Source organism: Citrobacter sp. UYEF32 (assembly GCF_040546205.1).
Taxonomy (GTDB): domain Bacteria; phylum Pseudomonadota; class Gammaproteobacteria; order Enterobacterales; family Enterobacteriaceae; genus Phytobacter; species Phytobacter diazotrophicus.
Window position 1 is genome coordinate 632,391 of the sequence record NZ_JBEPNI010000001.1, and the last position, 57,671, is coordinate 690,061.

General features: G+C 52.9%; 52 protein-coding genes and 2 pseudogenes (2 of these 54 cut by a window edge). 25 read left to right on the top strand and 29 right to left on the bottom strand.

Translation table 11 applies throughout. The features are described 5' to 3' along the window. The 4 genes from bglF to ABIB59_RS03200 form a co-directional block, all read right to left on the bottom strand. Nucleotides 1-1,550, bottom strand: partial view of a PTS beta-glucoside transporter subunit IIABC gene (gene bglF / locus ABIB59_RS03185; protein ID WP_354033991.1) — the 5' portion only. It extends 310 nt beyond the left edge of the window; only the first 1,550 of its 1,860 coding nucleotides appear in the window; the start codon lies at nt 1,548-1,550; its stop codon lies beyond the left edge, outside the window. A gap of 141 nt (nt 1,551-1,691) precedes the next feature. Then, nucleotides 1,692-2,525 (bottom strand): transcriptional antiterminator BglG, encoded by an 834-nt coding sequence (gene bglG, locus ABIB59_RS03190; protein WP_041852022.1) that lies wholly within the window; start codon nt 2,523-2,525, stop codon nt 1,692-1,694. 152 nt (nt 2,526-2,677) lie between these two features. Further along, entirely contained in the window at nt 2,678-3,616 is a 939-nt protein-coding gene (dusC, locus tag ABIB59_RS03195) for a tRNA dihydrouridine(16) synthase DusC (RefSeq protein ID WP_041852023.1), read from the bottom strand. A 79-nt stretch (nt 3,617-3,695) separates the two neighbouring features. Further along, nucleotides 3,696-4,238 carry a GNAT family N-acetyltransferase gene (locus tag ABIB59_RS03200; protein WP_108700953.1) on the bottom strand — a complete coding sequence of 181 codons (543 nt, stop codon included), beginning with the start codon at nt 4,236-4,238 and terminating at the stop codon, nt 3,696-3,698. 95 nt (nt 4,239-4,333) lie between these two features. Between ABIB59_RS03200 and ABIB59_RS03205 the strand changes: the two genes are divergently transcribed. The 5 genes from ABIB59_RS03205 (at nt 4,334) to sanA (ending at nt 8,315) form a co-directional block, all read left to right on the top strand. Continuing rightward, nucleotides 4,334-5,230, top strand: a complete 897-nt coding sequence (locus ABIB59_RS03205; RefSeq protein ID WP_079496295.1) for a LysR family transcriptional regulator — start codon at nt 4,334-4,336, stop codon at nt 5,228-5,230. Between the two features lie 137 nt (nt 5,231-5,367). Continuing rightward, nucleotides 5,368-5,766 (top strand): CidA/LrgA family protein, encoded by a 399-nt coding sequence (locus ABIB59_RS03210; protein ID WP_041852026.1) that lies wholly within the window; start codon nt 5,368-5,370, stop codon nt 5,764-5,766. Next, nucleotides 5,763-6,458, top strand: coding sequence for a CidB/LrgB family autolysis modulator (locus ABIB59_RS03215; RefSeq protein ID WP_108700952.1), 696 nt, complete (start codon nt 5,763-5,765; stop codon nt 6,456-6,458). The genes ABIB59_RS03210 and ABIB59_RS03215 overlap by 4 nt, the downstream gene beginning before the upstream one ends. Before the next feature lie 129 nt (nt 6,459-6,587). Continuing rightward, a complete protein-coding gene (cdd, locus tag ABIB59_RS03220) occupies nt 6,588-7,472 on the top strand; it encodes a cytidine deaminase (protein WP_041852028.1) in 885 nt (294 codons plus the stop codon). A 126-nt stretch (nt 7,473-7,598) separates the two neighbouring features. Then, nucleotides 7,599-8,315 (top strand): outer membrane permeability protein SanA, encoded by a 717-nt coding sequence (sanA, locus tag ABIB59_RS03225; protein ID WP_354033995.1) that lies wholly within the window; start codon nt 7,599-7,601, stop codon nt 8,313-8,315. 18 nt (nt 8,316-8,333) lie between these two features. Here the strand turns inward: sanA and ABIB59_RS03230 are convergent, their stop codons facing one another. Continuing rightward, nucleotides 8,334-8,759 (bottom strand): hypothetical protein, encoded by a 426-nt coding sequence (locus ABIB59_RS03230; protein ID WP_041852030.1) that lies wholly within the window; start codon nt 8,757-8,759, stop codon nt 8,334-8,336. A gap of 227 nt (nt 8,760-8,986) precedes the next feature. Next, nucleotides 8,987-9,214, bottom strand: a complete 228-nt coding sequence (locus ABIB59_RS03235) for a BssS family protein (RefSeq protein ID WP_041852031.1) — start codon at nt 9,212-9,214, stop codon at nt 8,987-8,989. A gap of 420 nt (nt 9,215-9,634) precedes the next feature. Here ABIB59_RS03235 and ABIB59_RS03240 point away from each other — a divergent pair, with 420 nt between their 5' ends. The 3 genes from ABIB59_RS03240 (at nt 9,635) to ABIB59_RS03250 (ending at nt 13,780) form a co-directional block, all read left to right on the top strand. Then, on the top strand, nt 9,635-10,519 hold the full coding sequence (locus tag ABIB59_RS03240; protein WP_041852032.1) for an SDR family oxidoreductase: 885 nt from the start codon (nt 9,635-9,637) through the stop codon (nt 10,517-10,519). Between the two features lie 220 nt (nt 10,520-10,739). After that, nucleotides 10,740-11,855 carry a fimbrial protein gene (locus ABIB59_RS03245; protein WP_334748734.1) on the top strand — a complete coding sequence of 372 codons (1,116 nt, stop codon included), beginning with the start codon at nt 10,740-10,742 and terminating at the stop codon, nt 11,853-11,855. A gap of 119 nt (nt 11,856-11,974) precedes the next feature. Continuing rightward, nucleotides 11,975-13,780 carry a glycoside hydrolase family 15 protein gene (locus ABIB59_RS03250; protein ID WP_354033997.1) on the top strand — a complete coding sequence of 602 codons (1,806 nt, stop codon included), beginning with the start codon at nt 11,975-11,977 and terminating at the stop codon, nt 13,778-13,780. Between the two features lie 126 nt (nt 13,781-13,906). On the opposite strand, the gene ABIB59_RS03255 is transcribed toward ABIB59_RS03250, so the two are convergent. From ABIB59_RS03255 to ABIB59_RS03295, 9 genes are all read right to left on the bottom strand, one after another. Then, on the bottom strand, nt 13,907-14,437 hold the full coding sequence (locus tag ABIB59_RS03255) for a GNAT family N-acetyltransferase (RefSeq protein ID WP_079496291.1): 531 nt from the start codon (nt 14,435-14,437) through the stop codon (nt 13,907-13,909). A 3-nt stretch (nt 14,438-14,440) separates the two neighbouring features. After that, nucleotides 14,441-14,710 carry a type II toxin-antitoxin system TacA family antitoxin gene (locus ABIB59_RS03260; protein WP_079496290.1) on the bottom strand — a complete coding sequence of 90 codons (270 nt, stop codon included), beginning with the start codon at nt 14,708-14,710 and terminating at the stop codon, nt 14,441-14,443. A gap of 208 nt (nt 14,711-14,918) precedes the next feature. Continuing rightward, nucleotides 14,919-15,929 carry a galactose/methyl galactoside ABC transporter permease MglC gene (gene mglC, locus ABIB59_RS03265; RefSeq protein ID WP_039079977.1) on the bottom strand — a complete coding sequence of 337 codons (1,011 nt, stop codon included), beginning with the start codon at nt 15,927-15,929 and terminating at the stop codon, nt 14,919-14,921. Between the two features lie 15 nt (nt 15,930-15,944). Continuing rightward, a complete protein-coding gene (mglA, locus tag ABIB59_RS03270; protein WP_039079976.1) occupies nt 15,945-17,465 on the bottom strand; it encodes a galactose/methyl galactoside ABC transporter ATP-binding protein MglA in 1,521 nt (506 codons plus the stop codon). A gap of 84 nt (nt 17,466-17,549) precedes the next feature. Then, on the bottom strand, nt 17,550-18,548 hold the full coding sequence (gene mglB, locus ABIB59_RS03275) for a galactose/glucose ABC transporter substrate-binding protein MglB (RefSeq protein ID WP_039079975.1): 999 nt from the start codon (nt 18,546-18,548) through the stop codon (nt 17,550-17,552). Between the two features lie 291 nt (nt 18,549-18,839). Beyond that, nucleotides 18,840-19,865, bottom strand: coding sequence for an HTH-type transcriptional regulator GalS (gene galS, locus ABIB59_RS03280; RefSeq protein WP_079496289.1), 1,026 nt, complete (start codon nt 19,863-19,865; stop codon nt 18,840-18,842). A gap of 154 nt (nt 19,866-20,019) precedes the next feature. Next, nucleotides 20,020-21,180: a DUF418 domain-containing protein YeiB gene (gene yeiB / locus ABIB59_RS03285; RefSeq protein ID WP_079496288.1), complete on the bottom strand. Its 1,161-nt coding sequence runs from the start codon at nt 21,178-21,180 to the stop codon at nt 20,020-20,022. A 21-nt stretch (nt 21,181-21,201) separates the two neighbouring features. Next, the gene (folE, locus tag ABIB59_RS03290) at nt 21,202-21,867 is read right to left on the bottom strand and encodes a GTP cyclohydrolase I FolE (protein ID WP_039079972.1); all 666 of its coding nucleotides are present in this window, start codon (nt 21,865-21,867) and stop codon (nt 21,202-21,204) included. 124 nt (nt 21,868-21,991) lie between these two features. Then, a complete protein-coding gene (locus tag ABIB59_RS03295) occupies nt 21,992-23,119 on the bottom strand; it encodes a YbfB/YjiJ family MFS transporter (protein WP_071195760.1) in 1,128 nt (375 codons plus the stop codon). 149 nt (nt 23,120-23,268) lie between these two features. Between ABIB59_RS03295 and fghA the strand changes: the two genes are divergently transcribed. Further along, nucleotides 23,269-24,105, top strand: coding sequence for an S-formylglutathione hydrolase (fghA, locus tag ABIB59_RS03300; protein WP_039079971.1), 837 nt, complete (start codon nt 23,269-23,271; stop codon nt 24,103-24,105). A gap of 248 nt (nt 24,106-24,353) precedes the next feature. Continuing rightward, nucleotides 24,354-26,339: a ligand-gated channel protein gene (locus ABIB59_RS03305; protein ID WP_039079984.1), complete on the top strand. Its 1,986-nt coding sequence runs from the start codon at nt 24,354-24,356 to the stop codon at nt 26,337-26,339. 71 nt (nt 26,340-26,410) lie between these two features. On the opposite strand, the gene ABIB59_RS03310 is transcribed toward ABIB59_RS03305, so the two are convergent. The 6 genes from ABIB59_RS03310 to yieE form a co-directional block, all read right to left on the bottom strand. Continuing rightward, nucleotides 26,411-27,880 (bottom strand): amino acid permease, encoded by a 1,470-nt coding sequence (locus tag ABIB59_RS03310; RefSeq protein WP_354034002.1) that lies wholly within the window; start codon nt 27,878-27,880, stop codon nt 26,411-26,413. A gap of 242 nt (nt 27,881-28,122) precedes the next feature. Beyond that, nucleotides 28,123-28,860 carry an amino acid ABC transporter ATP-binding protein gene (locus tag ABIB59_RS03315; protein WP_039079968.1) on the bottom strand — a complete coding sequence of 246 codons (738 nt, stop codon included), beginning with the start codon at nt 28,858-28,860 and terminating at the stop codon, nt 28,123-28,125. Continuing rightward, complete coding sequence (locus tag ABIB59_RS03320) at nt 28,841-29,497, bottom strand: amino acid ABC transporter permease (RefSeq protein ID WP_354034005.1); 657 nt, start codon at nt 29,495-29,497, stop codon at nt 28,841-28,843. The genes ABIB59_RS03315 and ABIB59_RS03320 overlap by 20 nt, the downstream gene beginning before the upstream one ends. Further along, nucleotides 29,497-30,162: an amino acid ABC transporter permease gene (locus ABIB59_RS03325; RefSeq protein ID WP_039079966.1), complete on the bottom strand. Its 666-nt coding sequence runs from the start codon at nt 30,160-30,162 to the stop codon at nt 29,497-29,499. Before ABIB59_RS03325 ends, ABIB59_RS03320 begins: the two co-directional genes overlap by 1 nt. A gap of 9 nt (nt 30,163-30,171) precedes the next feature. After that, nucleotides 30,172-30,957 (bottom strand): transporter substrate-binding domain-containing protein, encoded by a 786-nt coding sequence (locus tag ABIB59_RS03330; RefSeq protein ID WP_039079965.1) that lies wholly within the window; start codon nt 30,955-30,957, stop codon nt 30,172-30,174. A gap of 177 nt (nt 30,958-31,134) precedes the next feature. Continuing rightward, nucleotides 31,135-32,001 carry a DNA-binding transcriptional regulator YeiE gene (gene yieE, locus ABIB59_RS03335; RefSeq protein WP_039079964.1) on the bottom strand — a complete coding sequence of 289 codons (867 nt, stop codon included), beginning with the start codon at nt 31,999-32,001 and terminating at the stop codon, nt 31,135-31,137. Between the two features lie 120 nt (nt 32,002-32,121). Between yieE and ABIB59_RS03340 the strand changes: the two genes are divergently transcribed. The 3 genes from ABIB59_RS03340 (at nt 32,122) to ABIB59_RS03350 (ending at nt 35,316) form a co-directional block, all read left to right on the top strand. Continuing rightward, nucleotides 32,122-33,174, top strand: coding sequence for a YeiH family protein (locus ABIB59_RS03340; RefSeq protein ID WP_354034008.1), 1,053 nt, complete (start codon nt 32,122-32,124; stop codon nt 33,172-33,174). 183 nt (nt 33,175-33,357) lie between these two features. Beyond that, complete coding sequence (gene nfo / locus ABIB59_RS03345; protein WP_079496282.1) at nt 33,358-34,215, top strand: deoxyribonuclease IV; 858 nt, start codon at nt 33,358-33,360, stop codon at nt 34,213-34,215. After that, a complete protein-coding gene (locus ABIB59_RS03350) occupies nt 34,216-35,316 on the top strand; it encodes a sugar kinase (RefSeq protein WP_103245453.1) in 1,101 nt (366 codons plus the stop codon). A gap of 34 nt (nt 35,317-35,350) precedes the next feature. On the opposite strand, the gene ABIB59_RS03355 is transcribed toward ABIB59_RS03350, so the two are convergent. From ABIB59_RS03355 to fruB, 6 genes are all read right to left on the bottom strand, one after another. After that, nucleotides 35,351-36,601 (bottom strand): NupC/NupG family nucleoside CNT transporter, encoded by a 1,251-nt coding sequence (locus tag ABIB59_RS03355; protein WP_039079960.1) that lies wholly within the window; start codon nt 36,599-36,601, stop codon nt 35,351-35,353. Between the two features lie 96 nt (nt 36,602-36,697). Then, nucleotides 36,698-37,633: a pseudouridine-5'-phosphate glycosidase gene (locus ABIB59_RS03360; protein WP_039079959.1), complete on the bottom strand. Its 936-nt coding sequence runs from the start codon at nt 37,631-37,633 to the stop codon at nt 36,698-36,700. Continuing rightward, complete coding sequence (locus ABIB59_RS03365) at nt 37,626-38,561, bottom strand: pseudouridine kinase (RefSeq protein WP_039079958.1); 936 nt, start codon at nt 38,559-38,561, stop codon at nt 37,626-37,628. The genes ABIB59_RS03360 and ABIB59_RS03365 overlap by 8 nt, the downstream gene beginning before the upstream one ends. A 299-nt stretch (nt 38,562-38,860) precedes the next feature. Further along, nucleotides 38,861-40,549 (bottom strand): PTS fructose transporter subunit IIBC, encoded by a 1,689-nt coding sequence (gene fruA, locus ABIB59_RS03370; protein ID WP_317077044.1) that lies wholly within the window; start codon nt 40,547-40,549, stop codon nt 38,861-38,863. A gap of 15 nt (nt 40,550-40,564) precedes the next feature. Continuing rightward, entirely contained in the window at nt 40,565-41,503 is a 939-nt protein-coding gene (fruK, locus tag ABIB59_RS03375) for a 1-phosphofructokinase (protein WP_039079956.1), read from the bottom strand. Then, on the bottom strand, nt 41,503-42,633 hold the full coding sequence (gene fruB, locus ABIB59_RS03380; protein ID WP_039079955.1) for a fused PTS fructose transporter subunit IIA/HPr protein: 1,131 nt from the start codon (nt 42,631-42,633) through the stop codon (nt 41,503-41,505). Before fruB ends, fruK begins: the two co-directional genes overlap by 1 nt. A 384-nt stretch (nt 42,634-43,017) precedes the next feature. Between fruB and ABIB59_RS03385 the strand changes: the two are divergent. Both ABIB59_RS03385 and ABIB59_RS03390 read left to right on the top strand, forming a co-directional pair. Beyond that, nucleotides 43,018-43,401: pseudogene (locus ABIB59_RS03385) on the top strand (isocitrate lyase/phosphoenolpyruvate mutase family protein). Nucleotides 43,402-43,450: 49 nt separating this feature from the next. Then, a pseudogene (locus ABIB59_RS03390) lies at nt 43,451-43,588 on the top strand (MGMT family protein); the annotation flags it as partial. Here ABIB59_RS03390 and ABIB59_RS03395 read toward each other — a convergent pair. Next, on the bottom strand, nt 43,585-43,839 hold the full coding sequence (locus tag ABIB59_RS03395) for a YkgJ family cysteine cluster protein (RefSeq protein ID WP_354034012.1): 255 nt from the start codon (nt 43,837-43,839) through the stop codon (nt 43,585-43,587). The pseudogene ABIB59_RS03390 and the gene ABIB59_RS03395 sit on opposite strands and share 4 nt — an antisense overlap. 145 nt (nt 43,840-43,984) lie before the next feature. On the opposite strand from ABIB59_RS03395, the gene yeiP reads away from it, so the two are divergent. Next, nucleotides 43,985-44,557 carry an elongation factor P-like protein YeiP gene (yeiP, locus tag ABIB59_RS03400; protein WP_039079953.1) on the top strand — a complete coding sequence of 191 codons (573 nt, stop codon included), beginning with the start codon at nt 43,985-43,987 and terminating at the stop codon, nt 44,555-44,557. A 69-nt stretch (nt 44,558-44,626) separates the two neighbouring features. On the opposite strand, the gene uxuA is transcribed toward yeiP, so the two are convergent. Continuing rightward, nucleotides 44,627-45,817, bottom strand: a complete 1,191-nt coding sequence (gene uxuA, locus ABIB59_RS03405; protein ID WP_039079952.1) for a mannonate dehydratase — start codon at nt 45,815-45,817, stop codon at nt 44,627-44,629. Nucleotides 45,818-46,020: 203 nt separating this feature from the next. Here uxuA and ABIB59_RS03410 point away from each other — a divergent pair, with 203 nt between their 5' ends. The 9 genes from ABIB59_RS03410 to yejF all read left to right on the top strand — a co-directional run. Next, on the top strand, nt 46,021-47,487 hold the full coding sequence (locus tag ABIB59_RS03410; protein ID WP_125124173.1) for a mannitol dehydrogenase family protein: 1,467 nt from the start codon (nt 46,021-46,023) through the stop codon (nt 47,485-47,487). Between the two features lie 115 nt (nt 47,488-47,602). Next, a complete protein-coding gene (locus ABIB59_RS03415; RefSeq protein WP_108702303.1) occupies nt 47,603-48,580 on the top strand; it encodes a CobW family GTP-binding protein in 978 nt (325 codons plus the stop codon). Between the two features lie 42 nt (nt 48,581-48,622). Continuing rightward, nucleotides 48,623-49,315, top strand: coding sequence for a phosphatase PAP2 family protein (locus ABIB59_RS03420; RefSeq protein ID WP_039079950.1), 693 nt, complete (start codon nt 48,623-48,625; stop codon nt 49,313-49,315). Between the two features lie 434 nt (nt 49,316-49,749). Then, the gene (gene mepS, locus ABIB59_RS03425; RefSeq protein ID WP_039079949.1) at nt 49,750-50,313 is read left to right on the top strand and encodes a bifunctional murein DD-endopeptidase/murein LD-carboxypeptidase; all 564 of its coding nucleotides are present in this window, start codon (nt 49,750-49,752) and stop codon (nt 50,311-50,313) included. A 195-nt stretch (nt 50,314-50,508) separates the two neighbouring features. Then, nucleotides 50,509-52,065 (top strand): cyclic di-3',5'-guanosine monophosphate phosphodiesterase PdeN, encoded by a 1,557-nt coding sequence (pdeN, locus tag ABIB59_RS03430; protein WP_354034015.1) that lies wholly within the window; start codon nt 50,509-50,511, stop codon nt 52,063-52,065. Nucleotides 52,066-52,160: 95 nt separating this feature from the next. After that, nucleotides 52,161-53,969: an extracellular solute-binding protein gene (locus tag ABIB59_RS03435; RefSeq protein ID WP_354034017.1), complete on the top strand. Its 1,809-nt coding sequence runs from the start codon at nt 52,161-52,163 to the stop codon at nt 53,967-53,969. A 9-nt stretch (nt 53,970-53,978) separates the two neighbouring features. After that, on the top strand, nt 53,979-55,079 hold the full coding sequence (locus ABIB59_RS03440; RefSeq protein WP_039079946.1) for a microcin C ABC transporter permease YejB: 1,101 nt from the start codon (nt 53,979-53,981) through the stop codon (nt 55,077-55,079). Continuing rightward, nucleotides 55,079-56,104: a microcin C ABC transporter permease gene (locus ABIB59_RS03445; protein ID WP_039079945.1), complete on the top strand. Its 1,026-nt coding sequence runs from the start codon at nt 55,079-55,081 to the stop codon at nt 56,102-56,104. The genes ABIB59_RS03440 and ABIB59_RS03445 overlap by 1 nt, the downstream gene beginning before the upstream one ends. A gap of 1 nt (nt 56,105) precedes the next feature. Then, nucleotides 56,106-57,671, top strand: partial view of a microcin C ABC transporter ATP-binding protein YejF gene (gene yejF, locus ABIB59_RS03450; RefSeq protein ID WP_354034019.1) — the 5' portion only. The gene runs 24 nt beyond the window's last position; the window shows 1,566 of its 1,590 coding nt (coding positions 1-1,566); it begins with the start codon at nt 56,106-56,108; the stop codon falls past the right edge of the window.

The window sequence follows — 57,671 nt, forward strand, 5'->3', positions numbered from 1 at the left end:
TCACCGGCAAAGGGCGCAATCACTTTATTGTCCGAGGGGATAATCGCCGCCCCCTGGCCGAGCAACCCGGCGGCAAAGGTGCTGTCCGGCACCTGTTCAAGCGCCAGTACGGTTCCGGACATCGGTGAGAGGATGTCGTTTTCGCCCGGCACAACGGCAATCGGTTTTGTCACCGCAGTCGTTTTCGGCATCCCCGCCACAAAGGTCAGGGTGCATGCCAGCACCAGTGAAACAACGGTGCCCAGAATCCCGCCCCACAGGGTGGCATCCACGCCGCCCGGCGGGATCATCTGCGCCAGAGTAAAGACATTGGCAAAACCAAACGAGTAGACGTGACTGTCGCTAAAGCCAACAATCGCCCCGCCGATAGCCCCGGAAACGCAACCAAAAATAAACGGACGGCGCAGCGGTAGCGTCAGACCATAGACCGCTGGTTCAGTAATACCGAAGATACCCGCCGTGGCCGCCGAACCGGCCAGTATTTTCTGACGAGGGTCGCGGGTACGCAGGAAAATCCCCAGTACCGCCCCTACCTGGCCCAGTACCGCAGGCAGTAAAATGGGCAGCATCGTGTCCTGGCCGAACACGGTCAGGTTATTGATCATGAGCGGCACCAGCCCCCAGTGCAGACCGAAAATCACGCACACCTGCCACAGCGCACCCAACGCTGCGCCAGCAAGCCAGGGGGCAAAGAGGTAGATGGCCTGATAGCCGTGCGCCAGCCCCTGGCTCAGCAAGGTCGCCAGCGGACCGATCGCCAGGAAGGTCAGCGGCACAATCACCGCGATGCAGATCAGCGGACTAAAAAAGTTCTTCACTGCCGAGTGCAGGAATTTATTACATTGCTTTTCCAGCCAGCAGCTTGCCCAGGCGGCAATGATGATCGGAATAACCGAGCCGCTGTAATTGATAAAAGTTATCGGAATTCCCAAAAACGTTTCGCTGACCGCCCCTGGTGCCTGGCTTGCTTCAAAGGCTTTTATCATCATCGGGTGGGTCAGCGCGCCGCCAATCGCGAGGGTCACAAAGGCGTTACCGCCAAATTTCTTCCCGGCGGTGTAACCGAGAATCAGCGGGAAGAAGAAGAACAGCGCGTCGCTGGCGGCAAACCAGATTTGATATGTTCCGCTGTTTGTCGTCAGCCAGCCGCAGACCACGGCCAGCGCCAGCAGCCCTTTCAGGATCCCTGATGCTGCCATAATACCGATAAAAGGGGTAAAAATGCCGGAGACGACGTCGATCACGCGACCAACAAGAGAGACTTTCTCCCCTTGTTCCGGCTCAGCAACCGGTGTGTCATCCGTGAGCCCGGCTTCATCACGCACCGCCTGCCAGACGTCATGAACGTGGTTACCGACCACTACCTGAAACTGCCCGCCGCTTTCGACCACCATAATGATGCCTGGATTGGCTTTCAGCCCTTCGCCATCAGCTTTCTTGTTATCTTTGAGCTTAAAGCGTAACCGGGTGGCGCAGTGCACCAGGCTGGTAATGTTCTCCTTGCCCCCAACGTGGCTGAGAATATCTTTCGCCAGCGCTTGATATTCCATGCTTTTTCCTTACTTCTTATGCCCGAAGGCTGTGACTGAGATAAAAAAAAACCTGAGTCCAGCACCTCGCGGGCCGGGCTCAGGTTTTGCCTGCGAGATGCAGTAACAATCCTGTTTTACACTTCGTTCTTCACGCTATTTTTAGCGTTTATCTTTTCGTACACGCTCAATATGAATCGCAAGGAACATAATCTCTTCTGTGGTGAGGTTCCGCTGATAATTTTGTTCCAGATGGCGGGCCACCTTTTCCGCACAACGCCAGGCGCTGGCATAGTTCTCTTTAACCGCCTGGTGCAGCGACAAATCGTCATCCTCGACCACCGTGCGGGTTAACATCCGCTGCGAGAAAAATTTCAGGTGCGTGACGAACCGATGATAGCTGAGCGACTCTTCGTTATAGTCGAGTTTCAACTGATACTTCACGATATGCAGGATCTCCTGCATCACTTTGGTGATATGCATAACATCCGGCATATCACTGTTAAGCTGGGCGGTAACCAGGTGCAGCGCGATAAATCCGGCTTCATCTTCTGGTAATTCCACGCCCAGGCGTTTTGCGATGATTGCCCGCGCCTCTTGCCCAATCTGGAACTCTTTGGGATAGAGACGGCGTATCTCCCACAACAGAACATTGCGAATCACCTGCCCTGTTTTCAGCCGTTCAATGGCAAAAAAACAGTGGTCTGTCAGGGTGATATAGAGGCTATCCTGCAACTTCCCCAGCCGACCACGCGCCAGTTCAATAATGCGATCGCAGGCGGTCATCACCTCAAGCGGGATCTGATTGAGCAACTCGCTTAAGCGCCTGACCAGTTCGTCACTTTGCAGGGCAAAAATCTTCTCGATTTTGCTGTCATCCAGCTCATCGCCGGTACGTTTCTGGAACGCGAGCCCCCGGCCCATAACGACCTGCTCGCGTTGTTGTTCATCCAGCACGACCACCACATTATTATTAAGTATTTTGGCGATTTTCATCCGAACCCCAGAAACAAAAAAACCTGACTTCCGGCAAATGCCAGAACATCAGGTTTAGCCTGCTTACGCAGTAACAATCCGCAGGAAACTTTATCAGGTTGGTTCATTCACTCAATCAATGCCACACAAAAACGTGACTATGATCGCAGAGTTTACGCTTTCAGTGCCTGAATCGCGCGGGCTATGTCCGGCGAACTCTTAAGGGTACGAATCTGCTCGAACAGCGTAGTCGCTTCGGCGTACTCTTTGCGCAGATAGCCCAGCCACTGTTTGATTCGCGCCACATGATACATCCCGGTATCGCCCTGCTTTTCCAGCCGCGTGTATTTTTGCAACAGCGCAACAACCTCGGGCCAGGGCATACGCGGCGCGTTTTCTTTGACGACCCGGCTCAGGTTGGGGACGTTCAGCGCGCCACGACCAATCATTACCGCATCGCAGCCGGTTGCTGCCATGCAGTCCTGCGCGCTCTGCCAGTCCCAGATCTCGCCATTCGCGACAACCGGAATGCTAAGACGCTGGCGAATTTCACCAATGGCCTGCCAGTTAATACGCTCCGCTTTATAGCCGTCTTCTTTTGTTCGCCCGTGAACCACCAGCTCAGATGCGCCGGCCTGCTGAACGGCATCGGCAATTTCAAACTGTCGTGCGCCGCTATCCCACCCCAGACGCACTTTTACCGTTACCGGCAGATGAGCGGGCACGGCTTCGCGCATGGCTTTCGCCCCGCGATAAATCAGCTCAGGGTCTTTGAGCAGCGTTGCCCCGCCGCCGCTGCCATTCACTAGCTTCGACGGACAGCCGCAGTTGAGATCGACGCCCCACGAACCTAACTCCACCGCACGAGCCGCGTTTTCCGCCAGCCACTCGGGGTATTGCCCCAGTAGTTGTACGCGAACCAGCGTGCCGGAGGGGGTGCGACTTTGATGATGCAGTTCAGGGCAGATGCGGTAAAACGATTTTGCCGGCAACAGTTGGTCGACCACCCGCACAAACTCGGTGATACAGTGATCGTAGTCGTTAACCTCGGTCAGCAGCTCGCGCACCAGCGAATCGAGCACACCTTCCATCGGCGCCAGTAATACACGCATACATTGCCCCTGAAAAAATGAGGCGACATAGTAGCGCCTCTGACACAGGGAAGAAAGTGTGTTTCAAAACGCTACTGCATCAGGCCGAGCGTCGGTAAGCGTCCACAGCCGGAAGGGTCGAACTCCCCTCACCCAGCGTGCGCTGCATAATAACAATATCCAGCCAGCGCCCATGCTTAAAACCGACATTGTTCAGCGTCCCTGTCAGGATAAAACCTGCCTGCTGATGCAGGCGCAACGACCCCACATTTTCACTGTTGCCAACAACGGCAATAAGCTGGCGATAGCCGTGATTTTCCGCCCATTCAATGGCTTTCGCCAGTAACGCTTTGCCCGCACCGCGCTGGCGAAATTGTTCATCAATATAGATAGAATCCTCCAGCGTGTAGCGGTAGGCATAACGCGTGCGATAATGTGAAAGGTAGCAATAGCCTTTCACGATCCCCTCTTCGAGAATGACAAACCACGGCAATCCGGCGCTGCGAGTCTTGTTCAAACGCGCCAGCATTTCCTCTCTGTCAGGCGCAGCGGTTTCAAATGAGGCGCTGCCATTCACCACGTGCCAGGCGTATATTTGCTGCATTGCGCTAATATGTTGTTCTTCTGCTTCGATAATTTCCATTGTCCGGCTCCTGCTCAGGTCTGTTGACAGGCTAGCCGTAACGCATAAGTACAGACATAGTGCTGCGCTTATTACCTGTATAAGGAAAACTTTGGATGGCACACCTCAGTCTCGATCAATTGACGACCTACAGGCTGGTCATCAGCCGGCGCAGCTTTACCGCTGCCGCCGAAGCGCTGGGGATCTCGCAGCCTGCGGTCAGTCTCCAGATGCGCCAGTTGGAGACCGCGCTGCAAACCCGCCTGATTGAACGCACCGGTCGCGGCGTTCGCCCGACACCGGCAGGGCTGACATTACTGGCCCACTGCGAAGAAATCGAAAAAGCCGTTAGTGCTGCCGTGCAATCTGTTGCTATGCATAAACTCGATATCAGCGGCACGGTTACGCTTGGCACTGGCGCCACGGTTTGTATTCATTTATTACCTGCCATATTGCAACAGCTTCGTAAAGACTATCCTCAGCTCTCGGTTGGCGTCAGAACCGGCAATACGCAGGATATTGTCCGGGGGGTTGAGGAAAACAGTATCGACATCGGTCTTGTTACCCTGCCCGCCATCAGCAGGAATCTGGATGTAACGCCGGTCCTGGTCGATGAATTCGTCTCTATCACGGCAAAACCGTCCGAGGGCGAGTCTGGCGTTGAGACGGAGCAACTGCCGCTGATTGTTTTTGCCACCGGGAGCAGCACACGTCAGCTTATTGACGGCTGGTTCCAGCGTGCCGGTAAGAATGCCTCGCCAGTGATGGAGCTTGGCAGTATTGAGGCGATAAAACGGATGGTGCGCGCAGGGCTCGGTTACAGCATTGTGCCGCGGATGTCGGTTACGCAGGCAGAGGATTGCGCTGGCTTAACTGTTCAGCCACTGGTTCCTGCGCTGCATCGCACGCTTGGGCTGATTATGCGCCAGGACAAAGTCGTGAATCGCGCAATGCGCGAAGTGATCCACAGCATTCAGGCGATCCCCTCAGCAGAGCGTAAAGACAGCGCGTAATCCAGGAACAACAATCTTGTGGTAATGCCCGACGTTCCAGAATGGAATGTTTGGTATGCTCAGAATTCATGATGTGATCGGTAGCACATTTCCGGCTTTAATTGTATGATGAATGCGTTTCATCAAGGGTATACACCATGAGTAAATCACTGAACATTGTCTGGCAGTACCTTCGCGCATTTGTCCTGATATATGCTTGTTTATACGCAGGAATTTATATTTCATCACTGCTGCCTATTACGATTCCCGGCAGCATTATTGGCATGTTAATCATGTTCGTCCTGCTGGCACTGCAAATCCTGCCCGCCAAATGGGTCAATCCCGGCTGCTACGTGCTGATCCGCTACATGGCGCTCCTGTTTGTGCCTATCGGCGTGGGCGTAATGCAGTATTACGACATTCTGCGCGCGCAGTTTGGGCCAATAGTCGTCTCCTGTGCCGTCAGTACGGTGATTGTCTTTCTTGTGGTGAGCTGGAGTACGCATCTGGTACACGGCGAGCGTAAAGTCGTTGGCGAGAAGGGAAGTGAAAAATGATGGCATATATCTGGTGGTCGCTTCCGCTCACGCTGGCGGTCTTTTTTGCAGCGCGTAAGCTCTCCGCGCGCTTCAAGATGGCGCTGTTAAATCCTTTGCTGATTGCGATGGTGGTCATTATCCCGTTCCTGCTGGTCACCGGTATCCCCTATGACCACTACTTCCAGGGCAGCAAAATCCTTAACGATTTATTGCAACCTGCCGTGGTCGCCCTGGCGTTTCCACTTTATGAGCAGTTGCACCAGATCCGCGCGCGCTGGAAATCCATCATCACTATCTGCTTTTTTGGCAGTATTGTGGCGATGGCGAGCGGCGCCGGTATTGCACTGATGATGGGGGCATCGCCAGAGATTGCCGCCTCTATTCTGCCTAAATCGGTCACCACGCCGATTGCCATGGCGGTTGGCGGCAGCATTGGCGGCATTCCGGCAATTAGCGCAGTCTGTGTGATTTTTGTCGGCGTCCTGGGCGCAGTCTTCGGTCATACCCTGCTGAATGCCATGCGTATCCACACAAAATCAGCACGTGGCCTGGCAATGGGCACCGCGTCGCACGCTCTGGGTACCGCGCGTTGTGCAGAGCTGGATTATCAGGAAGGGGCCTTTAGCTCACTGGCGCTGGTCATTTGTGGGATTATTACGTCACTGATTGCGCCATTTCTGTTCCCGATCATCCTCGCGATAGCGGGCTAAAATTTGCGATGCGTCGCGCATTTTTAATTTGAATTGCATACGTTGCATATACAGTGAGATGTTGATCACATATAAAGGCTAAAACGGCCCTTACACTACGATCCCAATACATTGTTATGAGGCAACGCCATGCATTCACGTTTTCACACTGCGTTTCCGACCCTTGCGGAGAATTTACAGGCCGCACTGGCACCGCTGTTGGCGGACGCGGATTTTCCCGCGATGTTAAGCGCAGAACAGGTAGCGGCTCTGCTTAACGCCACAGGGATGGACGAAGACGCGTTGGCTTTCGCTCTGTTACCGTTAGCAGCAGCCTGCGCACGTACTGAGCTTTCGCACTTTAACGTCGGCGCGATTGCCCGCGGCGTCAGCGGCACCTGGTATTTCGGTAGCAATATGGAATTCCTTGGCGCCACCATGCAGCAAACCGTCCATGCAGAGCAAAGCGCCATTAGCCACGCCTGGCAGCGCGGTGAAAAAGCGCTGGCCTCCATCACCGTTAATTACACCCCCTGCGGTCACTGTCGTCAGTTTATGAATGAACTGAACAGCGGCCTGACGCTGCGTATTAACTTACCGGGGCGTGCGCCGCATACCCTTGGCGATTATCTGCCTGACGCATTCGGTCCTAAAGACCTTGAGATTAAAACCCTGCTACTTGATGCTCAGGACCACGGGTTTGCCCTCAGCGGAGATGCGCTTTCTCAGGCGGCTATCGCAGCGGCCAACAAAAGTCATACGCCGTATACACAGTCACCGTCTGGTGTGGCTATTGAGTGTCGCAATGGGCGTATTTTCAGCGGCAGCTATGCGGAAAATGCCGCATTCAACCCGACACTGCCACCACTCCAGGGCGCGTTAAATCTGATGAGCCTGGCCGGGTTCGACTATCCGGATATGCAGCGCGCGGTACTCGCAGAAAAAGCCGATGCCCCTCTCACCCAATGGGACGCAACTGTCGCCACGTTGCGCGCTCTGGGTTGCCAGAACGTTGAGCGTGTTTTGCTCGACTAACCAGCCAACTGCGGGCATTTTGCCCGCAGTGATGAAAAACCCCGCAATTGAACGCCCGTTTCTTGCGATTGCCGGACGGGTAAAGTAGCCTTGAGTGAAATTTAATCCTGTATCGAGTTTGTCCGCATGCTAAAGCGCTTTGTATACAGCCTGTTGGTCCTTATCGGCTTACTGCTGTTGACTGCGCTCGGCTTAGACCGCTGGATAAGCTGGAAAACCGCCCCCTACATCTACGATGACCTGCAGGATTTACCCTGGCGTCAGGTGGGAGTGGTACTGGGCACAGCAAAATATTACCGCACTGGCGTGATTAATCAGTATTACCGCTATCGTATTCAGGGTGCGCTGAATGCCTACAACAGCGGCAAAGTGAATTACCTGCTGTTAAGCGGTGATAACGCTCTGCAAAGTTATAATGAGCCGATGACCATGCGTAAGGACCTGATTGCCGCTGGCGTTGACCCTTCTGATATCGTGCTGGACTACGCAGGCTTTCGCACACTCGACTCGATTGTGCGTACTCGTAAGGTTTTCGATACTAACGATTTTATTATTATCACCCAGCGCTTTCATTGCGAACGTGCACTTTTTATTGCCCAGCATATGGGCATCCAGGCGCAATGCTATGCCGTCCCTTCGCCGAAAAATATGTGGAGCGTACGCATACGCGAATTTGGCGCACGTCTGGGGACGCTCGCTGATTTATATCTGTTCAAACGTGAGCCCCGTTTCTTAGGCCCGCTGGAACCTATTCCTTCATTGCAGGAAATACCCGACGATGCACAGGGCTACCCGGCGGTCACCGTCGAGCAGTTACTTGATTTAGACAAGAAAAGTAACTAGATATCTCTCTACCCCACATCAAAACACAGATACACCACGCGCGGGTATTTTGGCAGGACGAATTAGCGAATAATTGCGCGCCATAAATTCTTGATGGTCGATATAGACTTGTCCTTGCTTATTCAGCGTCCAAAGCCCTGAGAGGGCGTTAAATGGCAATGTGATTTCGCCACCGGGCGTTGAGACAATATACTCGCCAGTCCGTAAGTAACCTGCATAACATTCAATACGCAATTGCGATCTATTTTGCATTGAAAATTCAATTTTACTGAATCCTGTGGGTATAACGGTATAAAACCAGGCAGGCAAATTGGTTATTTTCAGGTCACCAAGATCGGCAACAACAGCATTATCCCGTAGTAGTTGCACGGATTTTAAATAGTAGTGAACAGTGGTTTGTCTTTCGTGCGGCGGGTGATCAACTTTAAAATACACAACATTCATAGGCGCTCCAGTTCAGCATCACAATGGATTGCTCACCTATAATATATAGCGTAAGAAGCAGGCAATACGCCAACATTAAGAATTGGCTTAAGTGTTAACGTAGCGGCACTTAACTATTATGTAGTACGATTAACGAAATATAATAGTAAGGTACCTAACAATAATAGGCAGCAGACTGCAATGAGCCACAGCTGCTGCAATGTTAATCATTCATAAACTGAGGGGTATCAGGCAACTTTTTCTTCATACTTATGCAGACTAACCTGGAGGTCGTAAATGAGGCTTTTAACCTTCTCCGGCGTCAGACTAAAAAACTGCGACTCGAACGTTGAACCGCCCGGCGCATAAGGGGAAGTACTGTAACCAAAACGAATAACCACGCCATTCAAATCTTCCACTGCTCCCACCTGCCATCCATTAACGGGAAATGCAGGAAATGCTGATTCATTGTTCATCCTAATCTCCTTGTGAATGTTGTGACTCAAAGAGCGTAGCACCGAAATGAAAAAATTAACAACAGAGAATAGGTGAACTTTTAACGCAAAAGTGAATTTGTTATTCCATCCGCAATATCACCGGTTTTATTAATTACCAACCTAAGTAAATTCTGAATATATGTTATTCAACAGAGGGTTATCAGTTAACAATTTGTTACCTTCATGTTCAAAAAAAGGACAACCGGAAGATATATCCTTGACGAATCGCTTAAGAGAAATAGCCGCTTCGCTAGTTTTAGCTTTCACAAAAAATAAGAAAAATGGCGCGCTCCGTTTGTATAAAAATTAAAAAAAACGTTTCGTTATTTCTGTTCTGATAGCGCGAATGAATATTAAGGTCTACCTTAAAATTCTGGTTTACAAAAGAGGAAAATAATTATGTCACCTGCGGATAAGAAACATCTTCATTACCCACGGCCTCCTTTTCCGGCGCAGCCACAGCAGCCGCCAGGGTTGGCTTCCGAGATGAAACCTATTCCCGATCATGGGGAAACAAGTTATATCGGATCGGGAAGGCTGGCAGGTAAACGCGCATTAATTACCGGTGGTGATTCAGGTATCGGCCGTGCCGTTGCTATCGCTTTTGCCCGTGAAGGGGCAGACGTGGCGATTAATTATTTACCTGAGGAGCAATCCGATGCCGAAGCGGTGATCGCCTTAATCACCGCGGAAGGACGAAAAGCAGTCGCGTTACCTGGCGATGTCCGCGACGAAGCATTTTGCCAGCAACTCGTCGCAAGCGCCGTCCGGGAACTGGGAGGATTGGAGATTCTGGTCAACAATGCCGGACGCCAACAGTACTGCGAATCCATTGAGGATCTCACCACCGAAGCCTTTGATGCCACCTTCAAAACGAATGTGTATGCGCCGTTCTGGATAACCAAAGCAGCCATCCCTCATTTGCAGGAAGGAGCGGTGATTATCAATACCACCTCGGTTCAGGCTTATCAGCCCAGCCCTATTCTGCTGGACTACGCGCAGACAAAAGCCTGTGGGGTCGCATTTACCAAAGCGCTGGCGCAGCAACTTGGCTCAAAAGGTATTCGCGTCAACGCCGTTGCGCCAGGGCCATACTGGACCGTGCTGCAATCAAGCGGCGGTCAACCCGAGGAAAAAGTGAAACAATTTGGTGCATCCGCGCCGCTTGGCCGCCCGGGCCAACCCGTGGAAATTGCCCCCTTGTATGTGCTCTTTGCCTCCGATGAGAGTTCCTATTCCTCTGGTCAGGTCTGGTGTTCTGACGGCGGAACCGGGACGCTGTAACTTATCCGGGCAGGTTTCGGCCTGCCCGTATTCCAGCTATATGTATTAATAAAGTGGTAACGAAGTAATATTTCGCGACTGTTTTCTTATTGCATATTCCATTAATATTTGGTCTTATCGTAGATAAGAATTTTCCCACCAAGATATAATTTCTAATCCTCGCGAGCGTTGCGTTTTATCCTGCTTAATTAGTCAGGCACTGAATTTAAGGGATGAAGTGATGTATCATAAAGGAAAATTAATTCTATCCGTTTTGCTGTTATGCCTATTTAGCGCTAATGCTATAGCAGCCTGTGCATTTGCCCCCACCGCTGATTATCCAGCCAATAGTATCAAAAAAATGACCGTCCCACTGGCCATCAGCTCGATTTCTGTTCCGCCGGGAACCGCGGTGGGTGCAACGGTGTATCGCCAGCGTATAACCATTAGATCCGGTGCCGATAAATTGCGGATTGGCTGTGACAAGGACGGATTATTTGTTTATAAACGTGAATATAAAACTTTACCAATGGGAGAAACGTCAACTGGCTCGAAGATCTATAAAACGGGTATCAATGGGCTTGGTATCGTTTTCTTGAATGCAGCAGATAAAGCTAAGTTTCCTACCATCACCCCCACAACAGGATGTACAGACGCTAGAAATTGCTATATGTCATCGGCCACAGGGCTATGGGGTGCCGACTCATTTTTTCAATTGGTCAAAACCGCGGATTCGGTCACCGGGGGAACGATTTCGGCGTCAAATCTTCCTACTGCGTTATATAGCTTGGGGCAGGAAGGCAGCATGGTCGGGATATACGAGATCAATATCAGCGGCAGTCTGAAGGTGACAACACCCACCTGCAATATCACCACGGGCAGCCAGTCAATGACGGTGAAGATGGGGTCATACCATACTTCCGATTTTTCGGGCCCTGGCACAGGCACCGCGTGGAAAGATGCCAGTATACACCTTAACAACTGTGGCTGGTTTTACGGTAACACTACAACGTCCGTTGCCACCTTCAATGGTACGGAAAATGTGCCAGTTAAAGCATTAACCAGTAATGCAGCAGATATTACCCTTACCCCACTCGACGGCAAACTCAATGCTGCCGAAGGCATTATGTCTATTGCCAGCGGCACATCTGCTGCCACCGGCATAGGCATTCAGCTTTCTCGCAGCGAAGCGGACAGCGGTAAAATTAACCTCGATTCTGCATACTCTTACAGCTTGCCCAACGATGGTTCGAGCACTATTACCGTGCCTCTTTACGCCCGTTATATACAAACTGAAAACACCATCACTGGAGGCAATGCCATCGGTAAACTGGAGTACACCATCAGCTATCATTAATCAGCCTGATGAAAAGACAGGTAATTCCCCGGCGATCCTGTTATTCCTGGTTACGCTTAATCCTGATGCTCAATTTCATGGCGGCACGTTAGCGCCATAGCTGAAAGCCAGGAGAAAAGATGAAGAACGAGTCATACTCTCATCCGCCGCGTCATGATGGCTATGCGGGACTGGGCGATTACGCCGCCATTGGCGATGGCCGCTCGGTGGCGTTAATCGCCCCCGACGGCGCAATTGACTGGTGGTGCGCCCCCAATATGGACTCCCCGCCGCTCTTTGATCGCATTCTGGACGCCGCCAGCGGCGGTTATTTTCAGATTGAGCCCACCGGCGATTATCGTGTTGATCGCCGCTACCGGGAAAACAGCAATGTGCTGGAAACCTTCTATGAGACAGCATCCGGTAGCGTGGTGTTGACCGAATCCCTCAACAGCAATTACGCCGGACGCCTGCCCTGGTGTGAACTGGCAAGACGTATTGAAGGCATTAAAGGCGAAGTTGAACTGCGGGTGATATTTGTGCCGGGTACAGCGGCCTGTACCCGCTCTCCCTGGATTCAGGACACAGACAAAGGCCAGGTTATCCATATTGGCGATTTAATGGCGATGCTGCGGACATCTAGTGATGTCACCGTCACCCATTTCGACGACCACGCGATAGAGGGAACCTTTGTCGCCCACGAAGGTGTGCGTTCACTGGTGGCGTTGCTGGTCAGCCATAAAGAGCCGCTCGCCGTACCCTCTCTTGAAAAAATTGACGGCCATATTGATATCTCCGACCACGTCTGGCAGTTATGGTGCGAAAGCCTGACCTATAAAGGTATGTTCCCTGAGCACGTGACACGTTCGGCGCTGGCGCTAAAGTTCCTGCTCTATTCCCCGACCGGCGCTCTGGCGGCGGCACCGACCACATCGCTGCCGGAAGGCATCGGCGGCGAGAAAAACTATGACTACCGTTACGCCTGGACGCGAGATGCCTGCATGATCATCCGTGCTTTTACCGTTATCGGTGCGCTGGAGGAGTGCAAGGCGGCCTTCTCGTGGCTTACCAACACCATCATGCGCCATGACGGCAAAGTCCGTGTTTGTTATACCCTTGATGGTGGTATCGTTCCGGCGGAAAGCTACCCGCCATTAAGCGGCTATAAGAACTCACACCCGGTGCGCATAGGCAACAACGCACGTGACCAGCAACAACTCAGTATGTATGGCGATCTGCTGGCTACCGCTCTGCTGTTTGTCCGCGCCGGACACGTCCTGGATCTCACCACCGCCCGGCTGCTCGCCTCGCTGGCGAATACCTGCGCCGATATCTGGAAGCAGGCGGACTCCGGCATCTGGGAACTGCACGATCTACAACACTATACTCACTCTAAAATCACCTGCTGGATAACACTGGATATTGCCGCCCATCTGGCGCGCGAGGGGCATCTGGAGGCAACCTGGGTGGCCCGTTGGGATCGCGAAAAAGCGCGTATTCAGGCGTGGGTCGAGGCGCATTGCTGGTCGGAGAAAAAGCAAGCGTATACCTTTTATGCCGGTAGCGATCGGCTCGACGCCTCGCTCTGTCTTGCCTGGCATTATGGTAAGCACTGTAATCCGCAGCGCATGCGTTCAACCCTCAACGCCATTATGGACGAACTGGGGCATGGCGAACCCATGCTCTATCGCTACAGCGGTGTCGAGCAGGAGGAGAGCACCTTTGTCGCCTGTTCGTTCTGGATGGTGGAGGCGCTGGCGGAGATGGGAGATAAACCCCGCGCCCGGCACTGTATGGACACCATTCTTGAGACGCTCTGCGATAAGGGCAATGTGGAGACGTTTAATGAGATGTTCGATGTGCGCAGCGGCGAATGGCGCGGCAACGTGCCGCAAGGGTTGAGCCATCTGGCACTGATTTGCGCCGCCGATGCGCTATCAAAATAGTGGTGGCGGAAATTCCCGGATGCGGTATTAACGCCTTGTCCGGGCTACAATGGCTAATATGGAATCATCCATATAACTCACAAAAAACTGAAAAGGATTATCAGCATTATTTTTAAGAGGGAATGTTTATATTGATTCGTCGGCAAATAGCATTTCTATGGCACGTGTTGGATAGAAAAGTGAATGCGTATTGTTGCCAACCAACGCGATAAAACCGAGCTTAAGATAAAATTGCTTCGCTTTATCATTAAGAGCATCAACAAAGATCCCATGAATTCCGACAGCCTGCGAAGCGAGGTAAGTGACTTTCATCGCATGGGCAACAAGTATTGCCCCCCACTCTTTACCCTGTAAATCTTTATGGATGGCCAGACGACCAAGGGTAACACTGGGCACGTTAGTGTAAGGGACTTTTTTCTGTTGCGTCCGTGAAGGAAGCGCTTCTTTTTCAAAACAACTACCGGACAATGTGTAATAACCAACAACTTTCGGTTTTGGATCCGGAGTCGTCAGCAAATAGGCGCGCAAAATGCGCCCGCGATGTTGTCGGGCGAGGTGATCGGTGAGGAAAGTATTCAGCGTGGTTTCACCGCAATCGAATCCTGAGAGGTCGTATTCAACCTCTTCTGAAAAAATCGAGATAGTCAGCTCAGCCACCTCTCACTCCATGTCACGTAGACGCTTTGTCGCTTGTTTGAGTTTCTCATTCGGTTGAGGAGGACAACTGATAGCATCCATCACCAAATTCCATGATTCTTCATCGAGTATCAGACGACGATGCTGCTCAATGACTTCTGCTGCCCGCTGCGAGGCACTCGAGACCATAAACTGTGTAATGGTCTGATTAGACAGTGCCGCCGCTTCTTCGATGATGGTCTTATCATCATCAGTGAGACGGAGGTCGATACGCTGTTTTTTGAGTGCTGGCATGATGTACTCCTGATAGCTCGATGCTGGCAGCCAGCATTTATTACGTTTTTAATGCCATTGGCATAAATGCAGACTTGAGTATATGTACGGATATAAACCGTACATATACTATAAAGTGCAACTTCTGTACTTTCAATAAAAAACCCCATCAATATATTGATGGGGTTTTCTCAAACACCGGCGGTAACACCCGCCGGACAAGCGCAAATTATTTCTTACGCGCGTATTTCAGGGAGTCCAGCGCCACCGCGAAGATGATGATGCCGCCCTTAATGATATACTGCCAGTACGGGTTGATACCGATATAGGTCAGACCGTAGTTGATAACGGTGAAGATGATTACACCGGTCACCACGCCCAGAACCGTACCTACCCCGCCGCTAAAGGAGACGCCGCCAACCACACACGCTGCGATAGCATCAAGTTCGTACATAAAGCCGAGGTTGTTGGTTGCCGAGCCGATACGACCGGCTTCCAGCATCCCACCGAACGCATAGAACACACCAGACAGGGCATAGATCATCAGCAGGTTCAGCGCAACGTTAACACCAGACACTTTCGCCGCTTCCGGGTTACCACCGATAGCGAAAATGTTTTTGCCAAAGCGCGTTTTGTTCCACAACACCCAAACGAAGGCGACGGCAATCAGCGCATAGAAAGTGATGTAGGACAGGCGGAAAGAGCCTAACGCGATGAAGCCCTGAGTGAAAGTGGAGAAACCGCTGTCAAAGCCGGAAATCGGCGATGCACCCACGAAGTCGTAGTACAGGGAGTTGATACCGTACACGATGATCATGGTACCCAATGTGGTGATAAAAGGCGTCACGTTGAGGTAAGCGATGATAATACCGTTCACCAGGCCGATGACCGCACCGATCACACAGACAATGCCGATGACCGCGATGATCGGCATCGTGTGCATTTCCGGGAACACTTTGTTGACGTTTTCCATCGACTGCAACAAGGTCGCCGCCACTACGGCCGCCAGGCCCACCTGGCGCCCTGCGGACAGGTCAGTACCCTGTGTCACAATCAGCCCGGCTACGCCCAGTGCGATGATAATACGCACGGAAGACTGGGTCAGAATGTTACTTAAGTTCAGCAGACTTAAGAACGTAGGATCCTGGAAAATAATAATCGCCAGTAACACTAAAAGAACAACGTAAATACCGCCGTCTTTCAGATAAGTGAGAAAAGTTTTTTTATTTAACGCACTCATGAGGAGCCCCTGATCTTAAAGGTGCAAAGACGCAAGACGGAGTATTTCGTTTTGCGTTGTCGTTTTAGTGTCAACAATTCCGGCAACGAGACCATTGCTCATAACCAGAATACGGTCAGTGATACCCAACAATTCAGGCATTTCAGAGGAGATAATAATAATCCCCTTGTTTTTCTTCGCCAGCTCCGCAATCAGCTGATATATCTCGAACTTCGCCCCAACGTCAATACCACGAGTGGGTTCGTCAAGCATTAAGATTTCTGGTTGGGTTAACAACCAGCGACCAATAATCACTTTCTGTTGGTTACCACCGGAAAGCGATCCAATTTGGGTACGGTGGCCGGGTGTTTTCACGCGCATGGAGTCAATAACCCATTGGGTATCGCTTTTCATACGGGAATTATCCAGCAGACCGACTTTATTTTTATAGTTCTGAATATTGGAAATAAGCGAGTTAAATCCGATATCCAGGTAAGCGTAAATCCCGGTAGAGCGACGCTCTTCGGTAACCAGTGCGAAACCATTATTGATGGCTTCATTCGCATTGTGGTTATTAATATTTTTGCCGTGTAGCTTAATTGTACCCGTGGCTTTTTCACGAATACCAAATAATGTTTCTACGATATCGGTACGCTTCGCACCAACCAGACCAGCAATACCAAGAATCTCACCTTTACGCAGATCAAAGGAGATATCGCGGATTGACGGCTGACGCAATGAGGTCAGATTACGTACTTCGAGAATCGTCTCACCCGGCGTGTTCTGGCGATCCGGGAAACGTTGGTTGAGCGAACGCCCCACCATCATCGCAATGATCTTGTCCATATCCAGCCCTTCGAGCGGCTGGGTCGCAATCCACTGACCATCACGCAGGATCGTAATTTCATCGCACAGTTGGAAGATTTCTTCCATCTTATGGGAAATATAAACAATACCGCAGCCGCGATCTTTCAGCTTACGGATAATTTTGAAAAGATGATTAACTTCTTTTTCGGTCAGCGAAGAAGTTGGTTCGTCCATGATGACAATTTTGGCATCGTATGAGAACGCTTTTGCAATTTCGATCATCTGCATTTGCGAAACAGATAATGTACCGACACGCGCACGCGGATCAATATCAATATCCAGCTCATCAAAGATGGCTTTTGTATCACGGTACATTTTGTCCTGATCGACAAACACGCCTTTGGTTGGGTAGCGACCTAACCACATGTTGTCCATTACAGAACGCTGCAACACCAGGTTAAGTTCCTGGTGAACCATTGAGATACCATTTTCCAGCGCTTCTTTAGCAGAATGGAAATCGATTTCTTTTCCCTGAAAAAGAATGCTACCGGAATCTTTCTGGTATATCCCAAAAAGGCATTTTAATAATGTCGATTTACCGGCGCCATTTTCACCCATTAATGCATGGATTGAGTGCGGACGCACTTTTAAATTAACATTATCGAGAGCCTTTACCCCTGGAAAAGACTTGTTGATATTGCTCATTTCCAACAAGAATTCACCGGACGACTGAGTATTATTGCTGACCATAATTGTACCTTGTTGGCCTGGCATATCGTATTATAAGGGCGCAACTATTATTGTTGCGCCCGGTGAGAACATGCTTAAAACGAATTATTTACCGATGAACTGAGACAGATTGCCCTGATCTACACCAACGTAAGGAATACGAACAATTTTGTTCTCAATTTTCCAGTTGGTGCCGTCAGCTGCGCCTTTACCATCTGCCAGGTTTTTCGCCAGATCGAAGGTTGCTTTCGCCTGGTTGTTGGCATCGTTCAGCACGGTACCGGCCATTGCGCCAGATTTAACCAGTGCCAGTGCTTCTGGCAGCGCATCCACGCCGAATACCGGGATGGAAGATTTGTTGTGCGCTTTCAGCGCTTCAACCGCACCCATCGCCATCGCATCGTTGTTCGCGATCACGACTTCAATTTTGTTGGCGTTCGGGCCGGACAGCCATGCGTCCATTTTGTCTTTCGCCTGAGCGGTATCCCACATTGCGGTATCTAACTGCAGTTGCTCAGTTTTGATGCCTTTGTCATTCAGCTCTTTGATAACGTAAGTGGTACGTGCTTCAGCATCCGGGTGACCTGGTTCGCCTTTCAGCAGAACGTACTGAATTTGACCGTCTTTGTTCAGATCCCAGTTTTTATTGTCAGCCCAGTGTTTGGCAATCAGGTCGCCCTGAATGATGCCGGATTCTTTGGAGTCGGTACCCACATAATAAGCTTTGTCGTAACTATCCAGCGCTTTGCGAGAAGGCTCTTTGTTGAAGAACACAACCGGAATGTTCTGACCACGTGCTTTTTCGATAACGGTGCCTGCAGCAGCCGGGTCAACCAGGTTGATTGCCAGGGCTTTAACGCCTTTCGCCAGCAGAACGTCAATCTGGTCGTTCTGTTTGGACTGGTCGTTCTGGGAGTCGTTCATCAGCAGCTGTACGCCAGAAGCTTCTTTGGCGTCTTTCTCGATGGCTTTACGGACAACTGACATGAAGTTGTCGTCATATTTATAGATGGTCACACCAATACGGGTATCAGCTGCATGTGCGGCTGCGCCAAAAAGCATGCTTGCCATAACAGCAGACAGAGTCAACACCTTCTTATTCATGGTATCTCCGGTTTTTTTATGCAGGGTAGTTCATGCGAATAATGGTCGGCGGGGCAGCAAGTTAATGAAACGTTACTGTTCGCCGAAGTTCACTCAAAAAATTCGTTCTTCCGTGTTCGGTAACGCTCCAATAATGCGCTTTCTTCGATGCTTCAGGCTGAATGACTCAGTGAAAATGAATAATCACCGTTACATCGTGTTTCAGCTTCTAAAACGCTGACATCATAGTCACCGCCTTGTTAAGATACTGTGAATTTACTCACAGATTGAAAACGGTTACATCAACAAACATCATAAGTTAGTGATCGTTGCCACAGATTGACGTGAAGCGACAGAATGACGGCGTACCAGCGTTGGCATAAAGCAGTGCGTAGCCTCAGGATCGAGCTTGCCCGCAGCCCCCATCAGCGCCAGTTCCGTAGCCAGACGGGCCATTGACGCAATGGGGTAACGCACCGTCGTCAATTGCGGATCGGTATAACGGGCAATCGGGATATCATCGAAACCAATGAGAGAAAGATGCGGTGGCACCGCAATGCCATTATCTTTCAGCGCCGTTAACGCCCCGGCGGCCATGCTGTCGTTATAGGCAAACACCGCCGTAAGCTGCTGATTGCGGCTCAGGAGTTCCACCATAGCCGCTTCCCCGCCCTGCATATCCGGTGAACCCATACCCACCCAGGCATCCGGCGCGGCAATGCCCTGCTCCGCAAGCGCTTTAACCCAGCCCTCACGGCGCATGTCGTTATCTTCAATCTGATGGCTGGAGGCGAGATAGCCTATGCGTTGATGTCCGTGATTAAGCAGCATGCGGGTGGCCATCACCGCACCGCTGACGTTATCGAGTGAGACACAACGGTGGATGTAACCCGGCACCACGCGATTGATCACCACCATGCCAGGGATCTGTTCCATAAACCCGGCGAGTTCTTCATCGCTTAGCGCTTTTGAATGAACAATCAATGCGTTACATCGTTGACGTATTAGCACCTCAATAGCGTGGCGCTCTTTTTCCGCTTCGTGGTAACTGTTGCCGATGAGCACATATTTCTGATGCTGCTGCGCCACGGTATCCACCGCTTTCACCAGCGCGCCAAAGAAGGCGTCGGAGACGTCCATCACCACCACACCGATGGTGTCGCTGATCTGCGTGGCCAGTGCCTGTGCGTTGGCATTCGGGCGATAGCCCAGTTGCGCCACCGCCTTCATCACAGCCTCCCGCGTTTCCTGACTGACCAGCGCACTGTTATTCAGCACACGGGAAACCGTCGCGACGGAAACGCCTGCCTGACGGGCCACATCACGAATGGTGATCATATTGACCAACCTTTATGTTGATTACGGCAGCTCACAGATACCCCCTGTTTAGCAAGGAGGCTATTCTCTCAGTCGGCGAGAGGTTGCTGCGTGAGTGGCATCACATCAATGGAAACGGTTACATCCATTTTGTTAATGATTGTGATCCAGATCGTTATCTGGATGTGCGCGGCAATGATGTCCCCGCAGCACGCGCGGTTAATTGCCGCCACAACCACTCCATCGGCCCCTGACGGAACTGGCGCAGCCAGAGAACAGAGAAGAGAATATTGACGGCCCAGACCGGTGGGACGAAAGCCAGCAGTTGCAAGCGATCAAACTTCATCACCAGGCCGAAACGATAAAACAGCGTGGTACAAATGAGCGTTTGCAGCAGGTAATTGCTCAGTGCCATCCGCCCAACGCGGGCCACAGCATTAACCAGTCTCCAGTGGCACAGTTGCGGCCAGAAACCAAAGATAAGCGCGGTATAACCCAGCACCTGTATGGGTGCGCCCAGCTCACGCGGCGCTTGCAGGATAAACGCGCACCAGCGATATGCCCAGTCAAGTTGCCATTGGGCAATAATAGCCGGCAGGTTTATCGCTACGCCAAGCGCTATCAAAAAGCATCCCGTACGGCGATAGTGCCCCAGGCTGAACTGCCCTTTCAGCCAGCCGCTACGCATCAGCGCTGCGCCCAGCAACATCAGCCCGGCCAACTCCCAGCCATACTGCGCCCCCAGCGCCAGCAGACCGCTGGAGAGCATATCAGCACGATTACTGATGGCCTCCATCACGCTGCCCGTTGTTTTCCACCAGACTTCATACTGGATATTGGCCGGTCCAGGTAGCCATGAACGGTTGGGCGCGCTACCGGAGATAACCCCCAGCAACAGCAACACCACAATGCCAATCAAATACAGCGCCAGCCCGGTGTTAAACAACGCTTTTACACTTTGCGCATCGCGAATCATGCGCCAACTGATAAGCCCAATCAGCCCATAAGCCAGCAAAATATCGCCATCCCAGAAGACCAGCGCATGAATAAAACCCAGCAGCACCAGTAACGTTAAGCGTGACTGGATCCAGCGCTTGCCGCGTGGCAAGAGCATTTGCAGGCCCGCGCCAAAGAGAAGCGCAAACAGGGAGAGGAATTTCACCTGCGCAAACAGGTCGAGCAGCGCCCATGTCCAGGCATCGCTTAAGGTGATGCTGCCAGCCCAGGCGGGATTAAGATAGGCCGCCTTTGGCAGTCCAAAAGCGGTGATATTCAGGAGCAGGATACCGAGAATGGCAATGCCACGAACAAAATCCAGCGTGACATTTCTCTCCATGTATCCAGCTCTCCGGGCTAATTAGTTATGGTGACGTACTGCGCGCAGGAACTCCTGGCGAGTATTCTGGCTGGACTTAAACAGCCCGCCCAGTGACGTCGTGGTAGTGGCGCTGGTAGCATCACGAATGCCACGTGCTTTCACACAGTAATGTACCGCGTCAATGGACACCGCCACATTATTGGTACCCAGCAGCGTTTGCAGCGCCGTCAGGATCTGCTGCGTCAAACGTTCCTGCACCTGTGGACGTTGGGCAAAGAACTGCACAATACGGTTAATTTTCGACAGACCAATCACCGACTCTTTGGGAATATAAGCGACGGTCGCTTTCCCATCGATAGTGACAAAGTGGTGTTCACAGGTGCTGGTCAGCGTAATATCACGCACCGTCACCATCTCATCCACTTTCATTTTATTTTCGATGACGGTAATTTTCGGGAAATTGGCATAATCCAGTCCCGAGAAAATTTCATCAACGTACATTTTGGCGATGCGATGTGGAGTTTCCATCAGGCTGTCATCATTCAGATCGAGATTAAGGAGCTGCATAATCTCGGTCATATGACCGGCTATCAGGCGTTTACGGGTTTCGTTATCCATGTCGACAGGCGGGCGCAACGGGGTTTCAAGGCCACGGGCAACCAGGGCCTCATGAACGAGAGCCGCTTCTTTACTGAGTGATGACATTTTTTATTCTCCTGCAGGTGTGGCATCTTCGCCGTGCGACGGGCGAAGCGAGCAATCATTGTGCGTGAGGTCGCGCACAGAATCCAGTATTCACGGTGATAATTAATGAAATTGCTCGTACCTTTCACGCCGAACGTTTCCAGACCAAAATCCCGCCGAGCAGCAGCGCCAGCCCGGCCAGCACTAGTGCGGGTTCCAGCCGCTGCGTAAGCCAGGTGGAGAGCGCAGACGTCATCGGCCCAATCAATTGCCCGACGGCATAGCCGGTGGTGAGCAAACCCGCCATATACCGGGTATGATTCGGCGCCAGTTCGCGGCCATACAGCAGCGATAACTGCACCGCACACAGAAAACCCCCGCCGACCAATAGCGCGCCCATGACCAGTCCCCCTATCCCCGGCAATACGCAAGAGGCCACCACACCCAACCCTTGTAGCCACAGCACAATCGCCAGCCGCTGATGGCTATGGCCCACATGACGCAGGGCAATACTCAGCCCAATCCCGACAACTGCGGCAGCACCAAATACTGGCCAGACAAACTGCGCAAAGAGGCTACCGGGAAAGCGCAGCGCCGCCATTTGCGAAAGAAAGGTCGCAGGTAAGATGTAGCCAAACCCCGCCAGGCTATAGCTCCAGACCAGTCGTTTCAGATCCGTTGTCAAATGCAGCGGTTCTGGCTGAACGCCGGAACGATGTAACTGACCCGGATGCGGCAAATAGCGGGCGATCAATACCACCAGCACCAGAGCCAGTACGCCGTAGACCTGCCAGGCTGCCGTTGAGGAGAGCGCGCGCGACTGAATAACCACCGCCAGCAGGCCGCTCAGGGCGATGCCCGCCCCCGGCCCGGCAAATACGGCGGCACTCAAACCCGGACGGGCGTAATGCGCCAGACGCTCGTTCGTCCAGGCTGCGGTAAGCACCATCGCCCAGCCGCTCATCGCACCAATCACCAGACGCAGCGCGCCGTGTGCAATGGCGTTATCCGCCAGCGCCGAAAGAAAGGTCAGCGCAACAGCCCCCGCAACGCCAAGATACAGACGCATCTCGATATGTTTACTGGCGCGCATCGCATCCCACGCTCCCAGTAAATAACCGAGATAATTCATCGCGGCGACCAGTCCGGCACTGGTTAACGTCAGTTGTCCATCGCGAATCATCAGCGGCACCTGGGGCGTGAAGGCAAAGCGCCCTATTCCCATTGCCACCACCAGTACGATAAAGCCACAGAGCGCAATGCGTAGCGCCATGAAAACCTCTGACGTTAAAAAAAAGTAAAATTTATGATGCATTATGATGCAGCGAGGTGAAAGTGAAAGTTACTCACAGACGCATGAATTATCTGTATTATGAGTGATCGTCACGCTTTAACTGTTAACAAATAATCAAGGAGCCTTGCATGGAATTGCTTGAAGAGCACCGCTGTTTTGAGGGGCGCCAACAACGCTGGCGGCACGACTCCACCGTGCTGAATTGCACCATGACATTCAGCATTTTTTTACCGCCCACGAAGACAACAACACCCCCTCCGGTGCTGTACTGGCTGTCGGGCCTGACCTGTACCGATGAAAACTTCACCACCAAAGCCGGCGCGCAACGCGTTGCGGCTGAGCTGGGGATTGTTCTGGTAATGCCGGATACCAGTCCGCGCGGCGATGACGTTGCCGACGCCGATGGCTATGATCTGGGCAAAGGCGCGGGCTTTTATCTCAACGCCACCGAACAACCGTGGGCGGCGCATTACCGCATGTATGACTATCTGCGCGATGAACTGCCCGCGTTGATTCAATCACAATTTACCGTCAGCGAACGTTGCGCCATCAGCGGTCATTCGATGGGTGGCCACGGCGCACTGATCATGGCACTGAAAAACCCGGGGCGCTTTACCAGCGTTTCTGCGTTTGCGCCGATTGTAAACCCGGCACAGGTCCCCTGGGGACAGAAAGCCTTTAGCGCTTATCTGGGCAACGACATCTCAACCTGGCAGGCCTGGGATAGCTGCGCGCTGATGCTGGCCAGTCAAAATAAAGATGCGATCCCGACGCTTATCGATCAGGGCGATGCCGATCAATTCCTCGCAGAACAGCTACAGCCCGCCCGTCTGGCTGAGGCCGCCCGCCAGACCGGCTGGCCGCTCACGCTTCGTGTTCAGCCTGGTTATGATCACAGCTATTACTTTATGGCCTCGTTTATTGAAGACCACCTGCGTTTCCACGCGCAATATCTGCTGAAATAATCACCGGAGGGCGATGCCCTCCTCTTTACGATTCCTTACATTTTCCGCTATCCCGCTGAAAAAACTAGATTTCCCCTCATCAAAAAAAACAAATGCAAATAATTTCAATTATCAGTTGTATTTACATAAATTCTCTTTTTATCCACAATCCTTCCGCTTCTCCATCACCAGAGTTCTTAAAAGACAAACACTTATAGTCTTCATGGTATTGCCCGATGGAGCTTTATTCATTTAAACGGAATGACAAAATGACTTTACCTCGCGCTAAATTGCTGGCAGTTGCCGTCTGCGCTGCCACCTTCCCCCCGGCACTCCTTGCGGCTGGAGAAGACACCGTCGTCGTCTCCGCTACCGGGTTTGAACAGAAAATCCAGAACGCCCCGGCTTCTATTTCGGTTATTTCTAAACAGCAGCTTGAAGATAAAGCGTACCGGGATGTCACCGACGCGTTGAAAGATGTTCCGGGTGTGGTGGTGACCGGCGGTGGCAGCAGCAGTGATATCAGCATTCGCGGCATGGCTTCGCAATACACCCTCTTTTTGGTCGATGGCAAACGAATCAGCACACGCGGTACGCGCCCCAACAGTGATAACGCCGGTATCGAACAGGGCTGGCTGCCGCCACTGGAATCCATTGAGCGTATTGAAGTGATCCGCGGCCCGATGTCATCACTGTACGGTTCTGACGCAATGGGCGGTGTGATTAACGTCATCACCAAAAAAGTATCCAATACCAAAGGCTGGACGGGCTCTGTGCATGGCGATGCCACTTTCCAGGAAAACAGTGATTCCGGCGATCTCTTCCAGACCAACGCTTCCGCTTCCGGCCCACTGATTGACGGGCTACTGGGCGCGAAAGTGAGCGGGCTATTATCCCGTCGCGCGGAAGATAAAATCCTCAACGGCTATAACGAGCAGCGCCTGCGCAACGGTGGCGTGACGTTCAATTTCACCCCGGATGATAAAAACGATTTCGACCTGGATATTGCCCGCGAGTTGCAGGATCGCAACAGTACGCCAGGTATGTCTTCGGCAGCGGAGACCTGCCGTGGCAACGTTTGTACGCCCAACAGCAAAAGTGACAGCCGCTACGAGCACACCACTTACTCGTTAACCCACAGCGGTTATTACAGCGACTTCAACACATCCAGCTACATTCAGCAGGAAGAGACCAATAACCCGGGTCGCCAGATGAAGTCGTATAACACCATCGTCAACAACCAGAACCAGATCTTCCTTGGCAGCCATACCATGACGGTCGGCGGGCAGTATCGCTATGAGAAACTGCGCGATAACGGCAATCAACTGGAAGCGGCGGACGGGCTGAATAAACTCACCCGCTGGAGCTGGGCGTTATTTGCAGAAGATGAATGGGCGGTGCTCGACAGCGTGACGCTGACTGGCGGCCTGCGCATGGACAAAGATGAAAACTACGGCACCAACTGGACACCGCGCGGCTACGGCGTGTGGCATCTGACCGACCAGTGGACGATTAAAGGCGGCGTGTCGGCAGGTTATCGCGCCCCGGATCTGCGTCAGTCTTCCGCAAGCTGGGGACAGGCGACAGGCGGTGGCCGCATGAATGGCATGATTGTCGGCAACCCCGACCTGAAACCGGAAAAAAGCCTGAGCGAAGAAATCGCCCTGCTGTGGGATAACAATGACACCCTCAACGCGGGCATTACGCTGTTCAACACCGACTTCAAGGATAAAATCACCGAAGTACGTCGGTGCAACAGCAGCGCCGATCCGGCCTGTACGATCGGCAGCGTCAGTTACGATTTTGTCAGCGATCGCGTTAACGTTGATAAAGCCAATATGCGCGGCGTTGAATCCACCTTCGGCTGGAACATCACGCGCGACCTTAACCTGACGGCCAACTACACCTTTACCGAGTCAGAACAGAAAAGCGGTCAGTTCTCCGGCAAGCCGCTTAACAAAATGCCGAAACACATGATCAACACCACGCTGGACTGGCAGGCCACGCAGGATGTGGGTCTTTGGGGTCGCCTGAACTTCCGTGGCAAAACCTCGGAATACTTAAGCCGCACCTCAATGTCGCAGGGTACGCCATCTTACAGTCAGGTGGATGTGGGTCTGCGTTACAACGCGAATAAGAATTTGCTGGTCTCCGCCGGGATTTACAACGTGCTGGATAAGCAGATTGATTACGACACCTATGACACGGTCCTTGATGGCCGCCGTTATACCGTTGGCTTAACCTATAACTTCTGATAACGCTTAACAAAAAACGCCCCGGTAATTTGCCGGGGCGTTTTTATTGGTCATCGCAGAACAACTGCCGGTTATTTCTTAAAGCGCTCCGGGAACACCATATCTTTGTAGCTTACAAAGTGGGTGCCTTTCGACAGTTTGTAACCAAACCAGATGATCAGGAACAGTGGAATACCAATATAGGTTGCCGCTACGGCGCCCCAGTCAATGGTATCCGCCAGGAAGGCCTGATAGTTCTGGCCCAGGGTGATGATCAGGCACAGCAGAAAAGCGAAGATCGGCCCCAGCGGGAAGAAACCTGAACGGTACGGCAGGTTGTTCAGATCGTGCCCCTGCATGACATAACCACGACGGAAGCGGTAATGGCTGATAGCAATACCCAACCAGGCGATAAAACCGGTCATGCCGGAGGTGTTCAGCAGCCACAGGTAAACAGTCTGGTTGCCAAACATCGACGTCAGGAAGCACAGACCCGCAATCACGGTGGTGGCATACAAGGCGTTACGCGGCACGCCGCCTTTCGACAGTTTAGCGAAAATGCGCGGCGCTTTGCCATCGCAGGCCAGGGTGTAAAGCATGCGGGTAGACGCGTACATACCGGAGTTACCCGCCGACAGTACCGCCGTGAGGATAACGGCATTCATTACCGCTGCCGCAGACAACAGACCCGCATGTTCAAATACCAGGGTGAACGGGCTGACGCTGATGTCTTTCACATCATTACGCAGCAGGCTCGGATCGGTATAAGGAATGATCAGGCTGATGACCAGAATAGCGAACACATAGAACAGCAGAATACGCCAGAACACCTGACGCACCGCGCGCGGAATATTTTTCTCCGGATCTTCGGACTCACCTGCCGCAATACCAATCAGCTCGGTACCCTGGAAGGAGAAGCCGACAATCATCGCCACGCCAATCATCGCCGATAGCCCGCCCGCAAAGGGTGCGTCGCCTACCTGCCAGTTGCTCCAGCCAGCCGGCTGGTCGCCTTTGAAAATACCGACGATCATCAGTACGCCAACGACGATAAAGATGATAACGGTGGTCACTTTGATAAGCGAAAACCAGTATTCCGCTTCGCCAAAGCCTTTAACGGAGATGTAGTTGAGCAGGAAGATCACGCACAGGAATACGGCGCTCCAGATCCAGCCGGGCGTATCCGGGAACCACCAGGTCATCACCAGTTGCGAAGCCACCAGGTCAACGGCGATGGTCACCGCCCAGTTGTACCAATAGTTCCAGCCCAGCGCGAAGCCAAAGCCTTCTTCAACGTATTGCTGACCGTAAGTCGCGAAGGAGCCGGACACTGGCATATACGCCGCCAGCTCGCCAAGGCTGGTCATCAGGAAATAGACCATCAGACCAATAAGAATATAGGAGAACAGCGCGCCGCCCGGGCCCGCCTGAGAAATCGTCGCCCCTGATGCGACAAACAACCCTGTACCGATTGATCCGCCAATGGCGATCATCGTCAGGTGACGCGCCTTGAGTTCACGGCGAAGCGTGGGCGCTTGTGTGGTTTTAGTTTCGGAAACCATAAGAAAATGCTATCCATCTAAAAAATGAGGCGCGATTGTAGCAAACGAAAGGGCATCCTTCCGGCACAATCAACGTTTTATTAGAGACCTTCATGATCGTCAGTGGATTATAAGTAAAGCAGTGGAATCGACATCTGGCGAGCGAGGGGGAAAAGAGGCTGAAAGCTCACGCAGAGCGGCGTAACTGCAACCTCCCCTCTCCTTTTGGAGAGAGGGCCAGGTGAGGGGAAAAACGCAAAGACTTAATTCAGTCCACGCACTGAGGCGATAAATTGCTGCAACTCCGGGGTACGCGGCTGGCTAAAGAACGACTTACTTTCGCCCTGCTCCCATACTTTTCCCTGATGCATAAACACCACCCGGTCGCCCACTTCGCGGGCAAAACTCATCTCGTGGGTCACCAGAATCAGGGTCATCCCTTCGGCGGCAAGCTGTTCCAGCACACGTAACACCTCGCCCACCAGCTCCGGATCCAGCGCCGAAGTTATCTCATCGCAGAGCAATACTTTGGGTTTCATCGCCAGCGCACGGGCAATCGCCACGCGCTGCTGCTGCCCGCCTGACAAATTCGACGGGTAATAATCGATGCGCTCACCGAGACCGACCTTCTCCAGCATCTCAATCGCCAGCTTGCGGCACTCATCCGCCGGTAATTTCAGCACCCGACGCGGTGCCAGCATCACGTTCTCCAGCGCGGTCATGTGTGGAAACAGGTTAAAACTCTGAAACACCATCCCCACCGAGCGACTGATTTCCCGCGCCTGCGACTCCCGGTCGGTTACCGTCATCCCACCGAGTTTAATACTGCCGTCCTGGTAGCCCTCAAGCCCATTCATGCAGCGTAACAAGGTGCTTTTCCCGGAACCGCTGCGCCCGATGATCGACACCACTTCGCCCATTTCGATATCCAGGCTTACGCCTTTGAGCACATGGTTCTCGCCATAGTATTTTTGCACGTCATTAATGGTGATGAGCGGCATGGAATTTCTTCTCCAGATAACGGCTGTAACGCGACAGCGGGTAACACATCAGGAAATAGCCCAGGGCAACCAGGCCAAACACTTTAAAAGGGGCGAAGGTGACATTATTCAGCATGGTGCCCGCTTTGGTCAGTTCGACAAAGCCGATGATCGAGGCCAACGCCGTCCCTTTAATCACCTGTACGGAAAAGCCGACCGTCGGGGCAATGGCAATACGAATAGCCTGTGGCGCAATCACCCGAAACAGTGTCTGACCAAAACTCAACCCCAGACAGCGACAGGCCTCCCACTGCCCTTTCGGCAACGCCTTAATACTGCCGTACCAGATATCCAGCAGGAACGCGCTGGTAAAGAGCGTCAGCGCCAGCGTTGCCGCCGTCCACGGGCTAACATCAATACCGAACAAGGCAATACCGAAGAAAGCCAGAAAGAGCTGCATCAGTAGCGGGGTGCCCTGAAAAAGCGCGGCATAGGCGCTGATCAGACATTTCGGCCAGTGCCAGCGGCTGATACGTAATACCAGCAGCGGCAATGTCACCAGCGTGCCGCAGATAAACGCGATCAGCGACAACAGCAAGGTCCAGCGCGCCGCCAGCAACAGGTTGCGCAGAATATCCCAGTCGGTAAATGTACTCATCAACTCTCGCTCCCCAACCACTTCCGTCCCGCCGCCATCAAAACCTGACGCATCAACAGTGAAAGCGCCAGATACAGCAATGTGGTGACCAGATAAACTTCAAAACTTAAAAACGTACGCGACTGGATCAGGTTTGCCGCAAACGTCAGCTCTTCATAGGACACCTGCGAGACCACCGACGATCCGAGCATTACGATAATGCACTGGCTGACCAGGGCCGGATAAATACGCCGCAGCGACGGCGGCAGGATCACGCGAATAAAGGTCTGCGTTTTCGTTAGCCCCAGCACACGCGCCGCTTCCCACTGTCCTTTTGGCGCCACCTGGATCCCGGCGCGGATAATCTCCGTACTGTAAGCCCCAAGGTTAACCAGCATGGCGATTAACGCCGCCTCGCCTGCCGTTAATTTCAGCCCCAGACCAGGCAGACCGAAAACGATAAAAAAGAGCTGCACCACGAACGGCGTATTACGAATAAGCTCGACATACGCGCCCCAGATATGGCTCGCCAGCGTGGGCTTGCCGCTACGCAGCGCCGCGCCCAGGATGCCAAGAGACACGCCGCCGATGGTTGCCAGAATGGTTAAGGTTACCGTGGTCCAAAGCCCCGCGAGTAGCTGCGGCCAGAACGGCCACAGCGCGGCAAAATCAAGCGTTGTCGTCATGCCAGACCCTTACACGCCCAGGGTGGCGGGCAGCGGCGCCTGCATCCATTTCTGCGAGAAGTTGTTGAGCGTGCCGTCTTTCAGTGCCTGTTCAATCAGCTTGTCCACTTCGGCTTTCAGCGCAGGCTCATTTTTCTTAAGCCCGATAAAGCAGGGGGAATCTTTAAGCATAAATTTGCTGACCGGCGCTTTTTCCGGGTTCTGGCGGGCAATCGCAGCCACCACCACATTACCCGTCGCCATATACTGCACCTGGCCGGAAAGATAAGCAGAGATGGTGGTGTTGTTATCTTCGTAGCGTTTGACCTCGGCATCTTTCGGGGCCAGATCGCTTAATACCATGTCTTCCACCGCCCCACGGGTGACGCCGACCGACTTACCGCTCAGCGCGGCAGCGTCTGCCAGAGTGGCGTCTTTCGGTCCAAATACGCCGAGGAAGAACGGGGCATAGGCGCGGCTAAAGTCGATCACTTTTTCGCGCTCCGCATTCTTACCGAGGCTGGAGATGACCAGATCAACTTTATTGGTTTGCAGATAAGGGACGCGGTTAGCGCTGGTTACCGGCACCAGTTCTACCTTCACTTTCATCTCTTTGGCCAGATACTCCGCCATGTCGATATCGTAGCCCTGCGGCTTGAGATCGGTTCCCACGGAGCCAAACGGCGGGAAGTCCTGCGGTACCGCCACGCGTAGCACGCCGCGCTTTTGAATATCCTGGAGCTGATCGGCCATCGCCTGCCCTGCACAGGACACTATTAATGCCGCACCCGCTGCTGCCATCATCCACTTCTTCATTCTCGTCACCTCATCGCTCATGAAACAAAAGATTCTTTGAATCACTTTTTGCAACTAATGTGCCAACGAGATAAAAACGCGAGCGGGCCCGCTATAGCGGCAGTTAAGCGGTCATAAAGAGGAGATAAAGCAGGCAGTCGCACACCAGAATGGTGCAACTGCCTGTTACTGGTGCAATCAAATGTCGCAATAACGCAAAAAGCGATTCAGTGCACTGGAAAGATGCTTTTGACGGTGGTGAATGCGCCACAGGGTGCGTACCAGGCGAGGCAAGGGAACAGGGACTTCGACCAACGAACCCGCTTCAAGCTGTTCGGCGATCACGCGCCGCGACAGGCAACTGATGCCAAGCCCGTGGCGCACGGCATGTTTGATAGCTTCTGAATTGCCAAGCTCCATGCCGAGATGAAACTCAGGCAGATGGGACAGCAGCAGATAATCGACAATCTCACGGGTACCGGAGCCGCGCTCACGCAGGATCCACGGCGCAGCGGCCAGGCGCGCCAGCGTGACCTCCCCTTGCAACAACGGTGAGTCTGGCGGCGCGAACACCACCAGTTCATCCTCAAGCCAGGGTTCAGCGATGATCTCAGCCGTATGGCAAGGCCCTTCAATCAGACCTATATCGACACGAAAATCGGCCACCGCATTGATAACGTCCTGGCTGTTGCCCACGCTCATATCCAGCGGCAACTGGGGAAAATCCCGTCGATAGTGGGCAATGATCTCCGGCAGGATGTAATTGCCAATCGTACTGCTGGCGTACACGCGAATTGCGCCATTTTCTTCACGAAACAGTTGCTCAATTTCCGTCGCCTGCTCCAGCAGCGCCAGCGCCCTGGGATAGAGCAAACGGCCATGCTCATTCACCACCAGCCGTTTACCGACGCGATCGAAAAGCTGAACGCTGAGTTGACCTTCGAGGTCGGTCAGCGCAGCACTGACCGCCGACTGCGATAAAGACAGCATTTGCGAAGCCTGGGTCGTGGAACCGCTCTTGAGCACCTCGGCGAAAACTTCGAGCTGCCGTAATGTGATATGCATAAATTTTCACCGTCGGGGTAAGGGTTACTTACCACTTATAAAGATTAATTATAAATATATAATCAATTTTACCTTTAAGCCAGAGCGCCGTAACCTTTTACCCGGAGAAAGGAGAAGGTTATGACTGAAATCACACATCATGTTCCACGCAAGAACTACGTCGCGTTGTTCGCACCGGGTTTGTTACTCAGTGCGGTCATTGCCGGGCTGGCATTGTGGCTGGGTAATATTCCTTCGGTCGCGGGTGCAGGCTTTAGCGCGCTAACGCTGGCTATCTTATTTGGTATTGTCGCAGGCAACACACTTTACCCGCGCATCCACGCTCACTGTGATGCGGGCGTATTATGGTCAAAACAGTATTTGTTGCGACTCGGTATTATTCTTTATGGCTTGCGCCTGACATTTTCGCAAATTGCTGAGGTAGGCGTCAGCGGCATCGCTATCGATGTGTTGATGCTCTCCAGCACCTTTATGCTGGCCTGTTTACTCGGTCAAAAGGTCTTTGGGCTGGACAGAAAAACCAGTTGGCTGATTGGTGCAGGCAGCAGTATTTGCGGCGCTGCCGCCGTGCTGGCAACCGAACCGGTGGTCAAAACGGAGTCCAGCAAAGTCGCCGTTGCCGTCGCCACCGTGGTGATTTACGGAACGCTGGCCATTTTTATCTACCCGGCCATGTATCCGCTGCTGGCGCACTGGTTCACCCCGGAAGCGTACGGCATTTATATGGGTTCAACCATGCATGAAGTGGCGCAGGTGGTGGCCGCAGGCCATGCCGTCAGCCCGGATGCCGAGAATGCGGCGGTCATTGCCAAAATGCTGCGCGTGATGATGCTGGCACCGTTCCTGATCCTGCTTGCTTCGCGGGTTAAACAACTCTCCCCGGCGGCAGACGGCGAAAAAAGCAAGATTACCATTCCGTGGTTTGCGGTGTTGTTTATCCTGGTGGCCGTATTTAACTCGTTCCATCTGCTGCCAAAAGGTGTGGTTGATGTCCTGATTACCGTTGATACCGTTTTGCTGGCGATGGCGATGGCCGCACTGGGATTAACCACCCATATCAGCGCACTGAAAAAGGCAGGAGCGAAGCCGCTACTGATGGCGCTGGCGCTGTTTGTCTGGCTGATTGTCGGTGGCGGTGCAATTAACCTGCTGGTGCACCATGTGATGGCATAAAACCTTACGTCTGTTCCCTGTTAACCCGCTATTATTGGAAAATATTTCTTTAATTACGCAACATCCTTCGCGTTGCATCAAGGCGGCAAATGAAAGCATCCCCGGCGCGGGGTGAGTGAATGAAGCCAACAACGATGCAGCGTGAAGGATGACGCGTATTGCGGGTTTAACAGGAGTCTTTACATGAAATACATCGGAGCGCATGTCAGCGCCGCCGGCGGTCTGGCCAATGCCGCCATTCGCGCAGCAGAAATCGAAGCCACTGCGTTTGCCCTGTTCACAAAAAATCAGCGTCAATGGCGTGCCGCGCCGCTCACCAGCGAGACGATTGATGAATTCAAAGCCGCCTGCGAAAAATACCACTATCAGCCGGGACAAATTCTGCCCCACGACAGTTATCTGATTAATCTGGGTCACCCGGTTGAAGAGGCGCTGGAGAAATCCCGCGATGCCTTTCTCGATGAAGTGCAACGCTGCGAACAACTTGGGCTGACGCTGCTGAACTTCCACCCCGGAAGCCATCTGATGCAAATCGATGAAGATAAGTGCCTGGCGCGCATTGCCGAATCCATTAACATTGTGCTCGCACAAACCAAAGGCGTCACGGCGGTTATCGAAAACACCGCAGGCCAGGGCAGCAACCTCGGCTTTCGCTTTGAGCATCTGGCCGCCATTATCGATGGTGTCGAAGACAAATCCCGCGTCGGCGTGTGTATCGATACCTGCCATGCATTTGCCGCCGGGTACGACCTGCGCACCACTGAAAGCACCGCGAAAGTGTTCGCCGAATTTGAACGCGTAGTGGGGTTCAACTACCTGCGCGGTATGCACCTCAACGATGCCAAAAGCGCATTCGGCAGCCGTGTCGACCGCCATCACAGCCTGGGCGAAGGCAATATTGGTCATGATGCCTTCCGCTGGATCATGCAAGACGATCGCTTCGACGGTATTCCGATGATTCTGGAAACCATCAACCCGGACATCTGGGCAGAAGAGATTGCCTGGCTGAAAGCCCAACAAAATGAAGAGGCCGTGGCGTAAATGAACGACAGGGAAAAACAGATATTACAAATCCTGCGCAGCAACCCACTTATTCAGCAAAATGAGATAGGCGATATTTTACAAATCAGCCGTTCACGCGTCGCCGCCCATATTATGGATTTGATGCGTAAAGGGCTTATTAAAGGCAAAGGCTACATTCTGACCGAGCAGGATTACTGCGTCGTGTTTGGCGCCATTAATATGGATATTCGCGGCGTGGCGGATATCCATTACCCGCAGTCCGCCTCCAACCCCGGTAACATCCAGTGCTCCGCAGGCGGCGTAGGGCGTAATGTTGCCCATAACCTCGCCCTGCTGGGCCGCGATGTGCACCTTATCTCTGCCGTGGGGGATGATTTTTACGGCGAAACGTTACTGGAACAGACCCGGCAGGCCGGGGTGAACGTGCAAAGCTGTATTCGTCTGCACGGGCACAACACCTCTACCTATCTGTCGGTTGCCAATCAGCAGGAAGAGACAGTACTGGCCATCAACGATACCCATATTCTGCAGCAATTGACACCGCAGTTGCTCAACGCCTCACGCGATCTGGTGATGCATGCGGGTGTGGTGCTCGCCGATTGCAACCTGACCGAAGAGGCATTGCAGTGGGTCTTCACCATGGCGGGGAATATTCCGGTCTTCGTCGATACGGTTTCCGAGTTCAAAGCCGATAAGATTCGCCCCTGGCTGTCACGCATTCACACGCTGAAACCCACGTTACAAGAGCTGCAAATCTTATGGGGTCAGCCGATTCGTCGTGAAGCAGACAAAATTACGGCGGTGAATTCACTCCATGAACAAGGGGTGCAACGCATCTTCGTGTATCTGGACGATGATTCCGTGTTCTGCTCTAAACGTGATGGCGAGCAACTTCTGCTGACCTCGCCGGATCACACCTTCACCGACCGCTTCGGGGCCGATGACGGATTTATGGCGGGGCTGTTATATAGCTTCCTGGAAGGGGGAGATTTTACGGAGAGCGCCCATTTTGCCATGGCCTGTGCGGCGATTTCCCGCGCCAGCGTGAGCATCAACAACCCTGCCCTCTCAGCAGAAAATGCGATGGCGTTACTCAATACAAGCAAAGCTGAAGCGTAAGAATGCACGCCAGTGACACTGGCGTGCCGTTGACTCAGGCAAGACCGATAAAGAACCCGGCGATGGTGGCACTCATCAGGTTAGAGAGCGTTGCCGCCGCCAGCGCCCGCATCCCAAGCTGGGCGATTTCCGGCGCGCGTTGGGGAGCAATCGCGGAAAACGCGCCAACCACCACGCCAATGGAACCGAAGTTGGCAAACCCACACAGCGCAAACGAAATAATGGCGATGGTTTTGACATCCAGCGTGCCGCCCGCTTGCAGATAAGGGGAGAAATTGAGATAGGCAACGAACTCATTGATCGCCAGTTTCTGCCCGATCAGGCTGCCAGCCAGGGTCGCATCGTGCCAGTCCACGCCCATGATCCACGCCAGCGGTGCCAGCGCATAACCAAAGATCCCTTCAAGCGTCGCGTTGCCGAAACCGAACCAGCCGCCCACACCGCCAATAATGCCGTTCAACAGCGCGATGATCGCCACAAATGCCATCACCACCGTCGCCACACCGGCGGCAATTTTTAGCCCGGTCATCGCGCCGCTTGCCGCCGCTTCGATAATGCTTTTTGGCGGTGTTTCGGTAAACGAAAGATTTTCAAACGTGACCTGTGAGTCTTCGGTGGCCGGGCTCAGCATACGGGCAAACAGGATACCGCCCGGAATTGCCATGAGTGACGCGGCCAGCAGGTAATCAATCGGCACCCCCATTCCTGCGTAGCCGATCATCATCGACCCGGCAATTGACGCCATCCCGCTACAGATAGCGGTAAACAGTTCGTTGCGATTGAGCTTATGAATAAACGGCTTCACGATAGCCGGGATTTCATTCTGCCCGAGGAAAATCGTGGTCACGGCGACAAAGGATTCGATTTTGCTGATCTTAAGCGCTTTCTGGAAAATCCCACCCAGAATGCGGATCAACAGCCCCATCACGCCAATATAGTAAAGCAGGCTGATTAAGGCGGTAACGAAGATGATCGCAGGCAGCACGCGGAAGGCAAAAATAAACCCGGCGCCGTCAAACAGCACATCCATTTTCGGCCCGACCAGCGACCCGAAAATAAAGGCACTGCCCGCGTCGCTGTAGGACATCACTTTATGTACGCCCAGCGCCGCCTGCTCAACCAGCCATTTGCCCGGCGGGAAATAGAGCATGATCCCGCCGATAGCGATTTGCAGCAGCAGCGCCGCGCCAACCGTGCGTAAACTAATGCGTTTTTTATTTACTGACAGCAGAAAAGCGATGGCCAGTAATACCACCATACCCAGAAAACTTCTCATTATATCCATAATGATTTTCCCTTCATGCCAGGAAACCCGGCGTAAACGCCAGGTTTTGGTATGTCTGATATCCCTGCGGGCGACCGCTCACTGCCCGCGCCCGGTTTATGCGAGACGTTGGTACTCTTTTGCGATTTCACATGCCAGCACGGCGTTGTTGAACACAAGCTGAATGTTTGATTTCAGGCTATCGCCGCCGGTTAGCTCGGCTACACGAGCCAGCAGGAACGGCGTGCTCTCTTTACCGACCACGCCCTGCTCTTCGGCCTCTTTCACCGCCCGATCAATAGCGGCGTTGATTTTCTCTTCCGCCATCGCAAACTGTTCAGGAATCGGGTTAGCTACCACCAGGCCACCGTTAAGGCCGGTTTGCCACTTCACCGCCATGGCACGCGCGATCTCTTTAGCGCTGTCCAGACGAATGCTGACCTCAAACGGGCTGGTACGGCAGAAAAACGCCGGCAATGATTTGGTCTGATAACCAATTAACGGTACACCGAAGGTTTCGAGATATTCGGTGGTCAGGCCGAGGTCGAGAATAGATTTCGCCCCTGCGCAAACGACCGTGACATTAGTGTGCGCCAGCTCCTGCAAATCCGCGGAAATATCGAAGGTATGTTCGGCACCACGGTGAACGCCGCCAATGCCCCCGGTCGCAAAAACTTTAATACCGGCCAGCGCGGCAATAATCATGGTGGATGCCACCGTGGTTGCGCCATTTAATCCAGCGGCGACCACAAAAGGTAAATCCCGGCGACTGACTTTTGCGACGCTGTGCCCTTCACGGCCTAATAATTCAATTTCCTCTTTCGTCAGACCAACTTTCATGACGCCTTTAATAATGGCGATAGTTGCCGGCACCGCACCGTGCTTGCGAATAGTCTCTTCGACTTCAATTGCCGTTTGCGCATTTTGCGGGAACGGCATACCGTGAGAAATAATTGTCGATTCCAGCGCTACAACCGGTTTATTATTTTCGAGCGCTTCTTTTACTTCCGCAGAGATATGCAGTAATTCAGGGGAAATCGTTAATTCAGACATCTTGTTTCTCCACTAGCGATGTGACTTTTGAAAAAGATAAGTCAGGATTATTGGTATATTCGGACGCCAGAGCCATAGACGAACACCCTTGCGCAAAACGGACCGAATCGATAAATGAAAAACCTTCTACCCAACAGGCCGCCAGACCCGCCATCATGGCGTCACCCGCCCCGGTGACATTAACGACCTGGGTTTTAATCGGAGGTGACCACCCACTTACGCCATCGCGCTCGCTGTAATAAACGCCGTCGCCGCCCATGCTCAGTACCAGCCGTCGCAGACCGCGAGCATGAAACCATTCGGCAACCTTTCCTACATCGTCGCGCCCGGAAAGCGTAATGCCACTGAGCGTTTCGGCCTCAAGGCGGTTGGGTTTCAGCGTATGAATCTGTCCCAGCCAGTCGCGTATTTTGACGCATTTCCAGGCGGATACCGGGTCGATGAAAACAGGCGTATCTCCCGCATGTGTCAGCAGCCAGGCGAGCGCGTCTTCACTGATATTGCAGTCGGCAACAATTACGCTGGCGTCGCGAATAAAATCGATATGTTTTGCCAGGAAATCCGCAGACAAATGATCGGTAATATTCATATCGTTAATGGCTACCAGCATTTCGCCGGTATTATCCAGGAGCGATAAATAACTCGATGTATTTTCACCTGCAACAATAAGACACTTTTCTATTCGGACACCGGACTGACTGGTTTGATTTAAGAGAGACTGGCCATAAAAATCATCGCCCACCACGGTGAGTAGCCATGACTCAGTTCCCAGCAACGCCAGATTCTGTGAAATATTACGCCCCACACCGCCCGGCGTGAATTTTATTTTCCCCGGGTTGGAATCCGCGTAATTCAATACACCATGTGAATAGCCCGCCACGTCCATATTTGCAGAACCAATAGTGATTATATAATCCTTTTTACGCATAAAACGCCCTCTGGCAAGAAATGCCATATTAATGAGATCGTCGAGACAACAATTCGTTTATCGTCTGGTTGCGAAACCTTATTAGAGCACATGTTTATTTTTGAACATGTGTTTATCGTAAGCCGAATTTGCGTAAAGTAAATACGCCCCCACGAGCGAAGGTGAATAGATATGAAGGTCATCACAAATTTATAAGGATTGAGATTAAAACACGTTACAGAAATGAGATGCGGGGCACAGAAGGCGGGGAATAAAAAAAGGGCCGGTTTCCCGGCCCCTTTATGACTCAGTCAATCATATTATGCGGCTTTGGCAACAGCTTCGGTTTCCGGACGTTTCAGGAACGCATAGACCAGACCTGCCAGCAGGGTACCTGCCACGATAGAGAGCAGATAACCCACAACCGGGGTGATTGCACCTGGAATCAGCAGAACGAACAGGCCACCGTGCGGTGCCATCAGTTTCGCGCCAATCGCCATGGAGATAGCCCCCGTCAGCGCGCCACCGGCGATACAGCATGGCAGAACACGCATCGGGTCACGTGCCGCGAACGGAATCGCACCTTCGGAGATAAAGCACAGGCCCAGAACCAGCGCCGCTTTGCCCCCTTCCTGCTGCCCTTTATCGAATTTCTTACGGGCAACAATGGTCGCCAGACCCATCGCCAGCGGCGGCACCATACCGGCAGCCATGATGGCGGCCATCGGTGCGTAAGTCTGCGTACTCAACAGACCAACACCAAAGGCGTAGGCCGCTTTGTTCACCGGACCACCCATGTCGGTACACATCATGCCACCGAGGATTGCACCCAGCAGGACAGCATTCGCCGTACCCATGGATTGCAGCCATGACGTCAGACCTGCAAGGATACCCGCAACCGGTTTACCGATAAGGTAGATCATCGCCAGACCAACAATCAGGCTTGAGAACAGCGGAATGATCAGGATCGGTTTCAGCGCTTCCATGCTTGGCGGCAACTTAACGCCTTTACTGATGGCTTTCGCCAGATAACCCGCAAGGAAACCGGCAATAATACCGCCGATAAAGCCAGAGCCGGTACTTACTGCCAGCATACCGCCAATAAGACCCGGCGTCAGACCCGGACGGTCAGCGATGGAGAAGGCAATGTAACCGGCCAGCACCGGCACCATCAGAGCAAACGCAGACCCACCACCGATTTGCATCAGCGCGGCAGCCAGCGTATCCGGCGTTTTAAATGCGGTAATACCGAAGGCAAAGGACAGGGCGATACACAGACCACCGGCAACAACCATCGGCAGCATGTAAGAAACACCGGTCAGCAGGTGGCGATAGGCGCCCGCACTCTCTTTTTTACCTTCACTGCTCGCAGATTGCGTACCGCCGCTCGGCTGATACGTTTTCGCTTCGGCTTGCGCTTTGTCTAATTCCTGCGCCGTTTTCTTCAGTGCCAGGCCTGTAGTCGTGCGATACATCGGTTTGCCAGCGAATTTCGCCAGATCCACTTCGATGTCAGCGGCGACGATCACCAGATCGGCTTGTGCCACTTCTTCCGGCGTGATGGCGTTACCCGCGCCAACAGAGCCGCGTGTTTCCACTTTCACCCACCAGCCGCGTTTTTTCGCTTCGGTTTCAATGGCCTCTGCCGCCATAAAGGTGTGCGCAACACCCGTCGGGCAGGCGGTGATAGCCACGATACGTTTCGGACCACTGTTGGACGTCACCGGTGTCGCCGCCGGAGCCGTGTACGGAGAAGCGTGGTTCTTTGCTTCACTTAAAAACAGTTCCGGATGAGCCACAGCGCGATTGATGTCGCCCAACCAGACTTTCTTGCCGCTCAGCGCGCTGTCAGCCGGCACGCGGGAGCCCAGAACGATCGCCAGTTCAGCTTCACCGGGGTTGTCGATAAACTGCAAATTCGCTTTTTGTGCCGCTGCGCCTAACAGGCTTTTCGCCATATATGCGCGAGCTTGACCGAGTTCAGAATCAATTATCAGCAGCGTTTTCATTATGCTCTCCTGCTGTTAGTTAAAGGGTTTTAAGTCAACACGCGCCATCATCGCGGCTAACTGGGTACGATCGGTAATACCTACATTGCTCTGGCTAACGGCCAGTGCTGCCACGGCAGTGGCCAGGCGCAACGTATGTTCACTGGACTCTCGCATTAACAGGCCATAAATCAGACCGCCAACCATTGAATCCCCTGCGCCAACGGTGCTTACCACCTCCATTGACGGCGGTTTGGCGATCCATTCGCCCGAAGCGTTAACCCACAACGCCCCTTCCGCGCCCAGTGAAATAACCACATGGGCAATTCCTTGTTCACGAAGCGCATGCGCCGCGTCGATCACATCTTTCAATTCCGGTAATTTGCGACCAGCCCAAATTTCGAGTTCGCGACGGTTAGGTTTAACCAGCCACGGCGCAGCTTTCAGACCAGCAACCAGCGCATCGCGGCTGCTGTCGAAAATGATGCATGGGCACTGGCTGCGCAGGCGCGTCATCCAGTCGGTAAAGGCTTCCGGGCTCACACCCGATGGCAAGCTGCCGCTGACACACACCATGTCGAACTGACCCAGCCAGGTCAGAGAGTCTGCAACAAAACGTTCCCAGTCTGCCGGCGTCACTTCGAAGCCGGAGAAGTTGAAGTCAGTGACTTCGCTGTCTTTTTCCGTCAACTTCACGTTGATACGGGTACGGCCCTGAACAATCTGGAAGCGGTTAGCAATACCCAGTTCGCTGAACAATTGCTGGAAACCGTCCTGGTTGTCTTTACCCAGGAAGCCGCCGACGGTCACGTCGATGCCCAGATCTTTCAGCACTTTCGCCACGTTGATACCTTTACCTGCAGCATGCAGGCCGGTAGTGCGAACCAGGTTCACTTCACCGCGTTCAATTTCCGGGGTATACCCGACCAGATCATAGGCAGGGTTAAGGGTAATAGTAGCGACACGTCTGCTCATTATGCGCCCTCCCCCAGACCGGCAGCGATGGCTTCGCCAATCGCTTTCAGCGCCTGTTCAGCATCATCGCCCTGTGCGGTGAAGCGCAGACGGTGACCTTTCTTCACGCCCAGCGCGACCACTTTCATCAGGCTACGACCATTGGCGGATTTACCGGTACCGTCGAGGTTAGCGACAGTCACTTCGCTATTAAATTGTTTGATGGTATTGACCAGCATGGTGCCCGGACGGGCATGAAGGCCATGTTCGTTGCGTACAACAAACTCGGCGGTCAGCAGGTTGTCAGCAATAGCGTCATCGCTGGTCAACAGTGCCAGCAGGGTAGCGGCATCTGCGCTCAGAAGACGGTCAGCTTTATTGTCGAGCAGCAGATTGCTCAGACGTTTGAGCACGGCAACCGGCTGGTCATCAGCCATTGCTACGCTGACCAGCAGCGCAACGCTTTCACCATTCACATCAAATGCTTTTGCAGCACGGCTGACAGCCACCGCGCTCGCCAGGTTGCCCTGTGCGCTGTCGTTCAGCCAGATCCCCTGACCAAGATTCAGCGGTTGTTCGTTAATCGCGCGTGCCACATAGACAGCATCAACCGCGCCCGCTTCTTTCAGCCGCGCAGCGTTCAGCGCCTGCAGCGTCACGAGGTCGCTGGCGACAACGTCAAGGCTCAGGGTATCGTTATCCAGTTTCAGCGACGCCACTTGCTGTTCACCCATCAGCAACGCACGCAGTTCTTCTGCTGTGGTCGCCGATTGCAGTTGTGCAGCAACGGAATCATCGCTCAGGACGTGGGTTAGCTGACGCAGCAGGCCCAGGTGTTCATCAGAACTGGCGGCAATACCGATAGCCACATAGGCGACCTGGCCTTCCCCCCAGAGAATGCCTTGCGGAAACTGGAACACTTTGACACCGGTTTTCAACACCTGGTCGCGGGTATCAGTCGTCCCGTGAGGAATGGCGATCCCGTTGCCAAGGAACGTTGACGTCTGCTGCTCACGCGCCAGCATGCCATCAACATAACCACCGGCGACGTTGCCTGCTTCTGCCAGTGCGGCAGCAATCTGACGAATCGCCTCTTCTTTCGTCCCGGCCTGCTGGCCCGGATGGATGTCCTGAACGGATAACTGGAACATGTAAATCCTCTCCTGCTGAACTGAATCGTTTCAGCTAACTTGAGAAATAATGCGCCACCCTGAAATGTGTTGAAAACAAGATGACGCTGAAACGTTTCGAGAAGTCTTGACTTTTCCGCTTCAGCAATCAAGAAAAGTCTCGTTTTTGATTGCAAAATTACGATCTACTGCACATTTCACTCCCTGGCATCCCATTTTTGCTGAACAAAGCTGACCGTCTTTTTAGGTCACATTCAGCCCCCATCAGCACAGCAGTATCGTTGAAATGTTGTTCCGTTTTTGTGAGCAAAAAAGAGAGGGGAAAAATACCTGTCCGTTTTTCGGTTGTTGCCCGTCACGCCTTATCGGTACCGATAAGCGGCCATTCAACAGAGGATTGTGATGATGAATTTTGCCCTTTTACACCGACAAGACGGCCCGTTACTGATAGCAAATGTCTGGGATGTCTCCAGCGCCAGAGCCGCACAGGCCTCGGGTTATCAGGTAATGGGCATCTCCAGTGCCGCCATTGCCGCGATGTAAGACTATGACGATGGCGACGGCATCACCTTTGCAGTATTCCACCACCTGATCGTCCGTTTACGGGCTTGCTGCCCTCTGCCGCTGACCGTTGATATGGAGTATGGCTATGGTGAAAGTCATGGGCAGATTATCGACAACCTGCTCACGCTGGCTGAACTCGGTGTCGCAGGCATTAACCTGGAAGACAGCCGTGTTCAGCAAGGAAAGCGGATGTTGAGGATTCTGCTGAATTTGCATCACTACTGAACGCCATTCGCCAGCGCCTTGCTGATGAACAACACAGTCTGTTCATTATCGTATTGCGATTGTCATCCCCTGCCACCGGATCCCTGGCAAGGACGATGCAATGACAGGCTACGGCGGCGGTATTGCGCGCAAGAAATGGTTAATAGAGCATGAAGCGAAATATCAGCACAGCGCGGAGTCGCCTTAAGGTGCGGTCGCGGCTTCCAGATTAATCAGGAAAGTCATGGCCGCCTCCCGATTGCTGAAACACATGCCAGCGCTCGGTTGCAGGCTGGCGCAGACCGCTGGACGTAGCGGGGAGCCGAAAATTTTACACGTGTTGTCATCCGCCAGTTGGACACAACGCGTGTTGGCCGGCTTGCCCTGTGGCATACCGGGGATAGGACTTGAAATCGAAGGGGCGATACAGCACGCTCCGCAATCCGTACGGCATTCCATAATCACGACTCTCTGTTGGGCTGGCCGCCAAACTACCTGTTTTCCCCGCCAAACGCAAAACTCAGCGATTCCACTTGCCTGTAAAGGCCCTCGCGGGTACTTTGTCGCGATATTTTCGTTATTTTTAATTTACAGGATCCCACTGATGCCAAGAGCGAACGAAATCAAGAAAGGTATGGTGCTGAACTACAACGGCAAGCTGCTGATTGTAAAGAATATTGATATTCAGTCACCGAGCGCCCGCGGCGCCGCAACCCTCTATAAAATGCGTTTCTCCGATGTGCGCACCGGCCTGAAAGTCGAAGAACGTTTTAAAGGTGACGATATCGTTGATACCGTGACTCTGACCCGCCGTTTCGTTGACTTCTCGTATGTTGATGGCAACGAATACGTGTTTATGGATAAAGAAGATTACACGCCGTACACCTTCACAAAAGAGCAGATCGAAGAAGAACTGCTGTTTATCCCGGAAGGCGGGATGCCGGATATGCAGGTGCTGACCTGGGATGGCCAACTGCTGGCGCTGGAATTGCCGCAGACCGTTGATCTGGAAATTGTTGAAACCGCACCGGGCATCAAAGGCGCGTCAGCCAGTTCACGTACCAAACCGGCAACCATGAGCACGGGTCTGGTGATTCAGGTTCCGGAATACCTGACCACCGGCGAGAAAATCCGCATTCATATTGAAGAAAGCCGTTATATGGGCCGTGCGGACTAAGCCAGCCTGTAAAAGTAAAAAAGGACAGTGAAAACTGTCCTTTTTTTATTTCTGAGCGAAGCTAACGGATTACAACAGGTCGCGGAACAGCGTTTTCTTAAGCGCCAGTTCCACGCCGCGCACTTCCGCCATCCCTTTCAGACGACCAATCGCCGAATAGCCTGGGTTGGTTTTCTTACGCAGGTCATCGAGCATCTGATGACCGTGATCCGGACGGAACGGAATCGGGCGCAGGTCGCCGGCTTTCTTGCGGCGTTGCTCTTCACTCAGGATCGCCGCCACAACCGAAACCATATCCACATCGCCCTGCAGGTGCGCAGCTTCATGGAACGTTTTCGGGTTATCTTCACGGCAGGTAGAACGCAGGTGCGTGAAGTGAATACGGTCGCCGAACGTCTCAATCATGTTCACCAGATCGTTATCGGCGCGTACACCATAGGAACCCGTGCACATGGTGAAACCGTTATTGATGCTGTCGACCGCGTTTTTCAGCCAGTGCATGTCCTCAATGGTCGAGACAATACGCGGCAGGCCAAGGATGGGACGCGGCGGATCGTCCGGGTGTACCGCCAGACGCACGCCGACTTCTTCAGCCACGGCAACAATCGCGCGCAGGAAATAAGCCATATTTTCGCGCAACTGATCTTTGTTGATGCCATCGTATTCCGCCAGACGGGCACGGAACTGATCCAGCGTGTACCCCTCTTCCGCACCCGGCAGACCAGCAATAATATTGCGCGTCAGTTTTTCAATTTCCGCTGCGCTCATCGCTTCAAAATAGGCCTGCGCCTGCTGCTGTTCTTCTTCGGTGTAATCAGCCTGCGCACCGTCGCGTTTGAGGATATAAAGTTCAAACGCAGCAAAAGCAATCTGATCAAAACGCAGCGCTTTAGAGCCGTCCGGCAGTTCGTATTCCAGATCGGTACGCGTCCAGTCGAGGATCGGCATAAAGTTGTAGCACACGGTATCGATGCCACAGGCTGCCAGGTTGCGGATGCTTTGCTGATAGTTAGCAATCCAGGTGTCATACTGTCCACTGTGCGTTTTGATATCTTCATGCACAGGAATACTTTCCACCACCGACCAGGTCAGCCCTTTTTCAGCCAGCAATGCCTGACGCTGTTTGATTTCTTCTACCGGCCAGACCTGACCGTTGGGAATATGGTGCAGTGCCGTCACAACACCTGTTGCGCCAGCCTGACGCACATCATCTAATGAAACCGGATCGTTCGGTCCGTACCAACGCCAGGTTTGTTCCATCGCCTCATCCTCAAAGTTGTTATACCAATACCGCAAAGCCCATGACGACTACCATACATGTTTAACGGAGAGGGTCAAACGCCGCCGCAAGAATGATTGATCCAGCTCACATTACCCGGATATTTCAGGCACACCAATTCAATTTGCTGTCATATAACTTTACACTGCATATTGTTAATTAATGGTTAAACAGGTGTATTTCAATGCAAACAATTGCCTCCGTAACGCTGCCAGAAACGGTGCAGTTACCTCAATATGATCGCCGTTCATTGCGTTCGCGCATTGTTCACTTCGGTTTTGGCGCCTTTCACCGCGCGCATCAGGCACTATTGACTGACCGTGTGCTGAACGCGCTGGGGGGCGACTGGGGCATATGCGAGATTAGCCTGTTCAGCGGCGACCAGCTTATGGCGCAGTTGCGCGCGCAGGATCATCTGTACACCGTGCTGGAGAAAGGGGCTGAAGGGAATAAAGCCTACGTTGTTGGCGCGGTTAACGAATGTCTGAATGCCAAACTGGACTCACTGGCGGCCATTATTGAAAAATTTTGCGAACCGCAGGTAGCCATTGTTTCCCTGACCATCACCGAGAAAGGCTATTGCATCGACCCGGCAACCGGCAAACTGGACCTCACTCAACCGCGCATTGCCCATGATCTGCAGGAGCCTGGCGAACCGCATTCCGCACCAGGCATTCTGGTTGAAGCGCTCGCCCGTCGACGTGAGCGCGGCCTGCCCGCCTTTACGGTGCTGTCTTGCGACAATATTCCGGATAATGGTCACATCGTGAAAAACGCGGTACTGGGTATGGCACAAACCCGTTCCTCCGAGCTGGCGCAGTGGATTGATACGCATGTCAGTTTCCCCTCAACCATGGTGGACCGTATCGTGCCGGCCGCTACTGACGAATCCCTGGCGGAAATTGCCGCTGAATTGGGGGTTGCCGATCCCTGTGCCATCAGTTGCGAGCCTTATATTCAGTGGGTCATTGAAGACAACTTTGTTGCCGGTCGTCCGCAATGGGAAGTGGCAGGGGTGCAACTCGTACAAGACGTTCGCCCGTGGGAACAGATGAAGCTGCGTATGCTGAACGGTAGCCATTCGTTCCTCGCGTACCTGGGGTATCTGGCCGGGTTTGCCCATATCAGCGATTGTATGCAGGATGAGGTTTTTCGCCGTGCCGCACATCAGTTGATGCTAGGTGAACAGGCCCCTACGCTTGCTATTACCGGCGTGGACCTCAACGCATATGCAGACAATCTGATTGCCCGTTTTTCTAACCCGGCGCTTAAACATCGCACCTGGCAGATAGCGATGGACGGTAGCCAGAAACTGCCGCAGCGTATGCTGGATAGCGTTCGCGTACATTTACAGCGTGAAAGCCACTGGCCGTTGCTGGCACTCGGCGTGGCAGGCTGGATGCGCTATGTCAGCGGAACGGATGACGCAGGCGAGGCCATTGATGTGCGCGATCCTCTGGTCGATAAGTTACGGGCTATCGTCGAGACCAGCAGTGAAAGGGAGCGCGTTGGGGCGTTGCTGGCGCTCAGTGAAATCTTCGGTACAGATTTACCCACCGACCCGCGTTTTGTGAATGCCATCGACAGTGCATGGCAACAGTTGCGCACGCAAGGGGCGCACCAGGCGGTGCGTAACGCCCTGCAGATTTAACATTTTCTGCCATTAAAAGGGGCGGAAAGTGCTTTCTCCGCTCCTGCCCTTCTCTTTTTTGCCAATTTTCGCCAGGATTGTCGCACTTATTATTGTGCGTAATGCTGGAGTAAACGTGACGAAAACAAATCTGATTACTGGCTTTCTTGGCAGCGGGAAGACGACGTCCATTCTCCATATGCTGGCAAATAAAGACCCCAACGAAAAATGGGCCGTTCTGGTCAATGAATTTGGCGAAGTGGGCATCGATGGCGCGTTACTGGCGGACAGCGGGGCCTTATTAAAAGAGATCCCCGGCGGATGCATGTGCTGCGTGAACGGCCTGCCAATGCAGGTTGGCCTTAATACGCTATTACGTCAGGGTAAACCCGATCGTTTACTGATTGAGCCTACCGGCCTGGGCCATCCAAAACAGATTCTCGATATGCTCACTGCCCCGGTCTATGAACCCTGGATCGATTTGCGCGCGACCTTGTGCCTTATCGACCCACGTCAGTTGCTGGACGAAAAAGTGACGGGTAATGAAAACTTCCGCGACCAGCTTGCGGCGGCTGACATCATTGTCGCTAATAAAGAAGACCGCGCCAGCGTCGAGAGCCAACAGGCACTGGAAGTATGGTGGCAGCAACATGGCGGCGACCGTCTGCGTATCAACGCCACACAGGGAAATATTCCCGTGTCGCTGCTGGATAACCCACGCCGCAATCTGCGCGCACTTCCCACCAGTGCCGAACATCATCACCACACCGGCGAACGAAAAGGACTGGCGGCGCTAAGCTTGCCTGAACATCAACGCTGGCGACGCAGCCTGAATAGTGGCCAGGGTCATCATGCGTGCGGTTGGATTTTTGACGCAGATACGCAGTTTGACACCATTGGTTTACTTGAGTGGGCGCGCCTTGCGCCAGTCGAACGCGTCAAGGGTGTAATGCGTATTCCCGAAGGGCTGGTGCGTATTAATCGCCAGGGGCTGGATCTGCATATTGAGACGCAAAATGTCGCGCCACCGGACAGCCGTATTGAATTAATTACCGCCTCCGAAGCGGACTGGAATGCCTTGCAGGCCAGTTTGTTGAAGCTTCGTTTAAGTTAAGGACACTACTGTTTTGCCCGTATTGTTCAAAAATGGATAAAGATGAAGACTCGTTTACCGCTTATTTTTTTGCTTAATGTCGCTGGTTTTGCGCTGTTCCTGTCCTGGTATTTACCGGTTAATCATGGATTCTGGTTTCCGCTGGACGCAGCAATTTTCCACTTCTTCAATAACGGCCTCGTTGAGAACCGTGCCTTCCTGTGGCTGGTCGCGCTGACCAACAACCGCGCCTTTGACGCCTGCTCGCTCATTGCCATGGGTTGCCTGATGCTGTCGTTCTGGTTGCGTGAAGACAGCGCCGGACGTCGCCGGATCGTCATTATTGGCCTGACTATGTTGCTGTTTGCGGTGGCTATTAATCAGCTCGCGCAATTGCTTATTCCCGTTAAACGCGAAAGCCCGACACTCTTTTTTAGCGGCATTCATCGGGTCAGTGAATTACTGGATTTCCCGACCAAGGATGCCTCCAAAGACAGTTTCCCGGGCGATCATGGCATGATGTTGCTTATTTTTTCTTCTATCATGCTGCGTTATTTCGGTAAAAAAGCGTTCGCCATTGCCCTGATTATTTTTGTGGTTTTCGCATTCCCACGCGTGATGATTGGCGCCCACTGGTTTACCGATATTGCTGTTGGCTCTCTTTCTGTGGTGCTGATTGGCCTGCCGTGGTGTCTGATGACACCACTTAGCGACAAAATAATTAGCCTGTTTAATCGTTACCTACCGGGAAAATAAACAACTTTTATACAATTTAATAACATGGATGTACGCTAATCATCAGGGATCGTTTTCGATCCCTGATGCAAATTTGTCAAAACTTCGCCTTTTCTGTCATCCCCCTGTCATAACAATCACTATTCAAATTAGCGATTTGCATGATTCTTAACCTAAATTGCCGCTTTTTTAGCCATTCCTGATAATTAACTTTCTGTATCATAATTTCTTATAAAAAATCGCAGAAAAGCGCTCGCAATGCCCGTAGTGATAGGGTAATCTCGGGTCTGCTTTGAGCTAATGAGCAATTATTCTCATAACAAATAAATTTGTGCGTTCATCCACAGATTTGACCACGGGTAATTGTCTCATTGCATACAGCTAATTACTCTCGCTGCGTTGGCATTTTTTATAACGATATTTATCGTTAAGGACTTCAAGGGAAAATAATTAACATGGTCAAATCTCAGCCGATTTTGAGATATATCTTGCGGGCGATTCCCGCGGTAGCAGTGGCGGTTCTGTTATCAGCTTGTTCAACAAATACCGCGAAAAACATGCATTCTGAGACGCATGCTGTGGGCGAAGATATCTCTTCACTGCAAGCCTCTCAGGATGAATTTGAAAATATGGTGCGTAATCTGGATGTGAAAAATCGCATCCTCGATCAATATGCTGACTGGAAAGGTGTACGTTACCGCTTAGGCGGCGACACCAAGAAAGGTATTGATTGTTCCGGCTTCGTCCAGCGCACTTTCCGTGAGCAGTTTGGTTTAGAATTACCGCGTTCAACCTACGAACAGCAGGAAATGGGTAAGTCGGTATCACGCACCAGTTTGCGTACCGGTGACCTGGTGTTGTTCAGAGCAGGGTCAACGGGTCGCCATGTAGGCATCTACATTGGCAATAACCAGTTTGTCCATGCTTCGACAAGTAGTGGTGTGGTGATTTCCAGTATGGATGAACCTTACTGGAAGAAGCGCTACAACGAAGCGCGCCGCATATTGTCCCGCAGCTAACGCATGTTTTCGCCGGTTATCCCTTGGCTGGCGCGAAACGATAAAAGAACACTGCTTCGGCGGTGTTTTTTTATACCTATTTTTCTTGCCTGTTTATATGTCTCATTAACACTTTCCAGGCTATATTCCAGGAAATCAAATAGAGCAATCGCCTGGCTTTTTTTCGCTCAAACTCGCCAGATATGGATATAAGTGATGTTGACCCGCAACTTTTCCGCCAGCCGGAAAATTCTTCTGTTTAGCCTTCTGGTCGGTCTCTTCGCGGCTATTGCCGTTAGCGGGATTCATTTTTTAGTTGTTCAGAAGAAACATGAGCAAAAGATGAATGCCGTACTCGCGGGCATGCAGCACTGGCTCACAGACTATTTTAGCGATATCAAAACCACCGCTGAGACGCTCCAGCCGCTAACGCTCAATGAGTGCGCTGATGTCGCCAGTGAACTGACCTCGCGCGCCGCTTTTAGCACCAATGTTCGCGCATTTTTATTAGTCAAAAACGATAACGCATTTTGTTCTTCCGCTACGGGCGTGATGCACGTACCGATGAAGGATCTCCTGCCGGAAATTGATCTGCACAAAGACTTTGATATGGTCATTTTGCACGGCACGCCAATGTTGCCGGACAAACCGGCGATTGCAATGTGGTTCCGCAGCCCCTTGCTTGATGACCGTGGCGTTTTCGTATCTCTCAATGTCAACCTCACCCCTTTCCTGCTGTATACCTCACAGCAACAAGAACTGAGCGGTATTGCACTCGGGATCGGCCACAACGCGATCTCCACTTTTTCGACGGGTCTTGTTGATCTACGTACCCTGAAAGCCACACCGTTTCGCACAGCGCATCTTGCTGGCTTTCCGCTGACCATTAATCTTTATACCGAAACCTGGGAACCCGAAGACGTACAGCTTGCCCTGCTGTTTGGCGGCATGGTGGGCACGCTTGCGGGTTTACTGACGGCCTGGTATCTCTATATCCGAATGCGTCCAGGCAAAGAGATCCTTACCGCCATTAAACAGAATCAGTTTTATGTGGTGTACCAGCCAGTGATTGATGCCAGTGAATTACGGGTGCGAGGTGTCGAGGTGCTGATGCGCTGGAAGCACCCCACCGCCGGCGAGATCCCACCAGATGCGTTTATCCAGTATGCCGAGGCGCAACAGCTAATCGTGCCGCTGACGCTGCACCTGTTTAAGCTTATTGCCCACGATGCGCCAGTCTTGCAAACACTGCTGCCACAGGGGGCCAAACTGGGTATTAATATCTCGCCCGGCCATTTGCATGTCGAAAGTTTTGCCAGGGATATTCGCCAGTTTACCCATTCCCTTCCGGCCGACTATTTCCGCCTGGTGCTGGAAATCACCGAGCGGGATATGTTGCGCCAGAATGAGGCGGTGAAATTATTCCAGTGGCTGCGTGATGAAGGTTATGAAATTGCCATTGATGATTTCGGCACCGGTCACAGCGCACTTATCTATCTTGAACGTTTCACCGTTGATTATCTTAAAATTGATCGTGGCTTTGTGAATGCCATTGGTACTGAAACCGTCACGTCACCGGTGCTTGATGCAGTGCTGACGCTGGCGAAACGTCTGAATATGGCCACCGTGGCAGAAGGTGTCGAAACACCAGAGCAGGCTCGCTGGCTGCGGGAACATGGCGTTAATTTTATGCAGGGTTACTATTTCAGCCGCCCAATGACACTTGAGCAATTCACAATGTGGCATCCCCCGCAGTTTTCATCACGACTTTAGGCCGTTAACTATTTCACAACGGGCGCCCCCTCCCTTATTATTCAATGAGAAAACGTTGGTGCGCCCGGAGCGCCACAGGTAAAGGATCCCGCCCGATGAAGTTTGTGCGCCTGTTTATTTTGAGTTTGCTGCTGGTAGGCACCGTTAGCCATGCGCAAACCATTAAAGAGAATTACGCGTTTGCCGTTATCGGCGAGCCCAAATATGCCATCAATTTCTCACATTTTGACTATGTGAATCCCGCTGCGCCTAAAGGCGGCAATATTACGCTTTCCTATATCGGTACGTTCGATAGCTTCAACCGCTTTGCACTGCGCGGTAACGCCGCCGTGCGCACCGAGTCGCTCTATGACAGCCTGTTTACCACCTCTGATGATGAACCGGGCAGCTACTATCCGCTGATTGCTGAGGTGGCCCGCTACGCCGATGATTATTCATGGGTCGAGGTCTCGATCAATCCGCGCGCCACCTTCCACGACGGCTCACCTATTCGGGCCAGCGATGTGGCATTCACCTTCCATAAATTCATGACCGAAGGGGTGCCGCAGTTCCGCCTGATCTATAAAGGCACCACGGTAAAAGCGATCTCCCCGTTAACCGTGCGTATCGAACTGGGTGAACCGGGCAAAGAGAACATGCTTAGCCTCTTCTCACTGCCGGTTATGCCTGAGAAATTCTGGAAAGATCATAAACTCAGCGACCCGCTATCGTCCCCTCCCCTCGGGAGCGGCCCTTATCGCATCACCAGTTGGCGGATGGGACAGTACGTGACCTACTCGCGCGTGAAGGACTACTGGGGCGCGACGCTGCCGGTCAATCGCGGGCGCTGGAATTTCGACACGATTCGCTATGACTATTATCTGGACGACAATGTCGCCTTTGAGGCCTTTAAAGCTGGCGCGTTCGATATGCGCACCGAGGGCAGTGCAAAAAACTGGGCGACGCGCTATATCGGCAGCAATTTTGACCGTGGCTATATCATTAAAGATGAGCAGCCAAACACCTCCGCGCAGGATACCCGTTGGCTGGCATTTAATATCCAGCGACCAGTGTTTACCGACCGTCGGGTACGTGAAGCTGTCTCGCTGGCCTTTGATTTTGAGTGGATGAACAAGGCGCTGTTTTATAACGCCTACAGCCGCACCAACAGCTATTTCCAGAACACGGAATATGCCGCACGCAATTATCCGGATGCCGCGGAGCTGACGCTACTGGCGCCGATGAAAGCCGACCTGCCGCCGGAGGTTTTCACCTCTATTTATACTCCACCCGTCTCCAAAGGCGACGGCTATGACCGGGAGAACCTGCTGAAAGCGAGTGAGCTACTCAAGCAGGCAGGCTGGGAAATGAAAGACCAGAAGCTGGTGAACTCCCAGACCGGTAAACCGTTCGTTTTCGAGATGCTGCTGCCTTCTGGCGGGAACAACCAGTGGGTGTTGCCGTTTCAGCACAACCTGGCGCGGCTGGGTATTACGATGGAAGTCCGCCAGGTCGATAACTCGCAGATAACCAATCGTCTGCGCACCCGCGATTACGACATGATGCCGCGCGTGTGGCGGGCAATGCCGTGGCCCAGTTCCGATCTGCAAATCTCCTGGAGTTCGCAATACATCGATTCAACCTATAACTCCCCCGGCGTGAAAAGCCCGATACTGGATAAACTGATCGCGCAAATTATCCAGGCGCAGGGAGATAAGCAAAAACTGCTGCCGCTGGGGCGGGCGCTCGACCGGGTGCTGACGTGGAATTACTACATGTTGCCTATGTGGTATATGGCAGCCGATCAGGTGGCCTACTGGGACAAGTTCTCTATGCCAGGCATTCGCCCCGTCTATTCACTCGGTTTCGACACCTGGTGGTATGACGTGAACAAAGCGGCAAAACTGCCCGCAGACAGACGCTAAGGAGACAGGATGGGCGCCTATTTTATTCGACGCTTATTGCTGATCATTCCCACCTTGTGGGCGATTATCACCATTAACTTTTTCATCGTACAGATTGCCCCGGGAGGGCCGGTCGATCAGGCCATTGCGGCGATTGAGTTCGGTAACCAAAGTGGCTTACCGGGGACGACGGTCGAAGGTGGCGGTGCCACACACGCCCGAACCGGTGTCGGTAGCGCTACCAGTAATGACAGCCACTATCGTGGCGGGCGTGGGCTTGATCCGGAAGTGATTGCTGAAATCACCAAACGCTACGGCTTCGACAAACCGATTCATGAGCGTTATTTCAAAATGCTTTGGGATTATGTCCGTTTCGACTTCGGCAATAGCCTGTTTCGCAGCGCCTCAGTGCTACAACTGATCAAAGAGAGCCTGCCGGTTTCCGTCACGCTTGGGCTATGGGGGACGCTGATTATCTATCTTGTGTCGATTCCCCTGGGGATCCGCAAAGCGGTCTATAACGGCAGCCGGTTCGACGTCTGGAGCAGCGCTTTTATTATTATCGGCTACGCGATCCCCGCATTTCTGTTCGCTATTTTGCTGATCGTCTTTTTTGCGGGCGGCAGCTACTACGATATCTTCCCGCTGCGTGGGCTGGTTTCGTCGAACTTCGATACCCTGCCCTGGTACGCTAAGGTAACCGACTACCTGTGGCACATCACCCTGCCCGTGCTGGCAACCGTCATTGGCGGCTTTGCGGCCCTGACCATGCTGACGAAAAACTCCTTTATGGATGAGATCAGAAAGCAGTATGTGGTGACCGCGCGCGCAAAAGGCGTCAGCGAAGGCAATATTATGCGCAAGCATGTGTTTCGTAACGCGATGTTACTGGTGATCGCAGGCTTTCCTGCCACCTTTATCAGCATGTTTTTTACCGGCTCACTGCTTATTGAAGTGATCTTCTCGCTTAATGGGCTGGGGCTGCTGGGCTACGAGGCCACCGTCTCGCGCGATTATCCGGTGATGTTTGGCACGCTTTATATTTTCACGCTTATCGGCCTGTTGCTGAATATTCTCAGCGACATGACTTATACGCTGGTCGACCCGCGCATCGATTTCGAGGGACGCTGATGTTTAAATTAAGCTACGTCAACCAGACTCGCTGGGCGCGTTTTCGCCATAATCGCCGCGGTTTTTGGTCGCTGTGGATTTTTCTGCTGATTTTTTTATTCAGCCTGTTTGCCGAACTGATCGCCAACGATAAACCGCTGCTGGTGCGTTACCAGGGTCACTGGTACGCGCCGGTGATTTTCAACTATAGCGAGAGCGAATTTGGCGGTCCGTTTGCCACGCCTGCGGATTATCAGGATCCCTGGCTGCAGCAGCAAATCGCTCAGCATGGCTGGATGATTCATGCCCCCATCCGCTTTGGCGCGCGCAGTATCAACTACTCCACCACTCAGCCTTTCCCCTCGCCGCCCTCAAAGCAGAACTGGTTAGGTACCGATGCCAACGGCGGGGATGTGCTGGCGCGTATTCTCTACGGAACGCGTATCTCATTGCTGTTTGGCTTAATGTTGACGCTCTGCTCCTGCGTTATCGGCGTGCTCGCAGGCGCACTACAGGGCTATTACGGCGGGAAAATAGATCTCTGGGGCCAGCGCTTTATTGAGGTCTGGTCAGGCATGCCAACGCTGTTCCTGATTATTCTGCTCTCCAGCGTCGTACAGCCTGGATTCTGGTGGTTGCTGGCCATTACGGTACTGTTCGGCTGGATGAGTCTGGTGGGCGTGGTGCGCGCTGAGTTTCTGCGCACGCGAAATTTCGACTACATCCGTGCGGCGCAGGCGCTGGGGGTGAACGACCGCAGCATTATGCTGCGCCATATGCTGCCCAATGCGATGGTCGCCACGCTGACCTTCCTGCCGTTTATTTTATGCAGCTCGATTTCCACCCTGACCTCGCTGGATTTCCTCGGCTTCGGTTTGCCACTGGGTTCACCGTCGCTTGGCGAATTATTACTGCAGGGGAAGAATAATCTGCAGGCGCCCTGGCTGGGTATCGCGGCGTTTTTGTCTGTGGCGGTCTTACTGTCGCTGTTAATTTTTATTGGTGAAGCGGTGCGCGACGCCTTCGATCCCAACAAGGCGGTATAAGATGACCCCTCCCCTGTTACGCATTGATTCCCTGTCTATCGCTTTTCGTCAGCAGGAGACACAACGCACGGTGGTGGATTCGCTTTCGCTGCAAATTGAGGCGGGCGAAACACTGGCGCTGGTCGGCGAATCCGGCTCGGGTAAAAGCGTGAGCGCATTGTCGATCCTTCGCCTGCTGCCCACGCCACCCGCTGTCTATCCGCAGGGCGATATCCTCTTTCATGGCGAAAGCCTGCTGCATGCCAGCGAGAAAACCTTGCGCCAGGTGCGCGGCAATAAAATTGCGATGATTTTTCAGGAACCGATGGTGTCGCTCAATCCACTGCATAGCGTGGAAAAGCAGCTCTACGAGGTCTTATCGCTCCACCGGGGGATGCGCCGGGAGGCCGCCCGCGCCGAGATCCTGACCTGTCTTGACCGGGTGGGTATCCGCAATGCCCGCCAGCGCCTGGGGGATTTCCCCCACCAGCTTTCTGGCGGCGAACGCCAGCGCGTGATGATTGCCATGGCGCTGCTCACTCGTCCGGAATTATTGATTGCGGACGAACCCACCACCGCGCTGGATGTGACGGTGCAGGCGCAAATCCTGACGCTGCTGCGCGAACTGCGTCAGGAGCTGAACATGGGGCTTCTGTTTATCACGCACAACCTGAGTATTGTGCGCAAACTGGCAGATAACGTTGCCGTGATGCAAAACGGTCTGTGCGTCGAGCAGAACAGCGCCAGCGCCCTGTTTGCCGCGCCAACGCACCCTTATACCCAGCGCCTGTTGAACAGCGAGCCCGCAGGAGACCCGGTTCCTCTGGACCCGGAGACACCGCCACTGCTGCGCGTCGAAAATCTCGGCGTCAGTTTTCCGATCCGCAAAGGTATCTTTAAACGCGTGGTGGGCGAAAACCGGGTGGTCAATAACATCAGCTTCACCCTGCGCGCAGGGGAAACGCTGGGGCTGGTTGGGGAGTCTGGCTCCGGAAAGAGTACCACCGGGCTGGCTCTGCTGCGCCTGATTGCCTCGCAGGGCACCATTACCTTTGGCGATAGCCCCCTTCACGCATGGAATCGCAAACAGATGCTACCGGTGCGCCACCGCATCCAGGTGGTATTTCAGGATCCGAACTCTTCGCTGAATCCACGACTGAACGTGCAGCAGATTATCGAAGAGGGATTACTGGTGCATCAGCCGACGTTGACGCGCGAAGCGCGGGAGGCAGAGGTCATCAGAGTCATGAACGAGGTTGGTCTGGATCCAGAAACCCGCCGACGTTTCCCGGGTGAGTTTTCTGGCGGTCAGCGCCAGCGTATTGCCATTGCCCGGGCACTGATACTGAAACCGGAGCTGATCATACTGGATGAACCCACCTCCTCTCTTGATCGCACAGTACAGGCGCAGATCCTCGCCTTACTGAAATCGCTCCAGCAGACGCACCATCTGGCTTATATTTTTATCAGTCATGATTTGCAGGTGGTACGCGCGTTATGCCATCAGGTGATTGTGCTGAAACAGGGAGAAGTGGTTGAGCTGGGAGAGTGTCACCGCGTGTTTAGCGCGCCGCAGCAGGACTACACG

Excerpts from the sequence above, each read along its gene's own strand:
- bglG (WP_041852022.1), bottom strand. The coding sequence starts at position 2,525 with ATGAAAATCGCCAAAATACTTAATAATAATGTGGTGGTCGTGCTGGAT.
- dusC (WP_041852023.1), bottom strand. The coding sequence starts at position 3,616 with ATGCGTGTATTACTGGCGCCGATGGAAGGTGTGCTCGATTCGCTGGTG.
- ABIB59_RS03200 (WP_108700953.1), bottom strand. The coding sequence starts at position 4,238 with ATGGAAATTATCGAAGCAGAAGAACAACATATTAGCGCAATGCAGCAA.
- ABIB59_RS03205 (WP_079496295.1), top strand. The coding sequence starts at position 4,334 with ATGGCACACCTCAGTCTCGATCAATTGACGACCTACAGGCTGGTCATC.
- ABIB59_RS03210 (WP_041852026.1), top strand. The coding sequence starts at position 5,368 with ATGAGTAAATCACTGAACATTGTCTGGCAGTACCTTCGCGCATTTGTC.
- ABIB59_RS03215 (WP_108700952.1), top strand. The coding sequence starts at position 5,763 with ATGATGGCATATATCTGGTGGTCGCTTCCGCTCACGCTGGCGGTCTTT.
- cdd (WP_041852028.1), top strand. The coding sequence starts at position 6,588 with ATGCATTCACGTTTTCACACTGCGTTTCCGACCCTTGCGGAGAATTTA.
- sanA (WP_354033995.1), top strand. The coding sequence starts at position 7,599 with ATGCTAAAGCGCTTTGTATACAGCCTGTTGGTCCTTATCGGCTTACTG.
- ABIB59_RS03230 (WP_041852030.1), bottom strand. The coding sequence starts at position 8,759 with ATGAATGTTGTGTATTTTAAAGTTGATCACCCGCCGCACGAAAGACAA.
- ABIB59_RS03235 (WP_041852031.1), bottom strand. The coding sequence starts at position 9,214 with ATGAACAATGAATCAGCATTTCCTGCATTTCCCGTTAATGGATGGCAG.
- ABIB59_RS03240 (WP_041852032.1), top strand. The coding sequence starts at position 9,635 with ATGTCACCTGCGGATAAGAAACATCTTCATTACCCACGGCCTCCTTTT.
- ABIB59_RS03245 (WP_334748734.1), top strand. The coding sequence starts at position 10,740 with ATGTATCATAAAGGAAAATTAATTCTATCCGTTTTGCTGTTATGCCTA.
- ABIB59_RS03250 (WP_354033997.1), top strand. The coding sequence starts at position 11,975 with ATGAAGAACGAGTCATACTCTCATCCGCCGCGTCATGATGGCTATGCG.
- ABIB59_RS03260 (WP_079496290.1), bottom strand. The coding sequence starts at position 14,710 with ATGCCAGCACTCAAAAAACAGCGTATCGACCTCCGTCTCACTGATGAT.
- mglC (WP_039079977.1), bottom strand. The coding sequence starts at position 15,929 with ATGAGTGCGTTAAATAAAAAAACTTTTCTCACTTATCTGAAAGACGGC.
- mglA (WP_039079976.1), bottom strand. The coding sequence starts at position 17,465 with ATGGTCAGCAATAATACTCAGTCGTCCGGTGAATTCTTGTTGGAAATG.
- mglB (WP_039079975.1), bottom strand. The coding sequence starts at position 18,548 with ATGAATAAGAAGGTGTTGACTCTGTCTGCTGTTATGGCAAGCATGCTT.
- galS (WP_079496289.1), bottom strand. The coding sequence starts at position 19,865 with ATGATCACCATTCGTGATGTGGCCCGTCAGGCAGGCGTTTCCGTCGCG.
- yeiB (WP_079496288.1), bottom strand. The coding sequence starts at position 21,180 with ATGGAGAGAAATGTCACGCTGGATTTTGTTCGTGGCATTGCCATTCTC.
- folE (WP_039079972.1), bottom strand. The coding sequence starts at position 21,867 with ATGTCATCACTCAGTAAAGAAGCGGCTCTCGTTCATGAGGCCCTGGTT.
- ABIB59_RS03295 (WP_071195760.1), bottom strand. The coding sequence starts at position 23,119 with ATGGCGCTACGCATTGCGCTCTGTGGCTTTATCGTACTGGTGGTGGCA.
- fghA (WP_039079971.1), top strand. The coding sequence starts at position 23,269 with ATGGAATTGCTTGAAGAGCACCGCTGTTTTGAGGGGCGCCAACAACGC.
- ABIB59_RS03305 (WP_039079984.1), top strand. The coding sequence starts at position 24,354 with ATGACTTTACCTCGCGCTAAATTGCTGGCAGTTGCCGTCTGCGCTGCC.
- ABIB59_RS03310 (WP_354034002.1), bottom strand. The coding sequence starts at position 27,880 with ATGGTTTCCGAAACTAAAACCACACAAGCGCCCACGCTTCGCCGTGAA.
- ABIB59_RS03315 (WP_039079968.1), bottom strand. The coding sequence starts at position 28,860 with ATGCCGCTCATCACCATTAATGACGTGCAAAAATACTATGGCGAGAAC.
- ABIB59_RS03320 (WP_354034005.1), bottom strand. The coding sequence starts at position 29,497 with ATGAGTACATTTACCGACTGGGATATTCTGCGCAACCTGTTGCTGGCG.
- ABIB59_RS03325 (WP_039079966.1), bottom strand. The coding sequence starts at position 30,162 with ATGACGACAACGCTTGATTTTGCCGCGCTGTGGCCGTTCTGGCCGCAG.
- ABIB59_RS03330 (WP_039079965.1), bottom strand. The coding sequence starts at position 30,957 with ATGAAGAAGTGGATGATGGCAGCAGCGGGTGCGGCATTAATAGTGTCC.
- yieE (WP_039079964.1), bottom strand. The coding sequence starts at position 32,001 with ATGCATATCACATTACGGCAGCTCGAAGTTTTCGCCGAGGTGCTCAAG.
- ABIB59_RS03340 (WP_354034008.1), top strand. The coding sequence starts at position 32,122 with ATGACTGAAATCACACATCATGTTCCACGCAAGAACTACGTCGCGTTG.
- nfo (WP_079496282.1), top strand. The coding sequence starts at position 33,358 with ATGAAATACATCGGAGCGCATGTCAGCGCCGCCGGCGGTCTGGCCAAT.
- ABIB59_RS03350 (WP_103245453.1), top strand. The coding sequence starts at position 34,216 with ATGAACGACAGGGAAAAACAGATATTACAAATCCTGCGCAGCAACCCA.
- ABIB59_RS03355 (WP_039079960.1), bottom strand. The coding sequence starts at position 36,601 with ATGGATATAATGAGAAGTTTTCTGGGTATGGTGGTATTACTGGCCATC.
- ABIB59_RS03360 (WP_039079959.1), bottom strand. The coding sequence starts at position 37,633 with ATGTCTGAATTAACGATTTCCCCTGAATTACTGCATATCTCTGCGGAA.
- ABIB59_RS03365 (WP_039079958.1), bottom strand. The coding sequence starts at position 38,561 with ATGCGTAAAAAGGATTATATAATCACTATTGGTTCTGCAAATATGGAC.
- fruA (WP_317077044.1), bottom strand. The coding sequence starts at position 40,549 with ATGAAAACGCTGCTGATAATTGATTCTGAACTCGGTCAAGCTCGCGCA.
- fruK (WP_039079956.1), bottom strand. The coding sequence starts at position 41,503 with ATGAGCAGACGTGTCGCTACTATTACCCTTAACCCTGCCTATGATCTG.
- fruB (WP_039079955.1), bottom strand. The coding sequence starts at position 42,633 with ATGTTCCAGTTATCCGTTCAGGACATCCATCCGGGCCAGCAGGCCGGG.
- ABIB59_RS03395 (WP_354034012.1), bottom strand. The coding sequence starts at position 43,839 with ATGGAATGCCGTACGGATTGCGGAGCGTGCTGTATCGCCCCTTCGATT.
- yeiP (WP_039079953.1), top strand. The coding sequence starts at position 43,985 with ATGCCAAGAGCGAACGAAATCAAGAAAGGTATGGTGCTGAACTACAAC.
- uxuA (WP_039079952.1), bottom strand. The coding sequence starts at position 45,817 with ATGGAACAAACCTGGCGTTGGTACGGACCGAACGATCCGGTTTCATTA.
- ABIB59_RS03410 (WP_125124173.1), top strand. The coding sequence starts at position 46,021 with ATGCAAACAATTGCCTCCGTAACGCTGCCAGAAACGGTGCAGTTACCT.
- ABIB59_RS03420 (WP_039079950.1), top strand. The coding sequence starts at position 48,623 with ATGAAGACTCGTTTACCGCTTATTTTTTTGCTTAATGTCGCTGGTTTT.
- mepS (WP_039079949.1), top strand. The coding sequence starts at position 49,750 with ATGGTCAAATCTCAGCCGATTTTGAGATATATCTTGCGGGCGATTCCC.
- pdeN (WP_354034015.1), top strand. The coding sequence starts at position 50,509 with ATGTTGACCCGCAACTTTTCCGCCAGCCGGAAAATTCTTCTGTTTAGC.
- ABIB59_RS03435 (WP_354034017.1), top strand. The coding sequence starts at position 52,161 with ATGAAGTTTGTGCGCCTGTTTATTTTGAGTTTGCTGCTGGTAGGCACC.
- ABIB59_RS03440 (WP_039079946.1), top strand. The coding sequence starts at position 53,979 with ATGGGCGCCTATTTTATTCGACGCTTATTGCTGATCATTCCCACCTTG.
- ABIB59_RS03445 (WP_039079945.1), top strand. The coding sequence starts at position 55,079 with ATGTTTAAATTAAGCTACGTCAACCAGACTCGCTGGGCGCGTTTTCGC.